56 protein-coding genes and 1 tRNA gene (1 of these 57 only partly in view) are annotated in these 55,359 nt (G+C 69.0%); 27 read left to right on the top strand and 30 right to left on the bottom strand.

Annotated features, from left to right (window positions below):
• Together ABH929_RS11980 and ABH929_RS11975 are read right to left on the bottom strand one after the other, a co-directional pair.
• Positions 1 to 485, bottom strand: the beginning of a protein-coding gene (locus ABH929_RS11980; RefSeq protein ID WP_404561407.1) for a RecQ family ATP-dependent DNA helicase. It extends 1,663 nt beyond the left edge of the window; only the first 485 of its 2,148 coding nucleotides appear in the window; its start codon is at positions 483 to 485; the stop codon falls past the left edge of the window.
• Positions 486 to 619: 134 nt separating this feature from the next.
• Positions 620 to 2,101 carry a hypothetical protein gene (locus tag ABH929_RS11975; RefSeq protein ID WP_404561406.1) on the bottom strand — a complete coding sequence of 494 codons (1,482 nt, stop codon included), beginning with the start codon at positions 2,099 to 2,101 and terminating at the stop codon, positions 620 to 622.
• Positions 2,102 to 2,171: 70 nt separating this feature from the next.
• Between ABH929_RS11975 and ABH929_RS11970 the strand changes: the two genes are divergently transcribed.
• The 3 genes from ABH929_RS11970 (at position 2,172) to ABH929_RS11960 (ending at position 3,811) form a co-directional block, all read left to right on the top strand.
• Positions 2,172 to 3,002 carry an endonuclease/exonuclease/phosphatase family protein gene (locus tag ABH929_RS11970; protein ID WP_404561405.1) on the top strand — a complete coding sequence of 277 codons (831 nt, stop codon included), beginning with the start codon at positions 2,172 to 2,174 and terminating at the stop codon, positions 3,000 to 3,002.
• Positions 2,999 to 3,580: a hypothetical protein gene (locus tag ABH929_RS11965; RefSeq protein WP_404561404.1), complete on the top strand. Its 582-nt coding sequence runs from the start codon at positions 2,999 to 3,001 to the stop codon at positions 3,578 to 3,580. The genes ABH929_RS11970 and ABH929_RS11965 overlap by 4 nt, the downstream gene beginning before the upstream one ends.
• A gap of 157 nt (positions 3,581 to 3,737) precedes the next feature.
• Positions 3,738 to 3,811, top strand: a tRNA-Pro gene (locus tag ABH929_RS11960).
• Positions 3,812 to 4,001: 190 nt separating this feature from the next.
• Here ABH929_RS11960 and ABH929_RS11955 read toward each other — a convergent pair.
• Entirely contained in the window at positions 4,002 to 5,159 is a 1,158-nt protein-coding gene (locus ABH929_RS11955) for a hypothetical protein (protein WP_404561403.1), read from the bottom strand.
• A gap of 59 nt (positions 5,160 to 5,218) precedes the next feature.
• Between ABH929_RS11955 and ABH929_RS11950 the strand changes: the two genes are divergently transcribed.
• Positions 5,219 to 6,118, top strand: coding sequence for a hypothetical protein (locus tag ABH929_RS11950; RefSeq protein WP_404561402.1), 900 nt, complete (start codon positions 5,219 to 5,221; stop codon positions 6,116 to 6,118).
• 768 nt (positions 6,119 to 6,886) lie between these two features.
• Complete coding sequence (locus ABH929_RS11945; RefSeq protein ID WP_404561401.1) at positions 6,887 to 7,549, top strand: hypothetical protein; 663 nt, start codon at positions 6,887 to 6,889, stop codon at positions 7,547 to 7,549.
• Here ABH929_RS11945 and ABH929_RS11940 read toward each other — a convergent pair.
• Entirely contained in the window at positions 7,506 to 7,820 is a 315-nt protein-coding gene (locus ABH929_RS11940; protein WP_404561400.1) for a hypothetical protein, read from the bottom strand. The genes ABH929_RS11945 and ABH929_RS11940 overlap by 44 nt on opposite strands.
• Positions 7,821 to 7,886: 66 nt before the next feature.
• A complete protein-coding gene (locus ABH929_RS11935; RefSeq protein ID WP_404561399.1) occupies positions 7,887 to 8,195 on the bottom strand; it encodes a GntR family transcriptional regulator in 309 nt (102 codons plus the stop codon).
• Positions 8,196 to 8,224: 29 nt separating this feature from the next.
• Between ABH929_RS11935 and ABH929_RS11930 the strand changes: the two genes are divergently transcribed.
• A complete protein-coding gene (locus ABH929_RS11930; RefSeq protein ID WP_404561398.1) occupies positions 8,225 to 9,310 on the top strand; it encodes a PIN domain-containing protein in 1,086 nt (361 codons plus the stop codon).
• Here the strand turns inward: ABH929_RS11930 and ABH929_RS11925 are convergent.
• Positions 9,261 to 9,974 (bottom strand): hypothetical protein, encoded by a 714-nt coding sequence (locus tag ABH929_RS11925; RefSeq protein ID WP_404561397.1) that lies wholly within the window; start codon positions 9,972 to 9,974, stop codon positions 9,261 to 9,263. The two genes, ABH929_RS11930 and ABH929_RS11925, sit on opposite strands and share 50 nt — an antisense overlap.
• 540 nt (positions 9,975 to 10,514) lie before the next feature.
• On the opposite strand from ABH929_RS11925, the gene ABH929_RS11920 reads away from it, so the two are divergent.
• Both ABH929_RS11920 and ABH929_RS11915 read left to right on the top strand, forming a co-directional pair.
• Positions 10,515 to 11,909, top strand: coding sequence for a DUF3696 domain-containing protein (locus ABH929_RS11920; RefSeq protein WP_404561396.1), 1,395 nt, complete (start codon positions 10,515 to 10,517; stop codon positions 11,907 to 11,909).
• Entirely contained in the window at positions 11,896 to 12,381 is a 486-nt protein-coding gene (locus ABH929_RS11915) for a hypothetical protein (RefSeq protein WP_404561395.1), read from the top strand. The genes ABH929_RS11920 and ABH929_RS11915 overlap by 14 nt, the downstream gene beginning before the upstream one ends.
• A gap of 243 nt (positions 12,382 to 12,624) precedes the next feature.
• On the opposite strand, the gene ABH929_RS11910 is transcribed toward ABH929_RS11915, so the two are convergent.
• The gene (locus tag ABH929_RS11910) at positions 12,625 to 12,915 is read right to left on the bottom strand and encodes a hypothetical protein (RefSeq protein ID WP_404561394.1); all 291 of its coding nucleotides are present in this window, start codon (positions 12,913 to 12,915) and stop codon (positions 12,625 to 12,627) included.
• 80 nt (positions 12,916 to 12,995) lie between these two features.
• Between ABH929_RS11910 and ABH929_RS11905 the strand changes: the two genes are divergently transcribed.
• A complete protein-coding gene (locus tag ABH929_RS11905; protein WP_404561393.1) occupies positions 12,996 to 13,379 on the top strand; it encodes a hypothetical protein in 384 nt (127 codons plus the stop codon).
• Between the two features lie 73 nt (positions 13,380 to 13,452).
• Here the strand turns inward: ABH929_RS11905 and ABH929_RS11900 are convergent, their stop codons facing one another.
• The 6 genes from ABH929_RS11900 to ABH929_RS11875 all read right to left on the bottom strand — a co-directional run bounded on the left by ABH929_RS11900 (position 13,453) and on the right by ABH929_RS11875 (position 22,143).
• Positions 13,453 to 14,115 (bottom strand): ABC transporter ATP-binding protein, encoded by a 663-nt coding sequence (locus tag ABH929_RS11900; RefSeq protein WP_404561392.1) that lies wholly within the window; start codon positions 14,113 to 14,115, stop codon positions 13,453 to 13,455.
• Entirely contained in the window at positions 14,112 to 15,404 is a 1,293-nt protein-coding gene (locus ABH929_RS11895) for a hypothetical protein (protein WP_404561391.1), read from the bottom strand. Before ABH929_RS11895 ends, ABH929_RS11900 begins: the two co-directional genes overlap by 4 nt.
• On the bottom strand, positions 15,392 to 16,297 hold the full coding sequence (locus ABH929_RS11890; protein ID WP_404561390.1) for a hypothetical protein: 906 nt from the start codon (positions 16,295 to 16,297) through the stop codon (positions 15,392 to 15,394). The genes ABH929_RS11895 and ABH929_RS11890 overlap by 13 nt, the downstream gene beginning before the upstream one ends.
• 57 nt (positions 16,298 to 16,354) lie before the next feature.
• Positions 16,355 to 16,621 carry a hypothetical protein gene (locus tag ABH929_RS11885; RefSeq protein ID WP_404561389.1) on the bottom strand — a complete coding sequence of 89 codons (267 nt, stop codon included), beginning with the start codon at positions 16,619 to 16,621 and terminating at the stop codon, positions 16,355 to 16,357.
• A gap of 393 nt (positions 16,622 to 17,014) precedes the next feature.
• Positions 17,015 to 20,848, bottom strand: a complete 3,834-nt coding sequence (locus ABH929_RS11880; RefSeq protein ID WP_404561388.1) for a TIM-barrel domain-containing protein — start codon at positions 20,846 to 20,848, stop codon at positions 17,015 to 17,017.
• Between the two features lie 299 nt (positions 20,849 to 21,147).
• Entirely contained in the window at positions 21,148 to 22,143 is a 996-nt protein-coding gene (locus ABH929_RS11875; RefSeq protein ID WP_404561387.1) for a carboxypeptidase-like regulatory domain-containing protein, read from the bottom strand.
• Positions 22,144 to 22,346: 203 nt separating this feature from the next.
• Between ABH929_RS11875 and ABH929_RS11870 the strand changes: the two genes are divergently transcribed.
• Complete coding sequence (locus ABH929_RS11870; protein ID WP_404561386.1) at positions 22,347 to 23,393, top strand: alpha/beta hydrolase; 1,047 nt, start codon at positions 22,347 to 22,349, stop codon at positions 23,391 to 23,393.
• Positions 23,394 to 23,524: 131 nt separating this feature from the next.
• Here the strand turns inward: ABH929_RS11870 and ABH929_RS11865 are convergent, their stop codons facing one another.
• The 3 genes from ABH929_RS11865 to ABH929_RS11855 all read right to left on the bottom strand — a co-directional run bounded on the left by ABH929_RS11865 (position 23,525) and on the right by ABH929_RS11855 (position 25,780).
• Positions 23,525 to 24,292, bottom strand: coding sequence for an SDR family NAD(P)-dependent oxidoreductase (locus ABH929_RS11865; RefSeq protein ID WP_404561385.1), 768 nt, complete (start codon positions 24,290 to 24,292; stop codon positions 23,525 to 23,527).
• A gap of 28 nt (positions 24,293 to 24,320) precedes the next feature.
• On the bottom strand, positions 24,321 to 25,106 hold the full coding sequence (locus tag ABH929_RS11860; RefSeq protein WP_404561384.1) for an SDR family oxidoreductase: 786 nt from the start codon (positions 25,104 to 25,106) through the stop codon (positions 24,321 to 24,323).
• 77 nt (positions 25,107 to 25,183) lie between these two features.
• Entirely contained in the window at positions 25,184 to 25,780 is a 597-nt protein-coding gene (locus ABH929_RS11855) for a TetR/AcrR family transcriptional regulator (protein ID WP_263091891.1), read from the bottom strand.
• Between the two features lie 135 nt (positions 25,781 to 25,915).
• Here ABH929_RS11855 and ABH929_RS11850 point away from each other — a divergent pair, with 135 nt between their 5' ends.
• Both ABH929_RS11850 and ABH929_RS11845 read left to right on the top strand, forming a co-directional pair.
• Positions 25,916 to 26,782: an HAD-IIB family hydrolase gene (locus ABH929_RS11850; RefSeq protein WP_404561383.1), complete on the top strand. Its 867-nt coding sequence runs from the start codon at positions 25,916 to 25,918 to the stop codon at positions 26,780 to 26,782.
• The gene (locus ABH929_RS11845) at positions 26,779 to 27,993 is read left to right on the top strand and encodes a hypothetical protein (RefSeq protein ID WP_404561382.1); all 1,215 of its coding nucleotides are present in this window, start codon (positions 26,779 to 26,781) and stop codon (positions 27,991 to 27,993) included. The genes ABH929_RS11850 and ABH929_RS11845 overlap by 4 nt, the downstream gene beginning before the upstream one ends.
• An 88-nt stretch (positions 27,994 to 28,081) precedes the next feature.
• On the opposite strand, the gene ABH929_RS11840 is transcribed toward ABH929_RS11845, so the two are convergent.
• Complete coding sequence (locus tag ABH929_RS11840; protein ID WP_404561381.1) at positions 28,082 to 29,119, bottom strand: LLM class flavin-dependent oxidoreductase; 1,038 nt, start codon at positions 29,117 to 29,119, stop codon at positions 28,082 to 28,084.
• Between the two features lie 58 nt (positions 29,120 to 29,177).
• Here ABH929_RS11840 and ABH929_RS11835 point away from each other — a divergent pair, with 58 nt between their 5' ends.
• Positions 29,178 to 30,041: an SMP-30/gluconolactonase/LRE family protein gene (locus tag ABH929_RS11835; protein ID WP_404561380.1), complete on the top strand. Its 864-nt coding sequence runs from the start codon at positions 29,178 to 29,180 to the stop codon at positions 30,039 to 30,041.
• A gap of 123 nt (positions 30,042 to 30,164) precedes the next feature.
• Here ABH929_RS11835 and ABH929_RS11830 read toward each other — a convergent pair whose 3' ends face one another.
• Positions 30,165 to 30,410: a hypothetical protein gene (locus ABH929_RS11830; RefSeq protein WP_404561379.1), complete on the bottom strand. Its 246-nt coding sequence runs from the start codon at positions 30,408 to 30,410 to the stop codon at positions 30,165 to 30,167.
• Between the two features lie 107 nt (positions 30,411 to 30,517).
• On the opposite strand from ABH929_RS11830, the gene ABH929_RS11825 reads away from it, so the two are divergent.
• Genes ABH929_RS11825 through ABH929_RS11815 form a run of 3 tightly spaced genes read left to right on the top strand, consistent with a single transcriptional unit; the run spans position 30,518 to position 31,981 of the window.
• Positions 30,518 to 31,066, top strand: coding sequence for a hypothetical protein (locus ABH929_RS11825; protein ID WP_404561378.1), 549 nt, complete (start codon positions 30,518 to 30,520; stop codon positions 31,064 to 31,066).
• A gap of 2 nt (positions 31,067 to 31,068) precedes the next feature.
• Positions 31,069 to 31,512, top strand: coding sequence for a bleomycin resistance protein (locus tag ABH929_RS11820; protein WP_404561555.1), 444 nt, complete (start codon positions 31,069 to 31,071; stop codon positions 31,510 to 31,512).
• 16 nt (positions 31,513 to 31,528) lie between these two features.
• Positions 31,529 to 31,981 carry a GNAT family N-acetyltransferase gene (locus ABH929_RS11815; RefSeq protein ID WP_404561377.1) on the top strand — a complete coding sequence of 151 codons (453 nt, stop codon included), beginning with the start codon at positions 31,529 to 31,531 and terminating at the stop codon, positions 31,979 to 31,981.
• 8 nt (positions 31,982 to 31,989) lie between these two features.
• Here ABH929_RS11815 and ABH929_RS11810 read toward each other — a convergent pair whose 3' ends face one another.
• Positions 31,990 to 33,807, bottom strand: a complete 1,818-nt coding sequence (locus ABH929_RS11810; RefSeq protein WP_404561376.1) for a BCCT family transporter — start codon at positions 33,805 to 33,807, stop codon at positions 31,990 to 31,992.
• A 376-nt stretch (positions 33,808 to 34,183) separates the two neighbouring features.
• Between ABH929_RS11810 and ABH929_RS11805 the strand changes: the two genes are divergently transcribed.
• The 4 genes from ABH929_RS11805 to ABH929_RS11790 are packed head-to-tail and all read left to right on the top strand — an operon-like array spanning position 34,184 to position 39,822.
• On the top strand, positions 34,184 to 35,455 hold the full coding sequence (locus ABH929_RS11805; protein ID WP_263091884.1) for an extracellular solute-binding protein: 1,272 nt from the start codon (positions 34,184 to 34,186) through the stop codon (positions 35,453 to 35,455).
• A gap of 26 nt (positions 35,456 to 35,481) precedes the next feature.
• Positions 35,482 to 36,489: a carbohydrate ABC transporter permease gene (locus ABH929_RS11800; protein WP_404561375.1), complete on the top strand. Its 1,008-nt coding sequence runs from the start codon at positions 35,482 to 35,484 to the stop codon at positions 36,487 to 36,489.
• Positions 36,486 to 37,397, top strand: a complete 912-nt coding sequence (locus ABH929_RS11795) for a carbohydrate ABC transporter permease (protein ID WP_111086707.1) — start codon at positions 36,486 to 36,488, stop codon at positions 37,395 to 37,397. Before ABH929_RS11800 ends, ABH929_RS11795 begins: the two co-directional genes overlap by 4 nt.
• A gap of 16 nt (positions 37,398 to 37,413) precedes the next feature.
• The gene (locus tag ABH929_RS11790; RefSeq protein ID WP_404561374.1) at positions 37,414 to 39,822 is read left to right on the top strand and encodes a TIM-barrel domain-containing protein; all 2,409 of its coding nucleotides are present in this window, start codon (positions 37,414 to 37,416) and stop codon (positions 39,820 to 39,822) included.
• Positions 39,823 to 39,893: 71 nt separating this feature from the next.
• On the opposite strand, the gene ABH929_RS11785 is transcribed toward ABH929_RS11790, so the two are convergent.
• Positions 39,894 to 40,955, bottom strand: a complete 1,062-nt coding sequence (locus ABH929_RS11785; RefSeq protein WP_123673542.1) for a LacI family DNA-binding transcriptional regulator — start codon at positions 40,953 to 40,955, stop codon at positions 39,894 to 39,896.
• Between the two features lie 132 nt (positions 40,956 to 41,087).
• On the opposite strand from ABH929_RS11785, the gene ABH929_RS11780 reads away from it, so the two are divergent.
• Positions 41,088 to 42,197, top strand: a complete 1,110-nt coding sequence (locus tag ABH929_RS11780) for an acyl-CoA desaturase (RefSeq protein ID WP_123673544.1) — start codon at positions 41,088 to 41,090, stop codon at positions 42,195 to 42,197.
• Positions 42,198 to 42,213: 16 nt separating this feature from the next.
• The gene (locus ABH929_RS11775) at positions 42,214 to 42,423 is read left to right on the top strand and encodes a cold-shock protein (RefSeq protein WP_111086735.1); all 210 of its coding nucleotides are present in this window, start codon (positions 42,214 to 42,216) and stop codon (positions 42,421 to 42,423) included.
• Between the two features lie 124 nt (positions 42,424 to 42,547).
• Here the strand turns inward: ABH929_RS11775 and ABH929_RS11770 are convergent, their stop codons facing one another.
• Positions 42,548 to 43,504, bottom strand: coding sequence for a zinc-binding dehydrogenase (locus tag ABH929_RS11770; RefSeq protein WP_404561373.1), 957 nt, complete (start codon positions 43,502 to 43,504; stop codon positions 42,548 to 42,550).
• Between the two features lie 48 nt (positions 43,505 to 43,552).
• Between ABH929_RS11770 and ABH929_RS11765 the strand changes: the two genes are divergently transcribed.
• Positions 43,553 to 44,185, top strand: a complete 633-nt coding sequence (locus ABH929_RS11765; RefSeq protein WP_404561372.1) for a TetR/AcrR family transcriptional regulator — start codon at positions 43,553 to 43,555, stop codon at positions 44,183 to 44,185.
• A gap of 34 nt (positions 44,186 to 44,219) precedes the next feature.
• Here the strand turns inward: ABH929_RS11765 and ABH929_RS11760 are convergent, their stop codons facing one another.
• From ABH929_RS11760 to ABH929_RS11720, 9 genes are all read right to left on the bottom strand, one after another.
• Positions 44,220 to 44,639: a hypothetical protein gene (locus ABH929_RS11760; RefSeq protein ID WP_404561371.1), complete on the bottom strand. Its 420-nt coding sequence runs from the start codon at positions 44,637 to 44,639 to the stop codon at positions 44,220 to 44,222.
• Between the two features lie 103 nt (positions 44,640 to 44,742).
• Entirely contained in the window at positions 44,743 to 45,171 is a 429-nt protein-coding gene (locus ABH929_RS11755; protein ID WP_214546566.1) for a hypothetical protein, read from the bottom strand.
• A 77-nt stretch (positions 45,172 to 45,248) separates the two neighbouring features.
• Positions 45,249 to 47,006, bottom strand: a complete 1,758-nt coding sequence (locus tag ABH929_RS11750) for a hypothetical protein (RefSeq protein ID WP_404561370.1) — start codon at positions 47,004 to 47,006, stop codon at positions 45,249 to 45,251.
• Positions 47,006 to 47,290, bottom strand: a complete 285-nt coding sequence (locus ABH929_RS11745) for a hypothetical protein (protein ID WP_263091872.1) — start codon at positions 47,288 to 47,290, stop codon at positions 47,006 to 47,008. Before ABH929_RS11745 ends, ABH929_RS11750 begins: the two co-directional genes overlap by 1 nt.
• Before the next feature lie 94 nt (positions 47,291 to 47,384).
• Entirely contained in the window at positions 47,385 to 48,260 is an 876-nt protein-coding gene (locus ABH929_RS11740; protein ID WP_263091871.1) for a carbohydrate ABC transporter permease, read from the bottom strand.
• Positions 48,260 to 49,219, bottom strand: coding sequence for a carbohydrate ABC transporter permease (locus tag ABH929_RS11735; protein ID WP_404561369.1), 960 nt, complete (start codon positions 49,217 to 49,219; stop codon positions 48,260 to 48,262). Before ABH929_RS11735 ends, ABH929_RS11740 begins: the two co-directional genes overlap by 1 nt.
• Positions 49,203 to 50,507, bottom strand: coding sequence for a sugar ABC transporter substrate-binding protein (locus ABH929_RS11730; protein ID WP_228510160.1), 1,305 nt, complete (start codon positions 50,505 to 50,507; stop codon positions 49,203 to 49,205). Before ABH929_RS11730 ends, ABH929_RS11735 begins: the two co-directional genes overlap by 17 nt.
• A gap of 125 nt (positions 50,508 to 50,632) precedes the next feature.
• Positions 50,633 to 52,057, bottom strand: a complete 1,425-nt coding sequence (gene melA / locus ABH929_RS11725) for an alpha-galactosidase (RefSeq protein WP_263091868.1) — start codon at positions 52,055 to 52,057, stop codon at positions 50,633 to 50,635.
• Between the two features lie 78 nt (positions 52,058 to 52,135).
• Entirely contained in the window at positions 52,136 to 53,119 is a 984-nt protein-coding gene (locus ABH929_RS11720; RefSeq protein ID WP_404561368.1) for an alpha/beta fold hydrolase, read from the bottom strand.
• A gap of 32 nt (positions 53,120 to 53,151) precedes the next feature.
• Between ABH929_RS11720 and ABH929_RS11715 the strand changes: the two genes are divergently transcribed.
• The 4 genes from ABH929_RS11715 to ABH929_RS11700 all read left to right on the top strand — a co-directional run bounded on the left by ABH929_RS11715 (position 53,152) and on the right by ABH929_RS11700 (position 55,227).
• Positions 53,152 to 53,574: a hypothetical protein gene (locus tag ABH929_RS11715; protein WP_263091866.1), complete on the top strand. Its 423-nt coding sequence runs from the start codon at positions 53,152 to 53,154 to the stop codon at positions 53,572 to 53,574.
• Entirely contained in the window at positions 53,574 to 53,849 is a 276-nt protein-coding gene (locus ABH929_RS11710) for a hypothetical protein (RefSeq protein ID WP_404561367.1), read from the top strand. Before ABH929_RS11715 ends, ABH929_RS11710 begins: the two co-directional genes overlap by 1 nt.
• A gap of 143 nt (positions 53,850 to 53,992) precedes the next feature.
• Positions 53,993 to 54,355, top strand: coding sequence for a hypothetical protein (locus tag ABH929_RS11705; RefSeq protein WP_404561366.1), 363 nt, complete (start codon positions 53,993 to 53,995; stop codon positions 54,353 to 54,355).
• Positions 54,356 to 54,402: 47 nt separating this feature from the next.
• The gene (locus tag ABH929_RS11700) at positions 54,403 to 55,227 is read left to right on the top strand and encodes a helix-turn-helix domain-containing protein (RefSeq protein ID WP_194648031.1); all 825 of its coding nucleotides are present in this window, start codon (positions 54,403 to 54,405) and stop codon (positions 55,225 to 55,227) included.
• The last annotated feature ends 132 nt before the right edge of the window (positions 55,228 to 55,359 follow it).

The raw sequence follows: 55,359 nt of genomic DNA, 5'->3' as shown, positions 1-55,359 counted from the left end.
ACCACGAGCATGCCCATCCGGGCGATCAGGGTCGGCATCTGCTCGTCGCGGAACTTCGGGTTGTTCAGGCGCTCGGGGGAGACGAGGAGCACGTCGACCTCGTCACGGGCGAGCGCCGCCTGGGTCTCGCCCCACTCGTGTGCGTTCGCCGAGTTGATCGACACCGCACGGACCCCCGCGCGGGCAGCCGCAGCCACCTGGTCACGCATCAGGGCGAGCAACGGCGAGACCAGGACGGTCGGGCCGCCACCACGGCGCCGGAGCAGCAGGGTCGCGAGGAAGTACACGGCGGACTTGCCCCACCCGGTGCGCTGCACGACCAGGGCACGCTGTCGGTGCTCGACCAGGGCGGAGATCGCCTCGAGCTGGCCGGGGTGGAAGACCGCGTCGGGGCGCCCCGTGAGCGCAGCGAGCGCCTGCTGTGCCTCGGCGGCGATGTCCGCAGACGGCGAGACGACAGACGGAGCGGCGGTGGGGGTGTCCATGCCCCCATGCTGTCAGGAGCAACCGACGAAACGCGCCCCCTCCCTCGCAGGCTCGGTCGGCGCGCCCCGCGCAACGCTTCGCGTCGCCGCTGAGCGGGGCGCGCCCGTCTGTGGACAACCGGACCAACCGGACCCTACTGGTACGTGACCAACGACGGCGTCGGCTGCACGTCCGCCATCGTCTGCCCGGGCGTCAGCATGGGCGTGTCCTCGTCGTAGAAGTTCTTCCAACCCCAGTGCAGGCCCTCCGGAGCGCCCTCGTGCAGCGCCTTCCACGTCGCCTGCTTGTCCGGCTGCGACCCCTGCCCATCGACGTGCACGAGCATGTCGAGCTCCGGGTGCGTCTCGAGCGCCGACCGGTCTTGGATCATCGAGAGCCGGAACTGGTGCAGCACGAGGGCCTTCGGCGGCAGCCCTTCCTTCTTGACGAGCGACGCGAGCCACGAGGACACCTCGTTCACCTCGGACGCCGACACGCTGCCGATCTGCTGCAGCGGCACCTGGTCCTTCGTCAGCCGCCACTCCGGGTCGAGGGCGAGCCAGACCCCGGGCTTCTTCAGCAGCGACTCGTACTTCTTGGCCTGCGACAGGAAGTCCGAGCGGCCCGGCTGCAGGTCGATGATCACGGGCATGTCGGCGTCGTGTGCGGCATCGACGTAGGGCTCGAGCGTCGACACCGGCAGCTCGGTCGAGTAGTCGCCGTCTGCCCCGGCGTCACCCGCGGCGACGGTCGCGATGACCTCCATCGCGGGCGTCACGGGTTCGTCCGACTCCGGCCCGTACGGCTTCGCGACCTGCTCGGCACGCTGGACGGCGGCCTCCGGCCCCTGCTCGCCGAGGACCCCGAGCGCCGGCGCCCCGGGAGCCCCGTACAGCGCGACGTAGCGGTGTCCGTCGAACGGGCGCTGGCCGCCGTGCGCGAGCTGGAAGCCGCCCTCGGCCGCCCGCACCGTCCACTCCGGGTCCGGCAGCGCACCGAACGCCCTGCCGACCAGGACCGTCTGGTGCTGCTTCCGCTCGTGCAGCGCCGTCACCACGTCGGGCGCGGCGGCCGGGTCGGTCACGCCCTCGGGCATGGTCACCACCTTCGCACCAGCGGCCTTGGCGGTCGCCACGGCCGCAGCGTCCGCGCTCGCGTCCGCCACCACCACGGTCGCCTGCCGGGAGGCCCGGGTCGACTCCGGCGCGTCGCCACCCTCGGGCGCCTTCCGCTGTTCGACGTCGGTGTCGACCGACACGTCGCCCTCGGCCTGGTACCAGTCGGCACCGAGCCGGTCGAGCTCGCTGGCGACGGCCGCGCCGGCCTCGGCGCCCTTCGCGGTCAGCAGCACCGGGACGTGGGCGCTCGCCGCGGCCTTCGCTGCGTCGGAGATCGCGTCGGCATCACCGGCCGTCGCCACGATCGCGCCGGGAGCACTCGCGAAGAGCGCCTTGCTGACCCGCACCGACCGTGCTGCGGCGTCGGAGGCACCGGCGACCGTGACCGTCTCCGCCGTGGCCTTCACGAGCGTCGGGCGGCTCGTGTCCGGGCCGCTCGAGGTGCACCCGGCGGCTCCGAGCAGCAGTCCGGAGACGGCGATCGCGACGAGGACACGAGGGGTGGAACGAGAACGCATCGGGCCACCCTACGAGCCACGCGGAGAGGTCCCTGGGAATCCGACGGGTGTCGTCTCGTAGAAGGGAGGCATGCCCCACCACCCCGACGACCACCCGCTCATCGGAGCCGTCCGGTCGCCCGAGGTCCACTGCATGACCCTCAACGTGCGTCGCCGCGTGCCGCGACCGTCCGCCCACCCGGACGCCTGGGAGCGTCGCCGTGATGCCATCACCGCGCTCGTCACGTCCGAAGCACCCACCGTCCTCGCCGTCCAGGAGGCCCTCCCCACGCAGGCAGACGACCTCACGGCCGGCCTCGGGTCGGGTTGGGAGCCCGTCCTGGTCGGGCGCGGCGCGCGCGGCGGTGGGGAGCAGGTCGGGCTCTTCCTGGACCGCTCGCGACTCGACGTCGTCGAGCAGCGCACCTGGGCGCTGTCCCGCAGGCCGAACCGTCCGGGCTCGCGTTCGTGGGCCACGTCCTTCCCGCGGCACGCCGTCGGCGTCGTCGTCGACGACCGCGCGACCGGCGTCCGGTTCCTGGCGATCGCGACCCACCTCGACGTCGCATCGCCGTGGGCTCGACTGCGGTCCGCCGAGCTCCTCGGCCGGATCGTGCGACAGCGCGGCCTGCCCGCTGTCGTGATGGCCGACTGGAACAGCCCGGCGGGGTCCGCACCATGGCGAGCACTGGCGGACGCTGGCGTCGTCGACAGCTGGGGGCGGGCCTCCAGGCAGGTGGGTGCGCCGTACGGGACGTACCCGCACTACGGGAGTCCGCGTGTCGGCGGCCGGCGGATCGACGGCGTCCTGGTGACGCCGGACGCGACCGTCGACCGGGTGGCCGTGTCGAACCGGCGGCCGGGCGGGGTGTGGCCCTCCGACCACGCGGCCGTACACGCGGTCGTGCGGTGGGCGTCGTGATCCGGGCGCTCGGGCCGACGTTCCTGCGGCCGCGGTTCCTGGTGGCCGACGTCGTGCGTGCCCTGACGCTCGTGAGCCTGGTCGTCGCGAGCATAGGGTGGGGCGGAACCGCGCTGCCGGTGATGGCACTGTCGTTGCTCGGGGTCGTCGTGCCGCGGATGCTCGGACTGCGACCGGCGTTCGACCTGGCGGTGTGCGTGCTCGTGCTCCTCGCGGGGTGGTCGAGCGTGCTCGAGTGGTACACGAGCGTTTTCCTGTGGGACAAGTTCATGCACGTCGTGCTCACCGGGCTGCTCGCCGCGGTGCTGTACGTCATCGGTGCCGACCTGCGCGCGGTGCCGGCGCCGGACGGGGAGCGCCGGGTGGTCGTCGCGGTCCTCGGGCTGTGCGCCGGGCTCGCGATCGGGGCGGCGTGGGAGATGGGGGAGTGGCTCGGACACAACTTCGTCGACTCGGCGATCTACGTCGGGTACGACGACACCATCGGCGACCTGGCGGCGGACGGGACCGGTGGGCTGCTCGTCGGGCTCGGGTTGCCGTGGTTGGCGGCGCGGCGTGAAGTGGTGCGGCCGGGTTGACGGTCTCGCCCGGGTTGTTCGGGCGGCTCCGGTTGCTCGTCGCTCCGACTCGCCGTGGCGCGGAGGGGGTCTGACGTCCGCTATGCTGGACCGGTCGCTCGCGCTCCGGTCGGACGCGGGCGAGGGTCCTCAGGGATCCTGAGTTCTCCGGAACTCGCGGGCTGTGGCGCAGCTTGGTAGCGCACTTGACTGGGGGTCAAGGGGTCGCAGGTTCAAATCCTGTCAGCCCGACCGAAGGGGTGTCTTAAGAACTGTCTTAAGAACCCGACAACGAAGAGAGGCTCGCAGCCAACTGGCTGCGAGCCTCTCTTCGTTGTCGTCGGCAGGTTCAGGTCTACGGAGCTGCCACCTTCCGCGACCGTGAGGATCGCTTGGCCTTCTCAGCAGCCGCCTTCGCCGCCTTCTCTCGTCGTGCCTTGGCTCACTCCTGACGAACCTCGAGGTCCGGCACTCCGCCTGGACGGGTGCCCGTGTAGTCGTTGAAGAATTCGCGGTCTCTCCGACGCAGGATGGGCGGTTTGCGTGGGGGCCGGTTCTCGGCTGCTCGGCGGTCTTCGATCTCCTTTGCCTTCAGAAAGTCGCAGATCTGTTTGATGTTGAGCGCGACGAGCAGGAACGTCAGGAACACGTAGCTGGATGCGAAGCCGCGAGACTGTCGGTTGAGGTGGTCGTGCAGGGACCCGTACTTCGGAGCCTTCAGGATCGAGTTCCCGTTCTCGATGAGGTTGCGCGCGTAGCCGTGGAAGTCGGTCCACTCGCGGGACTTGTAGCGCAGGGCTTGTGTGAGCGGCGGCAGGTTCTCCTTCGGGAACTTGACGGAGTCTTGGCAGCAGATGAGGGGCAGGTCGTCGCCGACCGGAAAACCGGGCTCGCTCGGGTCCACCTCGTTTAACGTCAGCAGCTTTGCCTCTGAGCCGCGCGCTCGAGTCTTCTTGAGCGGGCACTTGATACGGGGGCTGTCGCCGGATGCGGGGCACATCATGGTGAGGCTGCCGTCCGCATTCGGGCGTGCCTTTGGTCGCACCTCCCACTTTTCGCGCTCATCGATGCGCGCACGATAAGTGATCTCATCGATCTCGCCGTCTTTGACGTGTCGGCTGGCCATCTGGAACGACATGAGCATCGCGGGGCAGTAGGCAGCGCTTTCGATGAAGATCGCTCCGGCGTACCCGCCTCGAGGCCCGAGACGGTCGTCGCGCCACTCAGTGCTCGCTTCGCTTCCCAGCTGAGCGCTCGAACCGGTCGTAGAGCCGCTCCGGCGTTGCGTTGGCGAAGTACTCCATGTCGGCATCCGCGATGCCATGCAGGTGTCCGGCACCGACGATCTGTTCGAGAACGATTTCTCCTTCGCGATGTCGTAGACCGAGCTTTCCTGCACCGACGAGTTCTTGCGTCCGTCCGTCTCGAAGAACCGGATAGCCTCACCGTTGCTCATGCCGTGGCCGCTCATCGAGAGGCTCCCAAGCGCACTCCGGTTGGTGGGGATGCTCGTCGCACTCGTGCTGCTGCCCGGCGGCGTGGTAGTGCGGTCGTTTTCAGCACTGGCGCCCGTCTCAGTGGCGACGAGCGCGCCTGCCACCCACCATCGAGGCCAGAACCTACCCTCTGGTCGAACGCGAAGAATCGGAGAAGGACGAGATGGCTACCCACGGGGTAACGAACAGGGCGGTACAGCGCCAGGTGGCGGACGAGCTTGGACTCTACGTCTACATGCTCATTGATCCGAGGACCGGGGTGCCGTTCTACGTGGGTAAGGGACAGGGTGAGCGTTTCGCCTCCCATGGGCGCAAGGAGCTCCTTGCGAGAGATGACTCTGCCCCGAGCGCCAAGGACAAGATGATTCGAGCAATTCGAGACGCCGGCCTCGAGCCAGAGATCTGGATCGTTCGGCACGGGATGCCCTCGAAGCACGAGTACACGGCGGTCGAGGCCGCCTGCATCGATCTGCTCCGTTCGATGCCAGTCCTCGCAACAGGTCCGGGGATCGTGAGGCTCCCGGACGGACAGACCGACCAACTCACCAATGCGCGACGAGAGGAATCCCGTGACCATGGCCTCGTGCGGCTCGATGACCTGGAGGACGAGATGGCAGCGCCTCCACTCGAGACGGACACTCCGCTTCTGATCGTCAGTCTCGGAGACTGGAAGGACAGCGAAGAGACGGCACTCGATGGTTCCCGCCTTCTTGGCTACGGGTACAAGTCCGCGTGGCTGCCACGAGCCGAGCGCGTCAAGCACTACGAAGAGATCGCCCAGTCAGCGTCCAAGTGGTTTGCGTACACCGAACGCGAAGTCAACAAACACGGCATCGAATACGCACTCGCGGCACATCGCGGTGTGACCCGTGCGCTCCTGAAGATCGTGCCTGGTTCATGGCAGAGCATTCATTCGGGGTACGAGCGCCGAAGCGGTTTCCGCTTTGAAGTGGTAACGGAGGGCGCGCTGTTCAACGAAACCGTCGGTGAGTACGGCCATCGTCCGCCGGGGAAGAAGAAGGGAGACCGGTCGCGCTTCCGCTATTGGCCCTACGATCGTTGAGAGCGGACTAGACGCCCCGGCTCAGTGGATGAGCGCCAGCGGGACATCCCTCCGGTCAACCGCCCAGGTGCCGGGAGCGCCGGGGAATTCGGCGTAGCGACGCGGCTCGCCCCCACGCTCCAGCGCGTCGCGAAGCATCTGGCGGTCCTCCCCGGACTCCGATCTCGCTCGAGCTGCCGCTCAGCGAACTGCTGGGCGCGTCGGCCCTGGAGTTCCGCGGAGCACTCCGGGCACAGGCGGGCCTGCTTGCGGGCGTCGGTCGGCGATGAGACTTGCCACGTGATGATGCGTCCACAGGCGCCGCGCAAGGCCGCTCGACGGGACCATTGCCCATCTCACGCGCGACCGAGCCGACGTGTGGACCGATCGGATTCGCGATTTCGCTCACCAGCAGGTCCGGGTAGTGCCAATAGAGCCGCCGAGCGAGTTCACGGTCGAAAGGGACCCCTGCGATGCGAGCGAAGTCCGCGAGCCGCTCGAGTTGTCCGCCCACAGCCCGCGCGGTCGCAGTCGCGCGAGCGGTGTCCCGCTCGGCGATGGCGGTGTCGAGGGCGTCGAGCATTTGAGTGAGCTGCTCGTACTCACGGGCTCAATGGCCATCCGTCGACGTAGGTCCCCGTGTCCTACCCCAATTGGAGGGGCAATGAACTCGTTGGTTGGGACGGCTGCCAAGGGTAGGGCCCCATCCGGGCTGCGGCTCGCATCGATATAGGTGGTTCGCGTGCGTGGTCCGCCACTTGTTGAGCGGATAACGCCTAAGGTTGCCGCATGGAAGGTACCGCTCTGTTCGATCCTACGCCGATCGCAGCGGATCTCGAGCGCGTGCGCCGAGCGGGGCGGGCGATGCTTGACGGAGCGTTGAAGCCCTGGTCGCAGGACACGAGCTTCTACGAGGCTGACTTCGCGTTTTTCGGATTTGTAGAACGTGCACAGGCTTTCCATATTGGAGCGTGTGATCTCGTGGAGCGCGGCAATCCTCTCGGCGCGCTGACCCTTCTGCGGTCGTCAGCAGAAAACGTTGCAACGTCCTTCTGGATCGAGCGGCATCCTGAAGACCTTCGGAAGCTGATGCCTGGAGCCACAGAAAGGTTGCCCATCGGACGTCTCGTCGCCGAGGCGGAGAAGGCCCTACCGGGCTTTAAGCGTATGTACGCAGCTTGGAGTGATGCCGCGCACCCATCGGGAGCTGGTGCGTTCCACACGCTGACGGTTGAGGAGGACCGTACCTTCAAGTGGCAGTCGATGCCGACGTTCCGGACGGTGGACGACGCCCGGCAGGTGTTGGTGTGGATCGAGCAGGTCTGCTCCCTCGCGGCTGGGACTATTCGTGCGACGGTAGAAGCTCGTGTTCGCGCGACGTCCGAGCAGGATGCCGGACGGGCGCCGCCTACTGCGGCAGCTCCAGACCCTCAACGTCCGCCCGGGTTGTGAGGAGATGCGTGCTCATCAGTCGGAGGATGCCGTGTGTTTTTCGCTGACGTTGGCTGTCGGCGAGCACGTCGAGGATCTCCTGGTGCCGGTCTCGCTGTGTGGGGATGAACGTTGCCGGAATTTGTCGCAACGGTGCAGCCGTCTGCTTCATGACTGAGGAGTGTCGTCGAATGACTTCGTCGACGTCTGTGGCGCGGACGAGCGCCAGGTGGAAGGCGACGTCCGCCATACCGCACAAGCCTGAGTTGCCGTCTCTCTGCTCGGCGGTCATCTGTTCGAGCGGTCCGATGCCATCGTTGGGTGCGACGTTATTGCCGACGAGGATGCGGACTGCTGCTCACTCGTACCCCCGGCGAATGAGCTGGTAATCCCCGAGGTTGTGCTCCGAGAACGTTCGAACCTGGTACGCATGGTGCGGTCGCTTTGTGAGCAGACCGGACTGCACGAGCAAGGCGCACGCGTCCCGCACCGGAGCGCGGCTGATGCCCATCTGTTTTGCGATCACGGAGTCGGGGACGCGGGCGCCGGCAGGCAAACGACCATCGTTGGTGCGGGCGGATCCGCTGTCATCGTCGCGGGTGATCCAGGCATCGGGAAGACACTGGAGCCAGCCGTGCGCTTCCAATGATGAGGTGTCGTCCAGCACCGCGACCGGTTTAGAAGTAGTCTGCTGCGGTGCGAATCGCTGTCTACCCGGACACCAATGCGTTCTTCAGCGACCGGTTCCTGCGGCGGCAATACAGCCTGGAGTTCCTGGCCGCACTCGATGGCGGGGACGTGCAACTGTTCATCCCGCCGACGGTGATCGCCGAAACGCTGCGGCAGGCGCGGGAAGCGGCGAACGAACGGACAAACCAGTTGCGAGCCGCGTTCCGCCGCTCGGACGCACAGTCCAACGTTCCCGGCGACGCGATTCGAACGGCAATCAACGACTATGCCGCGGCCGTCGTCGATGAAGCGGAGACTGCCCTCGGGCTGCTTGTTGCGCACCCGGCGGTATCGGTGCTTGATCAAGCGATGGTGCGCAGCGAGGACCTCGTCGCTCGTGAGCTGGATCGTCGCCGACCGTTCCTCGAGAAGAGTGCCGGCAGTGTCGGGCTCCGGGATACGATGATCTGGTTAAGCATGCTCGAGCACTTCGACGCGGTGTCGTACGACCACATCCTGGTCATCACGAACGACGGTGGGTTCCTCAGCGGCGACAAGACGACCCTGCATTCCGATCTGCTCAAAGACCTCGACGACTGGGGCATCGAACGCAGTCGGGTGCACACGCAGCCGGACCTGCAGCACGCGACAATCGAATTCCGGCGGCTTCGGCACCTCATCAGTGAGCGGGAGGCCGCGCTGACGTCCGCGGCGGTTTCGTTCACTCAGGCGCTCATTCGCGCGCCATGGGGAACATCGCAGGCAGCAGGTGCGTTCTCACGGTCCATCGCGTCGCCTCCTGCGTGGCTGCACAACCCCGTCGTAACCACGATCGAAGACGTTGCCGTGCAGAGCATCGGAGACGGGGAGTGGGCGACATGCGTCATCCATGCGACCGCGGTGTTCCGCGGACATCTTCGAGCGGCTGACCTCGCCGACGCTACTGACGCGGAAGTTGTCGTTTCCGGTGACGGCGATGACAGCTACGACTGGTGGCTTGACGCGACCAGTCGTGCACGCATCGGAGTCACCATTGACATCGAGTTGAACCCGGAAGACGGTTCTACGACGATCGAGGATTACGCGGTGGAGTTCCTGCCGGACTGTAGTTGATGACGAGCGTCAGTTCCCACGGGGCTCTGGGATGAGCGGTCACGGGGTTCGCGAGTCCACCGTGTGACTCGACTGCGGCAGCCGCGGTGCTGCGGATGGCGGCGTGAAGCGACGCTCGGTCATGGCTGCTCGGCGAGTCCTCAAGTTCGGTCGGCAGGTTGCCACCGAACTCAAGCTGGCGTCGTCGAAGGCTCGGGCGTGCAGTCGCGGTCCACCAGAGCCGGACCCTGAGGGCGGCTTTGGCGATCCCGAACGCGGTAGCAGTAACCAGGAACGCACTCACGGCCATAACCAGAGCCCGGTCACGGCTCCTGTCCGCAGTCGAAGACTGTTCCTCCTGCGCCTCGTCCATGAAGCCCTCGTCCGCGGCCGCTCGTTTCGCGGCCTCGATCGCCCCGCGGAGTTCCCGCCTGCGCTGGTCGTCGATGACCAGCTCATCGGCGATGTTCACGTCCCATTTCAGGGTCGTCCAGTACCTGTTGCAGTGGCTGTAGCCACCAGTCCCGCGGTGGTGGTCTTCCTCCGTCGCGAACTCAGCAGCCTTGTCGGTCATCTTGTAGGCGGACGGTTCACCGTATAGGTACCCCTCCTCTTTGAGGAGGTAGTTCGTTTCTTGGCTGGAGAGACCGAATGCTCGTTGAAGGACCGTCGCTGACACCTGCATGTTGTCCTCGTTCCAATGGCTGGTCCTGCTCGCCCGTCGGAGCGTCCATTCTACGAGCCGGGAAATGTCAATCGCCGGCTTCGGGCGAAGGGTGCGGTTCACCGCAGTGGCATCCATTGTTGACCGACTCGGCGAACCGCTGGCCCGTGGCCGGGTAGCGCGGCGGTCGTGTGATGAAGCGCGATCGCTGACTGCACCGCGGCTCCCTGGTCTGACCTGAATAACGACGGACTCATCCGTGGTCGCGGCTCCCGCCGGTGGTGTTGCGTATTGCGGTGCGTGACGATAGCTTCAGCGGCAACAAGGGCATCCGCGTCGGTGAGCAGATACGCGGTGGATCCGGCAGTGTGGCCTGCTGCTGCTGCTGCTGCTGCTGCTGCTGCCGCCGCAGCTGCCGGCCGTCGAAGTTGAGACAAGCATGGAGCCTCGGAACGAGTTTCTCAACGGGAGGGGCTCGCATGGGAGCTTGCCACCACCAGGATGCTTCGGATGCGTTCCGAACTGATCCCAACGGAGCACGCAAACCGGTACATTGTCCCAATGGACCAAGAGAGTGCCTCATCGAGCCCAGTTGACCCCGTGAAGCTAACTTGGAAGGGGTTCCGCGGATTCCGCGACGCCACAACACTTACGCTCCCTCGGCTCACGCTTCTCATCGGCCGCAACAACGTAGGAAAGTCTTCGGCCTACGCGCCGCTATTGATGATGAAGCAAACCCTCGACGCGAGTAGCCCCGAGACGACGCTCCTCTCGCGGGGCCCACTCATCGACGCTGGGCCCTTTCGTGACTATGTTAGTGATCATGCTGCTCAAAGCGAGCTCTATCTTGATGTGGCATTCGAAGGCGTGCCTTCGCCTGACGCAGCGGCTAGAGTGCAAACCACTTTCAAGTCCAGTGATGGTCAATCGGCCTACCTTGCGCGTCAGCGCCTGCTGACTGCTCAAGGCAGCCCTTTGATTACCCGTAGCCGGCAGCTCCCTGGCGAGGAGTTCAAATTCACTTCTTCCATCCTTCCGCAGCAAAGCAAGAGCGGTCGGCCTCTTCGTGAACTCAGTGAGTTCAGAAGAAAAATCCGCGCGGAACAGCCGGACGGTTTCCTCTTTTCGGGGTTCGCCGGCGTCCTGATCCCGCGCTCCATTCAGTCAAACAAAGAGCGCTGGGCCGGGGTCCGCGACTTTTATGAAGCAGGGTTCGAGCTCTACGACCGCCAGCTCGCCTTTCGCACCCGCATGGTGCGCTTCCTACGAGACCTCTCGTACATAGGCCCGCTTCGGTCACTTGCGCAACGAACCTATAGATTGGCCGCCGAATCTCCGAGCGACGTCGGCAGCACTGGTGAGCACACCCCGGAACTTCTTTTTCGACTCAAGGATGAGCTTCCCGGGCAGGAGGTGAGTAAGTGGCTCGCGAAGCTCGGATACGGGCGCCTAGCGTTCTCCTCGCTGAGTGACGAATATTTCCAAATGCAGGTGGAACACCACTCCGGTCTCTTTGTTAACGTTGCAGATTCAGGAGTCGGACTGTCACAGGTTCTTCCGCTTCTCGCGCAGGCCTCGCTTGTCGGGGCAGACGCGACCCTCATCGCGCAACAGCCTGAGATCCATTTGAATCCGGCGCAGCAATCCATTGTCACGGACTTCTTGATCTCGCGCGCTAACGATGGTGTTCGGGTCGTTATTGAGTCGCACAGCGAGCACGTGCTTCTGCGTCTGCGCCGACGAATCGCCGAGGGCGAACTTCTCGCGGACGATGTCGCGGTGTATTTCGTGGACAGCGCGGACGGCGCCACGGCAGTGCGGAGAATCTCTCTCGGTGCTAATGCGGAACTCGATCGCGAGGATTGGCCGGCGGGGTTCTTTGAGGAGCAGTTGAACGACTCTTTCGCTCTTGCTATCGCTCAAGCATCAGGAGGGGCGAGTCGTGCAGCTGGCTGAACTATGCGATAAAGACGTCGTCCTCGACACGAACGTATTGAGCCACGCAGAGAACGCGGGGTCGTCGTTCCAGGAAACCGCCTTTGCGGTACTCGAATGGTTGCGCAACGCTGATGCAAGATGGGTGCTCGACGACCAGGGTAAGGATGCACCGAATCCTCATACGAGCCTCTTGTTTCAGGAGTACCGCGCTACGCTTAGTCCGCAAAGCCCGGCTCTACGCATGCTAATTGAATTCCTCTCGTTCCAAAGGGTCATCTTCGCGGCCCGGCCGGGCAAAGAATTGCGTGACTCTATCAGGGAGCTTGTTCCGCGAAATGTCAAGGATAGAGCGGTTTTGGGGGCGGCTTGCGGGAGTGAGAATAGGGTCCTGGTGTCAAACGATATGACGGACTTCTCTACAGGAGTGCGTGATGCGGTCTGGGACCAGTTTGAGGTGAACATCGTCACTTCTGACGAGGCGGCTGCCTAGGTGGCGCAGCCGAGAGCGAAACCTCGTCAATCCTCGTCGAGGGCTCCGAACCAAAAGAGCCGATGCCGCTCGGGCGCATCAGCGACGACGCGTGCCCGTCACTTTTTTCGTAGACGAAACGCATGCGGCCCCTTGCCGGACCAGTCTACTGATGGTTTGCAATCGTCGCCCGGCTGGCGCTAGCAGTAGGTGAGAAGTGTCAGGAGGCACTCCCGGCTCAAAGTGTCGTGAGATTCGGAAGGCTTAGTGTCGTCTCACGGTCACCCCGAGATGAGCGATGCCGGTCGCAGCGAGACAGACCATTGCCCGCCCGACGACGCCGTGCCTGGTGGCGAGCAAGAAGATCCCGAAGGCGAGGACGAGGGCGACTAGGAGCGCACCGCAGACGAGCAGCAGCAGGCTGGTCACGGCGCTGGCGTTCAAGGTGAGCTGCGCATCACGCACCCAGGCCGGGGTCCGCACACGATTCACGAGGATCGCGACCGTACCCACCAGGACCGCGATGCTCGCTGCGAGCAGGCTTGCTTCAGCCATGGCGAGATGGTAGTGGCGAAGGTGAATGCTTTGGCTGGTCCGCGGCCTCGAACGCCCCAGCGCCCTGACAAGATGAGTTCATGCAGATCGAAGAAGTGGACGAGCGGCGATACGGCGCCGAAGGCGAGCGCGACACGTTCGTCGTGCACTTCTTCCATGCACCCATCGGCGAGATGGTCGCGCCCGACTGGGACGCCACGAGTTGCTCGGTCAGTGTGATCCGCGTCACCGACGCGACGTACCGCGCGGCGTTCGCAGAAGCTCGGCGGATTGCTGCTGGCGAGACGTCGCCGACACTGTTCTCGGTGTCCCTCGAGACCGCGGAGCCGAATGGCCCGGGAATCCTGCGACTGTTCGGGACCGACCTCAACATGGAGGGCCTCGAGCTCGACCTCGATTCGCACGCGGCGAAACGGGAGATGTTCGCCGAGTTCTTCAGCCGCGACCGTACTGCGCGCGCGTGATCGGGGAACTGGAGCGCAACCACTGACGCACTGGAGGCCCCGGTGCCAGCTGGCGCCGTCCCTCCAGGCTGCATCACGTGCCGCACTCGATGAGCTGCCCGTGTTGTAGATGGAGTCGACGCCCGCATCGCTGCGCGACGCGCTCACTGTGGGTGACGATCACGAACTTGCTCCCTGCGTGCTGCAGCTGATCGAAGAGGGCGAGCACGTCGTCTTCGGTCGTCTCGTCCAGTGCGCCGGTGGGCTCATCGGCGAGGACGACGGCGGGGCGCTTCGCGGTGGCTCGAGCGATCGCAACGCGCTGCGCTTCTCCTCCCGAGAGTCGTCGTGGGCGCTTGGCGACAAGGTGACTGATGCCGACCGCCTCGAGGGCGTCATGTGCTCGGGCGGCCGAGTCAGCGCGAGCGGGAACTCCGAGCCGGACGTTGTCGAGCACGCTGCGGTCGCCGAGCAGGTTGTGATCCTGGGTGACGATGCCGATGTGACGGAGCCGGTGCGCCGCCATCCTGGATGCGGTGCGCTCGAGCACGCGCCCGTCGTGCTCGTAGGCCCCCTCGAAGTCGGTGTCGAGGCCGGCGAGGATCCGGAGCAGCGTGCTCTTGCCCGATCCGCTTCGCCCCGTGATGGCTACGAAGCGATCGTCTTCGCGAAGGTCGAAGTGCAGTCGGTCGAACAGCGTTCTGGTCGATCCATCGGGCTCGGTGATCGTCTTCGAGACGTCGCGCAGTGTGATCATCGGGGGGTACCTCTTCGGCGTCGGGTGGTCAGTTCGATGCGGACGGCTCGTCGGCCGAGTGCCCCGTCCGCCACGCACCAGAGCAGGAGGGCGGCACCCGCGCCGAATCGAGCCGTCGCGCTGTCGTTGGGGAGCACCGCGCTGGTCGCGAGGAACAGCCCGAACGCGGCGGTGTACTCGGTGAGGCGGCTTGGGCGGAACAGTCGGCTCGTGTGATCAGGGCTCTTCCCGAGGAGATGGTGCACGTGCGCGACTGACGCTCGACGGTGGTGCAGGAGTCGGTTGAGGAACGCCGTGATGATGCCCACGCCCGCGGTGAGGACGACGAGCAGCGCGGTGACGAGCACCAGGTTGTCCTGGATGAGCTGGCGGACGAGGGAGAGCTGCACGAGGTAGGTCGGTACTCCGAGCAACGTGTACGACCGGAAACCGGTGTCGTCTCCGATGCCGTCGAGTCGTGCGAGGACGTCCCCGAAATCGAGATGGCGATCGACGGCGAGGTCGGCGTTCAGTACCTGGAACACCAGGCGTCCGAACAGCTCGGGATCCAACCGGTCGAGTGCTGCTCGGTCGAGTCCGGCGAGCGTCGGCGGGTAGGGCACGATCACGGTGTCATCGAGGTAGTGGTTGGCTTCACCGCGGAAGTACATGGCGCTGTTCGGTTCGAGGAAGCCGGCGACTTCGAGTTCCTGCCCCTGCAGGATGACCGCTCCGGTGAGGTGTTGTCCGAGCTCGTACAGGCCGCGGTACTCGTTGCCGAGCAGCACGGGGATCCGGCCGGAACCCCAGTCGACGGCATCCCACTCGATCGGCTCGCCGTCCTGCACGGAGAGCCCCGCGAACTCGTACGCGGTCTCGTTGAGCTGGATGGACTTGATGTCCTGAACACTCCGTCCGGACTCGTCCTGGTACTTCCCGTTGAGTGTGTACTCGGTGCCGTAACCGACGTCGAAGCGGTCGTCGCCGCGGAAGTCCTGGACGGTGACGGGCTGGTCGTACGAGGAGATGAAGTCGAATCCGGGCTCGTCGTCGATGCGATCGACGAACGACGCGACTTCGTCGAGCGCGTGCTGGTCTCGTCGGATCGCCTCGAAAGCATCCGGGTCGAGATCGTCGACCACCGTGTAGAGGTCGACGTCGGCATCAGCGGACAGGCCCTGGGCCACGGCCTGCGAGGTGGACTGGGAGAACGATGCCACGTTGTACCAGCAGAGCGCGAGCAGCACGAGCAGGACGATCTTGGCGACGATGATCGTCCAGTTGGACCGGAGGTCGTTCAGCAGTTCCATCGTCGGGTTCCCTGCCAGAACGATGCGACGGCGACGGCAAGCACGACGGTTCCGACCGCGACGACTGCGGTGGTGACGTCAAGGTCGAGGATGGTGGTCTGCCTGACGACTGCCGCGCCCGCGATTGCGGTTGTACAGATGGCGGCGCTGGTCATGCCGACTCTGGCAGCAGCGCTGCGAAGGGTGGTCAGCGGTCGGATCCCCGTGGTGAAGCGCACCGCGGCGGTGCGGAGTTCCCATCGTCCGGCTTGCAAACCAGCGATCAGGGCGATGAGCGCGACGACGAGCGCGCCGAGTGCGATCAGGACCGGCGACACGGCGTCGACGTTCGTCCTGCGGTTCGTGCCGTCGTCGATGATCTCGACGCTCCTGCCGGGGAACTGTGCGCTGTAATGGTGGACGCTGTTCGGGCCGTCCAGGAGCAGTCGTTGTGGTGATGCCGAGAACTGCGACGGATCGGCGATGACCACGTCATCGGACAGGAGACTGTCGGCCCGGACGCCAAGTCGCCCCACCACGGTGTACTGCTTGCCACCGACGGCGATGTCGTCACCGTGGACCCCGGCGTCAGCCCCGGCGAGGGCTTCGCCGGGGCGCCCGGTCAGTGCGTGCCCGTCGTGCAGTGGGACGTCTGTCCACCGTCCGGACAGGATCGCAACGGCGCGGACACCATCCTCGAGTTCCACGAACACCTTGGTTCCCGGTTCGAACGCGCTCCGCGCACGCTCGAGATCGTCGAGCGTTGCGGTCACCCACGCGCTTTGGCCCGCGCGGAGATCATCGCCTTCCGCGGCGATGACACGTCGGCGGGCATCGAACACCCCGATCAAGACCGTCAAGAGCATGGCCAGCAGGAGCAGGCCCGCGGTTGCCGTGATCTGTTGCTTCGTCACGTCTTCTCCTGATGCCGCAGCGGGTGGGAGCCGTCGGCTCGCACCCGCTGCGCTGTGTCACCTGCCGTAGTAGGTCTTCGCGGTACCGACACCGTTGCCGGGCTGGTTCGGCCGGTACGGCTTCCACGCGGTCACGGCTTCAGTGCCGGACTTGCCCCACTTCCGGCCGGAGTCAGCGATGATCCTGTTGCCGTGCTCGAGCCGGGCGCGCGTGTAGTGCTGCACGCCTGCCCAGGTGGTCCAACCGTGCGAGCGCTTGTGCGTCGTCCCGTTGATCGTCTTCCGCTCCGCTGCACCGCGGTGGTTCACCGCGAACACTGCCATCCCGCTTTCTGCGGCATCGACTGTCCCGGCGCTCTCTGACCATCCGCCGACGACTCCCTGGCTCCCGGCATCGCCCTGCGCGTGCGCGGGGATCGCGCCGAGGAACACCGTCCCGCCGACGGCTACTGCGGCGAAGCTGGCAGCTATTCGCCGAGCCTGTTGACCGATCTTGCCCATTGCCTACTCCTCTCTGAGCACTGACGTGTAAACGTTCAGCCGTTAACATGTCAGAAGAAGAACGCTGTGTCCAGGACTCCAGGCGCAGCCGCGCTGAGGTCGCGTGATCGGAGACCTGGAGCGCAACCCCGGACGGACGGGAGGCCCGGTGCCAGCTGGCACCGGGCCTCCCGTCCGTCCGTCATCTGCCCGTGACGGCTGATCGCTCAGGCGGGCTCAGCCACGCGCCCGGCGTCGCCGGCTCCGCAGCGTCCAAACGAGTCCACCGGCCGCAAGCAGTGCCGCCGTCAACAGCCCGAGGGGGAGCAGGTTCGCGCCCGTCCAGGCCAGTGCGCCGCCGGGGTCGCTGCCGGGATCGGTGCCACCGGCGCCCGGGGCTGCCGCGCCCGGGGTACCGGATCCGCTGTCACCCGGCGTCGGAGCGTTGCCTCCCGGCACGCCTGCACTCGGCGAGGTGGTCGGCGCCGGAGCGGCCGCAGCCACCACGGTGAAGGCGGCCCGAGCCAGGGCCACACCGTCGACCGACGCGGTGACGCTCACCCGACCGGACGCCGTGCCCGGAACACGCAGGTCGGCCGAGAACGCGCCGCTCGCGTCGGTGTGCGCGGTGGCCCCGCCGATGCGCGGCGTGGTCGCCAACGCCACGTCGGTGTCGGCCGGGAACCCGGTTCCGGTCACGGTCTGCGAGTCGCCCGCGTCCACCCGAGGCGACTCGACCTGCAGCGCCGGGGTCGCCGCCGCCTTGCTGCTGAAGGCCACGACCGTGCGCTTCGTCACGGACCGCTCATCGACCGGCACGGTGATGGTGCGGGTGCCGGCGTCGTAGGTCCACGTGGTGTCCGCGATCGCGCGGCCGTCGATGGTGACGGTGCGGGGGCGGTCCGCGTTGGTGAACGTCGCCGTCCACGAACGGTCCTGCACCTGGCCGGCGAAGGAACCGTCGGCGGGGGCGATGTCGAGCGAGCCGCCGGTCGCCTGCTGCGTGTAGCGGACGGCGGTGGTGGCGCTGCCCGCTTCGGCCTTCGCGGTGACGGGAGCCGTGGTCATCGCGCTCGACTTCGCAGCCGTGTCCTCGCCGGCGTCTTCGTGCAGGTCGAACGAGCCGTCCGCGCCCGTCGCCACCGTCAGGGTGACGGCATCGAGCGGCGCGGCGTCGTTCTCGACCTGCTCGGAGCGGGTGGGGACGATGCCGCCGCTCTTCACGAACACCGGCATGCTGTTCAGGTCGGACGTGACGTCGGCGGTGGTGCCTCCCTCGTAGGTCTTGCCGGTGAACCAGTCGGTCCACGAGCTGCCGGCCGGGAACCAGACGGAGCGGGTCGCCGTGCCGGAGTCGTCGTTCGCGGTGGTGACCGGAGCGACGAGCACGTCCGGGCCGTACAGGTACTCGGAGCCGGCCTGGGCGTAGGACTCCTGCGCCTCGGGGTACTGCAGGTAGAGCGGCTGCAGGATCGGAGTGCCCGTCTCGGTGGCCTGGGCGGCGAGCGTGTAGGTCAGGGGGACCAGGGCCTCTCGGAGGTTCAGGAACCGCTTCGCCGACGCTTCGGCGGCGGCCGGGTACTGCCACGGCAGTCGGTCGCTGTGGTTGCTGTGCAGACGGTCGATGGGCTGGAAGGTGCCGAGCTGCACCCAGCGGGCGTAGAGGTCCTCGGGCAGCTGGGTCGTGCCGTCCTCGGCGCCCTCGATGCCGTACTGCGCACCGTTGTGGCCACCGATGTCGTGGCTGACGGACGCCAGGCCGGTCGCGGCGGACTCACCGGGGGTGTACCCGACCTCGGCCGCCAGCATGTCCCACGACGACGTGGTGTCGCCGGTGAAGTGCACGGTCGTGCGCTTGTCCGCCCACGGGCCGGTCGGCACCGCTTGCGGGTTGCCGTAGCCGCCGGCGGTCAACGAGCCGTACGCCCGCGAGAATGCGATCCCCCGGCCGCCGAGGGCCTCGTCCGTGTACTTCGCGTACTGCTGGTTGATGAACGCATCGGGGGTGACGCCGTTCGCGGAGTACTTCGAGTTCTCGCTGCAGCACCAGTCGAGCCACCACATGTCGACGCCCTTCGGCTGCAGTGAGGTGTGCAGGTCGAAGTAGGCCTTGAGCTGGTCGGGGTCGGACCAGTCGAACAGGTAGCGGTCGCCGTCGCCCTTGGTGAGCTTGCCCTTCGCGGTGGCCTGAGTCTCGGCGAACTTCGGGTCCTGGCTCGAGATCGACGGGTGGATGTTGAGGGTGTTGTGGATGCCTTCGGCGTGCCAGTCGGCGAGCAGGCCGGTCATGTCCGGGACCCGGGACGGGTCGACCGACCAGCCGTCCCACTTGCTGTCGCCCTGGTTGGTGGGGCTGCCGACCTTGTAATCGGTGTCGATCGCCATGACGTCGACCGGGACCTTCTCGTCGCGGAACTGCTTCGCGATGGCCAGGTAGTCGGCCTGCGAGCGGTCGTAGTACTCGGAGTACCAGACGCCGTACGCCCAGCGGGGGAGCAGCTTGGTCGGTCCGGTCAGGACGGCGAGCTCCTCGAGCGCGTGGCGGTAGTCGCTGCCGTACCCGAAGACGTAGCCGTCCTGGTAGTGCTCGCCGCCGTGGTCGCCGGCGGGGGTGACGGTGTCGGTCGCCTGGTCGTACAGCGCCGAGGCGCTGTCGTCGAGGAGCGACCAGCCGTCCTGGTAGAGCAGACCCGGGTTCGTCTTCACCGATCCGTTGGCGGTGTCGAGGTCACGGCGGTACCCGCCGAGCGGTGCATGCGCGGCGAGGACCGTCGACGCGGTGTCCACCACGGCGACGGTGTCGAAGTTCACGTTGCAGTTGTTCGCCACGGTCGGGCACCCGATCACGACGTCGTTCGTGCCGGCGGCCAGTTGTACCGGCACCGTGACGGTGTTCCAGTAGTCCCAGCCGCTCGTCTTCGGGAGCGCTGCAGTGGTGGCCTGCTGGCCGGTTGGGGCCGCGGTGAGCGTCGGCGTCCCGGCGGAGCCGTTGGCGTAGCGGACCTGCAGGGCGTAGTCGCCCGCGGCCGGCACCCCGGTGACATGCGTCGTCAGCTGCGCGCCGGCACGCTCGAACCCGGCGACGAAGCCGTCCCCGGCGAAGCCGTTGTGGTTGGTGGCGGTCGTTGCCGGAGCGGTGCGTGCCGAGTCCTCGGCCTGGCACACGGTGCCGAACGCGCAGTCCTCGCCGGTGACCGTGGGCGACGGTGTCGGGTAGGCCGCGCCCGTCTGAACGAGCGCCAGGCTGTCGACGTTCACCCGTCCGGAGTCGTCCGCGGTGCGTTCGATGCGCACGCGGTGCTCGCCTGCCGTCAGGTCGAGTGTCGTGGCGGCGGTGGTCTTCCAGTCGTCCCAGTTCGCGCCGGGCGCGAGCCGGATCGTCTGCGCGGTGCCGCCGTCGACGGTCACGCTGAGGGTGCGGGTCGCCACCTGGCCGTCACCGCCCTGCGAGTTCGCGTAGCGCAGGGCGAGGTCGTACGAGCCGGCCTGTTCGGCGGTCGTCGTGAAGGTCATCGCGTTGCCGACGGACTCGAAGCCCGCGGCGAACCCGGCGCCGGTGAAGCCCGTGTGGTCGGTGGCGAGCGACAAGCCGGTGAGTCCGAGCGTCTCGGCCTCGCAGAGCGACCCGATCGTGCAGGACGGCGTGGGCGTCGACACCCACGGGGTGCCGGAGACCTGTTGCCCGGACGGCAGCGTCAGCGCGGTCTGCAGGGTGTCCTGCGTGAACGCCCCCGAGCCCTCCTTGTACCGGACGGTCATCGCGCCCGTGTCGAGCGTCAGCCAGCCGTCCCGCTCGGTCTTCGTGAACGTCGTCGGTGCGAAGCCGTCGCGTCCGATGACGTTGAAGGTGCTGCCGTCGGTGAACTGCGAGTCGCCGGCGTACTCGGTGCGGATCAGCGTGGGGGAGAGCACCTCGAACCGAGCCTGGCCCGAGACGACGGTGCGATCAGCTGCCGGGTCCGCGGCGGCCGGGATCGCGGCGATCCCGAGCATGCCGAGGGCGGTCGCAGCGACGATGCCCGACGACAGCGCTCGGCGCAGCCCTCGGGAACGGAAGGAGATGGGGCGCAATTGGGTGCTCCTCGAGGACGACGTCGTCCATCGGGCCGTGCGACGGCCGTGACCAGCGGGCCGTCAGCACGACGGTCCGTTTACAACGCTGTAAACCATACGACGCGGAGCGCCCCTGAGGAAGGGGCAGCTGCGCTGCGGCCCGTTGCGCGGCTGCCGCCGAGCCGGTCAGCGGCGTGGTTGCGACATGGGGGGCCATGGACGCGCGCCGATGGCGGACGCGAGGCCCGGTGCCAGCTGGCACCGGGCCTCCCGTCCGTTGCCGGCTCGAGGAGGACCCCGCAGCGAAGCCGCGGTACTCAGCGCGACGCCGCCTCCGGCACCGCCCCACCCCAGCCGTTGAACCCACCGAACACGACTGTGACCGGGACGGCCTGCGCCCGGTCGGCCACGTACCGGTACACGCCGCCCGGACGGCCGAGCCACAGCACACGTGCCGGCGATGTGGTCGTCGCCACTGTCCGGAGCTCCACCAGGTACTGCCCGGAGGGGATCTGGAACTGCGCCGTCTGTTCGCTGTCGAGCAGCGTCGAGAACCGGGTCGAGAATGTCGTGCCGGTCGTCGCGTTCGTCACCATGACGCTTGCGCCGCTCAGCTGCGCCGACGGGCCGCGGGACGCCGAGGCCGCGAAGACGGCCAGGTCGTAGTCACTGTGTGCGTAGTGCCTCGACAACGTCACCCGCGAAGCGGGGAGGGTCCCTCGCTGCTGGTACACCCGGGTCTTCCACACGGCGGGCGACGCCGTTCCGCTGGCGTACGCCTCGATGCGGTACTTCCCGGTGCTCAACCCGACGAACCGGTACTGGCCCGCGCTGTCCGAGGTCGTTCGGAACACCTGCGAGGTGTCCTCGTTCCAGGCGTACATCAGGCGCCCGGCGGCGGGTCCCGTCGGACTGACCACACCGCCCTGCACGGTGGCACCGATCACGAGCGGCACGGTGACCGCGACGGTCGAACCGCCGCGGATGGCGATGTCCGAGCGGAGTCCGGGTGCGTAGGTCTCCGCTCCGTGTGGCGGGAGTTGCCGCGTCGTGACCGTGACCGTGACGGTGTCCGGGGCGGGGATGCCGGTGAACGTCGCGGTACCGTCGGCATCGGTGGTGGCGTTCCCGACGACGGCGTCGGTGCCGATCGCCGCGAGTTCGACGTCCGCCAGCCGGATCGCGGTGCCGTCCGGCGCTGCGAGCTGCACGGCGATCGTTCCCGACCCGGCCGCGGCCGCTGGCGACGCCAGGCCGACCATCGTGGCTGCGGCAAGCGCAACGACCAGTGTCGTCCCCGTGATCAGTCGCATCGCGTTCCCCGTCCACCAGCCGTACCGTGCAGCGGACTGTACGCGTCGGGCGGGCGGTGGGGAAGGACTGTCCTGAGCGCGAGGCGCAGCGTCGCATGCGCTACTGTCGGAGGCAGAGGGAAAAAATCCCGCGCTGCTCCGGCAGGCTGGACCGCACACGCGTCTCACGGGAGTCGCCACTTCTTCATCGAAGGAGTGCGCCCGTGTCCGACCCCATCGCCCGCCCGCCGTTCGACCCCGAACTCGCGACCTTCCTGACGGCGCTCGAGGCCCGAGGCCCGTTCACCCTCACCGCGGAGATGCTGCCCCGTATGCGACAGCTCGACGTGCCCGAGGACGTCCTCGACGAGCGCCTGCGGTCCCGCGGGTACCAGCGGCGGACCGTCACCGTGCCGGGGCACCTCGGCGACCCCATCGACCTCGCGATCATCGACCGCACCGAGCGCACCGGTGCGACCGGTGCGACCGGTGCGACCGCAGCCGTCTACTCGATCCACGGCGGGGGCATGATGTTCGGCCACCACCTCGGGAACCTCGACTCGTTCGACGACTGGCTGCTCGACCACGACGTGGTCCTCGTCAGCGTCGACTACCGCCTCGCACCCGAGTACCCCGATCCGTACCCGGTGGAGGACTGCTACGCCGGTCTCGTCTGGGTCGCAGAGCACGCCGACGAGCTCGGCATCGACCCGGCACGGATCGTCGTCGCGGGGCAGAGCGCCGGCGGCGGACTCGCCGTGGGGACGGCCCTGCTCGCACGCGACCGGCAGGGTCCGAGCCTGATGGCGCAGATCCTCGTGTCGCCCATGCTCGACGACCGTGACGACACCGTCTCGACCCAGCAGATCGACGGTGTCGGCGTCGCGGACCGCCAGATGAACCGCTTCGCGTGGGACGCGTACCTCGGACCGCGCCGTGCGACGCCGGACGTCTCCGAGTACGCCGCTCCGGCTCGTGCGGCAGACCTGTCCGCTCTGCCGAAGACCTACATCGACTGCGGCAGCGCCGAGGTCTTCCGTGACGAGGACGTGGCCTTCGCCAGCCGCCTCTGGGCAGCGGGGGTCGACGCGGAGCTCCACGTCTGGCCCGGTGCCTTCCACGGGTTCACGAGCATGGTGCCCGACGCCGCGATCTCGAGGACCGCGACCGCTGCCCTCGCGGACTGGACCCGACGACTGCTCGGCGATCCTTCGCCGATCGAGCGCGCAGCCGGTCGTCAGGACGGATCTCTGGACGGCGCGTCTCGGTAGACGTCCCCACGAGCGGGACGGGAGGCCCGGTGCCAGCTGGCACCGGGCCTCCCGTCCGTCACGGATCGCGTCCCGGGCCCGGTCCACGCGCGCAGGAGCGCGCTCACGTGGCCGCGTCCGTTCGGCACCGGCTAGTGGGTGGTCCAACCGCCGTCGATGACGAGTTCCTCGCCGGTGACGTACTTCGCCTCGTCGGAGGCGAGGTAGACCATGCCGTACCCGATGTCGGTCGGTTCGCCGACGTGCGGCGGCAGGGGCACCTCGCCGCCGAGCTGCTCGGCCATCGTCTCCTTCGTCATGCCCGCAGCGGCCGCGAGGCCTGTGTAGACGGAGCCGGGGTGGATCGAGTTGACGCGGACACCGTCTCCTGCGAACCACTGTGCGGCGTGTTTCGTGAGCGACCGGACGGCACCCTTCGACGCGGAGTACGCCGCCCCGCCCGCGTCGGACACGCCGCCGACGATCGCGGCGATGGACGACACGTTGACGATCGATCCGCCGCCCTGCCGCTGCATGTGCGGGATGACCGACTTCATGCCGAGCCACACGCCGGTGGTGTTCACCGCCATGACCGTGTTCCAGTCGTCGAGCTCGGCTTCGAGGATGCCCTTGGCGATGTGGATACCCGCGTTGTTGACGAGCACGTCGACGCGTCCGTGGTCGGCGACCACCCGTTCGACGACGCCGTGCCACGATTCCGGCGACGTGACATCGAGCGTGATCGCGGTGGCATGACCTCCCTCGTCGCGGATCGAGGCCGCTTCCCGCTGCAGTGCCGCTTCGCTGACGTCGGTCATGATGACCGTCGCGCCCTCCCGTGCGAACAGCTGGGCGCCGGCGAGGCCCATGCCGCTCGCTGCGCCGGTGATGATCGCGACCTTGTCGTCGAGTCGTGCCATGTCGTGTCTCATGTTCTCGGTGTGGGGATCAGATGCGTTCGGGGCGTCGGATGCTCTCGGCGCCGCCGTCGATGAAGACGATCTGCCCGGTGACGTGTGTGTTCTCGGCGCTGGCGAGCCACACCAGGAGTGCTGCCGGGGCGGCGGGCGGCGCGGCGGGACCGTTCAGGGGAGACGGGGCTCCCGCGTCGAGGGCGGCGCGGCCCTCGGCGCTCTGCAACGCTGCGGCCGTCATCGGCGTCTCGATGACCCCGGGCGCGATCGCGTTCAGTGCGATGCCGGCGCCGGCCCACTCCGGGTCCTTCGCGTGGGTGCGGACCCACTGTGCGATCGCCTTCTTGGTGGTGGAGTAGATGGCGCTCGACCCTGCGGCGTTCGTCGCCGTCCCGATGCGCTCGGCCTCCCGTCGTGCGCCTGGCTCGTCGTCCGCGAGGAGCCGCTCGTACAGGCCTTCGTCGACCTCTTCGAGGGCTGCGAGGGACGCGACGACCACGGCGCGCGGGGCGTCGGAGCCGGCGAGGAGCGGGCGGAGTCCCTCGAGCGTGGCCGTCGCGCCGAAGTAGTTGACCCCGACCGTCACGGGACTCGCCGCGACGAGCCCGGCGACGGCGATCACGCCGTCGACCCGGCCACCGGAGCGCTGCTCGACCTCGTGCACGAGCGCGGTGCGGCCCTCGCCGGTACTGAGGTCCGCGACGACGTCCGCGTCCTTGATGTCGACACCGATCACGCGGTGCCCGTCGGCTTCGAGTCGTTCTGCGGTGGCCTTGCCGATCCCGGAGGCAGCTCCGGTGACCACGTACGTCCTGCTCATGGTGGTTCCTCTCGTCATCGTCGACGTCGGCGCGCGGGAGCGCGCGAGCTCCGCTCGGGCAGCGGAGAAGTCAGGGGTCAGTCGCTGCCGACCAGCCACTCGGGCATGACGGCGACCAGTCGTTCGGCCATCGCGTCCTGCCCAGCCGGAGCGTCGTCGCGGAGCCAGGCCGTCAGCATCGCGATCGCACCACCGGCGATGAACAGGGCGGTGTCCTCAGCGTTCGCGCGGGGCACGCCCGGGTGGTCGAGCGTCTGCATCGTGGCGAGGACCTGTTGCGCGTACGCAGCGACGACGCTCTCGTGCACGCGTCCGGAGAGCCGCCAATCGAGGGACGCCCGGTAGAAGGCCGACCGAGCACCGATGTGTGCGATCAACCGTCGGGTCGACGCGGTCGCCAGCGTGCGCGGGTCGATGTCGGCGTCGGCTCGGCCCCGGAGGTCGTCGAGTCCGATGTCGCGGAACGTGTCGACGAGCATCGAGACGGCGAGCTCGTCGAGATCCGCGAACTGGGCGTAGAAGGCGCTACGGCTCACGCCAGCGGTCCGGGAGATCGCGTTGACCGAGATCTCCGCGGCCGGCTCCGCGACGAGGCGCTCGACCGCTCGCACGATGGCGGCACGCGTCCGTGCCGGTCGGGGGTCGGTGGCTCGTTCCGAAGCGCTACTCTGCACGCATCCACCATACGACTTTTCCGACATGTGCGTGGAAAGTCACGGGTTGCGCTGTTCACCAACCGGACTCCCACGCATGGCAGGGTGGTCCGGGGCATCGTCGCCCGCAGCCCAGCCAGCCGCGAGCGGAGCACGATGCCACCACCCGACCTGATGGTCGTCACGGACCTCGACGGGACGTTCCTCGACCACCACGACTACTCGTTCGACGCTGCCCTGCCGATGCTCGAGCACCTGCGCGCGGACGGCGTGCCCGTGGTGTTCTGCAGCAGCAAGACCCGGGCTGAGATCACCGCCCTGCAGCGGCGGACCGGTCTGGACGGGCAGGCGTTCGTCGCGGAGAACGGTGCGATCGTCGTCGGACCGGACGGCAACGTGATGACCGGAGCCGGAGCCGGAGGCGGAGCCGGAGCCGGCCCCGCGAACGCCGATCTCGAGCGTCTCCGCGCAGACCTCGACCGCACCCGAGCGGACCTGGACCTGCACTTCGCGACCTTCGGCGGCGAGACCGACGAGGTCGTCGCCGCGTGGACCGGACTCGACCTCGGAGCAGCCGGCGATGCTCGGCAGCGCGAAGCCTCCGAGGTCCTGCTCTGGCACGCCGAGGACGACGACCGCGCGGGCGCGTTCCGCGCGGCGCTCGCCGCGGCCGGCCTCGACCTCGTGCGCGGCGGCCGCTTCTGGCACGTGCTGCCCGCCGGGCGCGACAAGGGCACCGCGGTCCGCCTGCTCGTCGCCGACCACGAACGCCGCACCGGCACCGCTCCCCGCACGATCGGGCTCGGCGACGGCCCGAACGACACCGCGCTGCTCGACGCCGTCGACCTGGCGGTCGTCGTGCGCGGCCACGGCCCGGCACCCGGACCCCTCGACGACGACCGACCCGAGCGCGTCCACCGCACGACCGCCCCCGGCCCGCAGGGCTGGAGCGAAGGCCTCGAACACCACCTCGAACACCACCTCGAACAGCACCGCGAACAGCACCTCAGGAGCCATCGATGAGCGACTTCCACCAGAACGGCGTCATCACGACGTTCCACGACCTCGGTCGCCGCAGCACCGCGAGCATCGAGGACGACCTGCGCGGGTTCGCCGAGAAGCGGCCGATGAGCCTGATCCTGCCGGCGCTGTACTCGGAGCTCGAGCGCCCGGCGCTCTCGCGGATCGTCGACGAGCTGGCCGAGGCCGACTGGCTCAGCGAGATCGTGATCGGGCTGGACCGCGCTGACCGCTCGCAGTTCGAGCACGCGCGGGAGTTCTTCGCCCGGCTGCCGCAGCGGCACCGCATCCTGTGGAACGACGGGCCGCGCCTGCGGGAACTCGACGCCGAGCTGGAGCGCGAGGGGCTGGCACCGGGGGAGCCGGGCAAGGGCCGGAACGTCTGGTACTGCACGGGTTACGCGCTCGCGTCGGAGCGGGCGGAGTGCATTGCGCTGCACGACTGCGACATCACCACGTACGAGCGGGGCATGCTCGCGCGGCTGTTCTACCCGGTGGCGAACCCGGCGTTCGACTACGAGTTCTCGAAGGGCTACTACGCCCGCGTCGCCGGCGGCCGGATCAACGGCCGCGTCGGACGGCTGCTCGTCGGCCCGCTGCTCCGGTCGCTCCGCCAGGTCTACGGCGAGTCCGAGTACCTGGAGTACCTCAGCAGCTTCCGGTACCCGCTGTCCGGCGAGTTCGCGATGCGCGCGCACGTGTTGAACGGCCTGAAGATCCCGGGGGACTGGGGCCTCGAGATCGGCATGCTGTCCGAGGTCTACCGCGACTACGCGACCCGGCAGGTGTGCCAGGTGGAGATCGCCGACGCCTACGACCACAAGCACCAGCCCCTCGCCGAGGCCGACGGCACCGGCGGACTCGCACGGATGGGCAACGACATCGTGCAGTCGCTGCTGCGGAAGCTCGCGACGATGGGCGTCCCGCTCACCTCGGACTCGTTCCGCGTGCTCAAGGCGACGTACTACCGGAACGCCCTCGACATCGTCGAGGTCTACCGGCACGAAGCCGAGATGAGCGGGCTCGGCTTCGACCAGCACGCCGAAGAAGCGGCCGTCGAGCTCTTCACCAAGGCGATCCTCGACGCCGGCGGCGCCTTCAGCGCACGCCCGGACGACAAGCCGTTCATCCCGAGCTGGAGCCGGGTGCGCTCGGCGGTGCCGGACGTGCTCGAGCGGTTGCAGGATGCGGTGGAGGCGGACCAGCAGGACTGATCACGCGCCCTGGGCGCGACCCCGAGGCGGACGGGAGGCACGGCGCGAGCTGGCCACGTGCCTCCCGTCCGGCGGTCTGGCGCCGTTCTCAGGCCGCCGGTCGCGGCGCCCAGCCGAGTTGCGGTCCCAGGTGCTCGGCGATGTCCGTGGTGATCTGCGCGTAGTCGTCCGGCTCGAACGAGAACGGCAGCGCGAAGGCGACCTCGGTGACCGCCTGGTAGCCGGCGTCGGCGCGCAACCGGTCCGCGATCTCCGCCGAAGTGCCCACGAGGTCGGCGGCGAAGAGCATCCCGGCGGGCCCCATCGGCACGCCCACGCGCCCCGAGCGGCTCTCGACGTAGGCGCGGTAGCGGGCCTCCTGCTCGCGGGTCGCCGTGTCGGTCGGGATGACGACCAGCCCCTGCGAGACGCGCGCAGCGCTGCGGTCGGGGTGGACGTCGAGGTAGGCGTCGATCTGGGCCCGCTGGTTGGTGGCGAAGTCCGTGCCGTTCTCGCTGCGGGTGACGCTCGACGTCAGCAGGTGGAAGCCGTTCTCGCCGGCCCAGACCGCCGACTTCGTGCTGCCGGTGCCGTACCAGATGCGGTCGGCGAGGCCGGCGCTGTGGGGCTGGACGGTGCTCGCGAACTCCTCGATCCCTCGGCGTTCGACGGTGCCGGCCCCGGTGCCGGTCACCGCGTCTCCGCGCACGAGGTCACGGAAGCGCAGGAGCCGGTCGTTGCCGAGGTCCTCGTGCTCGGCGGTGTCGGGGTAGATCGCGTCCTTGTAGAGGTCGAAGTTCATCGGGGTACCGACCGAGAAGCCGGGGTTCAGGCGTCCGCCCAGCAGCACGTCGACGGTGCCGAGGTCCTCGGCGAGCCGGAAGGGGTTCTCGGCGCCGATCGGCGTGACGGCGGTACCGAGCTCGATCCGCGAGGTCCGTTGCGACGCGGCGGCCATCACCGCGACGGGGGAGGAGATGCCGTGCTGCAGGTGCCGGTGGCGCAGCCACGCGCTGTCGAAGCCGAGCGCCTCCGCGCGCTCGATGACCCGGAGCGTGTCCTCGTGGCCCTGCGATGGCCGGGCGGGGTCGAACGACCCGATCGTCAGGAAGCCGAGCCGTTCCAGGGGAGTTCCGTCGAGGGGCATGGGTCGATCGTGCCAGACCACCGGGTGGCGCGGGGGTGCGGCTGGCAGGCTGGGGCCCGTGCACATCACTCTGGACTCCGCGACCGACGTCGTCACCGACATCCGCTTCCCCGAGGGCAACCGCTGGCACGACGGGCGGCTCTGGTACTCGGACATGCACACCGGCGAGGTCTTCTCGATGGACCCGACCTCGACCGCGGCTCCGCGTCTCGAGGCCACGGTCGAGGGCCAGTCGTCGGGGCTCGGCTGGCTCGCCGACGGGCGACTGATCGTCAGCTCGATGGAATCCCGCACGGTCGTCGCCGTCGACGACCGCGGCGAGGCATCGGTGTTCGCCGACCTGTCCGGCGAGGAGTCGTCGCTCCTGAACGACCTCGTCGTCGACGACGCGACCGGCCGGACCTACATCGGGGCCTTCGGCTACGACCTGTACGGCGGCGAGGAGCTCCGCCCCGGCCCGCTCTGGGTGATCGAGCAGGACGGCTCGTTCCGTCTCGCCGCCGAGGGGCTGGTGTTCCCGAACAGCGCGAACGTCCTGCCCGGCACCCGGACCCTGGTGGTGAGTGAGACGTGGGGCGGCCGGCTCACCGCGTTCGACATCGAGCCCGATGGTTCGCTGACCGGACGGCGCGAGTGGGCAGCGCTGCCCGGGGGAGTCACGCCGGACGGCAGCACGGTCGACCGCGACGGCGCCGTTTGGGTCTGCTCGGTCGACACGGGAGAGTTCCTCCGGGTGCTCGAGGGCGGCGAGGTCACGGACCGGATCGATGCCCCGGGGCTGTGTGCGATCGACTGCGCGCTCGGGGGCGAGGACGGCCGCACGCTCTACCTGGCGACGGCGGACAGCTACGACCCGGCGACCACGGCGCAGACGCGTGCGGGGCGGATCAGTGCGGTGCGGGTGGCCGTGCCGGGTCGGTGACCGGAGGCCTGGCTGCCCGCTGATCGCGGTGGGAGCCCGCTCGGTGCGAGGTTGTACGCATGGTGCGAGGCATCAGGGCCGCACCATGCGTGCAACCTCGCACCAGGCTCTTCGGGCACCGCATCAACGGACGGGCTGGCGCGAGCGTGCGGCGCGGGTGGTCCGCCAAGTCGTCACGAGGGCCGCGATCCCCATCGCGATGCCGACCACGCCGGAGCCGAGGCACAGTGGCATCACGAGCCCGAGGCCGATGTTGGCGCCGCCACCCTCCGGTCCGTAGTAGACGTCGGCCATCAGCGCGCCGGCCCCGAGGAACCCGACGGCCAGCAGTAGCGTGCTGATCAGGTGGAACGTGCGCGCGGTGGTCATGATCGAGCCCTTCGTCGATGTGGTCGACGAATCCTCGCACGACGCCGCATCGACGTGTTCCTGTCCCGGCATCTGACGGCGGTAGTGGGCGTGCGTAGAGTGCAATGGTGAGCATCAGACAACTCGACGCCATCGGGTGGGCGCAGCTCCTCGGCACCCCTGCCGTGTTCGTGGGGCTGTGGCTGATGCTGGTCGTCCTTCACTTCCCGGACATGTCCCTCACGGTGGTCCTCGTCGTCGTGGCCGTCCTCGCTGCAGGTGGCTTCGCGCTCATCCTGGGCAGCTGGTCGCGCTTCGGCGGCTACGGCTCGTACCGAGCGATGAACCGGTGGCTGCGCGGTGGAGCCGACCCGACCGGTGTCCCGGTCATGATCCGGAGGCGCTTCCTGCGCCGCCAGACGTCGCAGGGCGCGGTCACCGGGTGGGTCTGGATCAGCCTGGGCATCCTGTGGGCCGCGCTCGCCGTGCCGGAGGTCTTGCAGGGAGACCCGGCGGGCTTCGGGCGCGGGGTCGTCGCAGCGTTGTGGGCCGTCATCGGCATCGTCCGCGTGGTCTTCATGCGCAAGTGGGGAGCTCGCGTCGACGAGCTGGTACGCGAGACCGAGGCGCAGATGGCCGATCCCGGCGCGACACCGCACCTCGACCTGTTCCGGTGAGCATGCCGCCCGAGCCCGCACTCGTCCCCGAGCCCGCACTCGTCCCCGAACTCCTCGTCGCCGACCTGGACCGGAGCCTCGCGTTCTGGTGCGGCCTGTGCGGCTTCGAGATCCGCTACTCGCGGCCCGAGGAACGCTTCGCGTACATCGCCCTCGGCACTGCCCACATCATGCTCGAACAGGCGGGCGCCGGTCGGAACTGGATCACCGGCCCGCTCGAGCGCCCGCTCGGCCGGGGCGTGAACTTCCAGGTCACCGTGCCCGACAGCCGCGCACTCGCCGCCACCCTGCTTCGTGCCGGGACCGAACTCTTCATGCGGCCCGAGACGAAGTGGTACGACGTCGGGAGCGAGCAGGCCGGCGTGGACCAGTTCCTCGTGCAGGACCCGGACGGGTACCTGGTGCGGTTCCAGTCCTCGGCGGGACGCCGCCCAGCGGCCGACTGAACTCGTACAATCGGCCGTGCCTTCCATCCAGATCGAGAGCCCTCGCAGCGACGACGTCCTCAGCCTGCTCCGCCAAGGGGACGCCTTCGCCTTGGCCCTGTACCCGGCCGAGAACTACCACGGCCTCGACGTCGACGCCCTCGAAGCCGACGGGGTCTCGCTGTTCGTCGCCCGCGAGGGTGGTGTGGCCGTCGGTACGGCGGCACTCGTCGATCGGCGTGACGGCTCCGGCGAGGTCAAGCGGATGTTCGTCACCGACGACGCTCGAGGACTCGGGGTCGGCCGATCCCTGCTCCAGGCGCTCGAAGCGCATGCGCTGGCCGGGGGCATCTCGACGGTGCAACTGGAGACGGGCTTGCCGCAGGTCGCGGCGATCGCACTGTACGAGAAGCTCGGGTACCGGCAGATCCCGCGGTTCGGGCCGTACGCCGACGACCCGACGAGCTACTGCATGGAGAAGCACCTCTGACTCGGTCGTCATCCGTCCGTCGGGCGCAGCGCGCTCTCCGTGTCCGGCCCGTCGTCCAAGCTCGCGTCGACCGCGGGGTCGGGTGAGACCGTCTGCGTCCGGATCGGGAAGTCGTCGAGGGCGGTGGCAGCCGGGTGCGCCACTGACCCGCCGCGCACCCGCTTCTTGACGGCTGCCCACGGCCGACCGAACGCGGACCGCGACGCGCGCTCTGACGGCCCCTCGACCTCGAGCCCGTAGTACGCGCCGACATGTTCGAGCAGGACCTCGCGCTCGGCCCTGTCGTACGCTCGCCGCTCGCGGGTGAAGGCGATGATCGTCGACCAACAGGTGAGCAGCAGCACGACGCTGAAGGGCAACGCCGTCGTGATCGCCGCGGTCTTCAGGGCGTCCAGTCCGCCGCTCAGCAGCAGTGCGACCGCGAGCAGGGCGGAGACGAACGCGAAGAACACCCGCAGCCAGTTCTTCGGCTCGATGTCACCGCCGGACGCGATCATCGCCATGACCAGGGCGCCGGAGTCCGACGAGGTCACGAAGAACACGCCGATGAGCAGGATCGCGCCGAACACCAGGACGGTGCCGGCGGGCAGATCGCCGAGCAACGTGAAGAGCGAGCCCTCGACGTCGACGGAACCGTCCGAGCCGACCAGGCCGCCGGAGCCGTCGGTCTCGCGGTGGATCGCCGCACCGCCGAGGACCGCGAACCACAGGAACGTGAGCACGGTCGGCACGAGCAGGACGCCGAAGACGAACTGGCGCACGGTGCGGCCCTTCGAGATGCGCGCGATGAAGACACCGACGAACGGCGCCCACGACATCCACCAGCCCCAGTAGAAGGTGGTCCACGCGCCCTGCCAGGCCTCGCCCTCGGCGCCCTGCTGCGCCGTGACGTTGAAGGACAGGCCGACGACGTTCTGCAGGTACGAACCGATCGACTGCACGAAGTCGCGGAGCAGGAACTGGGTCGGACCGACGATGAGCACGAACAGCAGCAGCGCGGCGGCGAGCAGCAGGTTGAAGTTCGACAGGATCTTCATGCCCTTCGCCACCCCGGTGACGAGCGAGACGATGGTGACGGCGGTGATCGCGGCGATGATGACGATCTGGCTGACGATGCCGCTGTCGGCGATGCCCGCCTTCTCGAGCCCGGCGCCGATCTGGATCACCCCGAGGCCGAGCGAGGTCGCGACGCCGAACACGGTGCCGACCAGGGCGAGGACGTCGATGAGGTTGCCCCAGCCGCCGCGGACACGGTTGCCGAGCAGCGGCTCGAGAGCCCAGCGGATCGAGACGGGGCGGCCCCGGCGGTGGATGGCGTACGCGAGCGCGAGGCCGAGCACCACGTAGATCGCCCACGCGTGGAGACCCCAGTGCAGGAACGTCTGGGTGAGGGCCTGCTGCGCGAGCTCGCTCTCCGAACCGGTGACGCCGGGGCGCGGCGAGGCGAAGTGGCTGAGGGGTTCCGAGACGCCGTAGAAGACGAGGCCGATGCCCATGCCGGCGGCGAAGAGCAGCGAGAACCACGAGCCCGTCGAGAACTCCGGTTCGTCCTGGTCCTTGCCGAGCTTGATGTCGCCGAACTTGCTGAAGCCGACGAACACCGAGAAGCCGACGAAGAACGCCGCGATGAGCACGTAGTACCAGCTGAAGTTCCGGACGATGCCGTCCTGCAGGCCGACGAACATCGCCTCGGCACTCGACGGCGAGACGAGCGTGAACGCCACGAACCCGAGCACGAGGACGGCGGCGGGCCAGAACACCCACCGCCGGACCTCCGAGGTCGTCGTGCGGGGGCCGGGTGGGGGAGCGGAGGTGGTGCTTGGCATGCACTCCATGGTGCCTGGCGGCGGCTCTGTGCGTTCGCTCAGGCGTGTCGTTCGGGTGAGCACCGTGCAGCCTTGGCCGTTCCGTGCGGGGTTGCGTGCTCGGTGCGGCGCCGTAGGCGCGCACGGAGCGACCAACGGTGCACCGGTTGGTGATGTGCGCACGGTGCGCGAAGCGGTCGGGCCGGCGAGCGGCGGACGGGAGGCGCGGGGCGGGGGCGACCCGCGCCTCCCGTCCGCTCGTGGGCGCGCGTACCCCGTCAGGTGCGATTACAACGTTGACTTCCGTTTTACAGCGCTGTAAACAGGACCTGCGCGACGACGCGCACGAGGGAGTTGCCCGATGGTGGGAAGCAGGACCGGAACGATCAGCGCGGCCGTGAGCCGGCGGGGGTTCCTCGCCGGAGCAGCCGGCGGGATCGCGCTCGGCACGATGGCGCTCGCGGGGTGCGCGGCACCGCGCGCCGCGGCAGGGGGTGCGACGACGCTGCGGTTCTACGAGCAGAAGCAGGAGGTCATCGCCTACTTCGATGCGCTCCTGCGGCGGTTCGAGCAGGGGCACTCCGGGCTGTCCGTGGTGCACGACAGCACGACGGCGATCGCGCCGCAGTTCGTCCGCGGCGAGCCGGCCGACGTCGGCTGCTTCAACGACAACCTGGAACTCGCGCGCTACATCTCCCGCGGTGTGCTGAGCGACCTCGGCGACCTGCCCTCGGCGGCCCGGGTCCGACCGGACATCGACACCCTGACGAACCAGTACGCGAGGTTCGAGGACCGCACGAGTGTGCTGCCGTACTCGCTCGCTGCCGCCGGGGTCATCTACAACAAGCGGATCTTCGCCGACCACGACCTGCCCGTGCCGACGACGTGGGACGAGTTCGTCGAGGTGTGCCGGACGCTCCGGAAGGCCGACATCACCCCGATCTACGCGACGGACCGCGACACCTGGACGCTCTGGCAGGGGCTGTTCGACTACTCCGTGGGCAGCCTGGTCGACACCGGCTCGTTCTTCACGAAGATGAAGGCCCTCGGCACCGACGTCGGCCCGGACTCCGCGGTGTCGTTCGAGAAGGACTTCGCGGTGCCGATGGAGCGCGCGAAGACCATCTCGACGTTCTTCAACCCCGACCACGCCACCCGTGCCTACGCCGACGGGAACCTGGCGTTCGGCAAGGGCGAGGCCGCGATGTACCTGCAGGGGCCGTGGGCGCTCGGACAGATCGCGCTGGTGAACAAGGACCTCGAGGTCGGCACGTTCGCACTGCCGGTGTCGAACGATCCCGGCGACCGGCAGGCGCGGGTGAACATCGACCTCGGCCTGTGGATCCCGACCGCGTCGCAGCACCCGGACGAGGCGAAGGAGCTCGTCGAGTTCCTCATGCAGCCCGAGGTCATCGACGCGTACAACCGCGACAACCTGGCGTACTCGCCGACCAAGGACGCGCCGCCGCAGCAGGACGAGCGACTCGCCGGCCTGCAGCAGTACGTCGACGACGCCGCGTTCTACCAGGGCGCCGGCACCTTCATCCCCACCTCGATCCCGCTCGGCAACTACCTGCAGTCGGCGATCCGGAGCGGGGACTTCACCTCGATGCTGCAGCGGCTCGACTCGGACTGGCGGCGTCTCGCCGGCCGTTCGGCGACGGTCTGAGCCGGACCAGGACTCCAGGAGCCACCATGACCATGCAGACCCCACTCTCCCGCGACACCGACCCGGCGACGTCCGGGCCGGCCACCGCGGCCGCCCGCACGCACCGCGCTGCCGGTTCCCGTCGCGCTGCCGATTCGCGTCGCGCCGCCGGTTCGCGTCGCCCCGGTTCCCTCCGTCGGACCGAGGGCATGTACTACCTGTTCCTCGTGCCCGCCCTCATCGCGTTCACGGCCTTCGTCGTCGCACCCGCCTGCGTCGGCATCTTCTACAGCTTCACCGACTACCTCGGCTTCGGGCGGTGGGACTTCCTCGGGCTCGAGAACTACCGGGCGCTCGTGTCCGACCCGGCGATCCTCGCCTCGTACGGCTTCACCCTCGGGTTCGCCGTCGTCACCGTGATCGTCACGCAGGTCATCGCGCTGGCTCTGGCGATCGCTCTGGCGAAGAAGATCCGGTTCGCCGCGGGCCTCCGCTCGATCTTCGTGATCCCGATGGTGATCTCCGGGATCATCGTCGCCTACGTGTTCAACTTCCTGTTCTCCAACACCGTGCCCGCGCTGGCCACGAGCGTCGGGTTCGGACCGCTGGAGCAGAGCATCCTCGGCGACCCGAACCTGGCCTGGGTCGCGATCGTGATCGTCTCCGCCTGGCAGACCGTGCCCGGTGCCCTCCTCATCTACACCGCCGGGCTCACCTCGATCCCCGAGGAGCTGTACGAAGCGAGCTCGCTCGACGGCGCGACCGGGTGGAAGCAGTTGCGCGCGATCACGCTCCCGCTGCTCGGCGGCTTCATCGTCATCAACACCGTGCTCGGAGTGAAGGGCTACCTCGGCGCCTACGACGTCATCGTCGGCCTGACGAACGGCGGGCCGGGGAGCGCGACGAGCAGCGTCGCGATGACCATCTTCGGCGGCTTCACCGGGGGCGACTACGCCTACCAGATGGCGAACGCGACCGTGTTCTTCATCATCACCGTCCTCATCTCCGTGCTGCAGCTCGCGGCGACCCGCGGAAGGAACCTGCGACTCGCATGACCGCCATCGACACCCGCCCACCCACCGACACCCGCGCGGTGACCACCGGCGACGCGCGACGACCGGGCCGCGGGCACCGGCGACGCCTCGGCGGCACGAACTGGACCCTGACCGTCGTGCTCGGACTCGCCGCGTTGACGGTGCTCATCCCGCTGTACGTCACCGTCGCGATGGCGTTCAAGACGAGCGAACAGTCCGTCGACGGCAACGCCCTGTCGCTGCCGTTCCCGTTCAACCCCGGCTCGTTCGCGTCGGCCTGGGAGCTCACGCGCTTCCCCGTCTCGTTCTCGGTGTCGCTCGGCGTCGCAGCGCTCACCGTCGTCGCGACCCTGCTGCTCAGCTCGTTCGCCTCGTACGCGATCGTCCGGAACTGGCACAAACGGTTCTTCCGGTGGTCGTTCGTCTACCTGCTGGCGGCGATGTTCCTGCCGTTCCCGGTCGTGGCACTGCCGCAGATCAAGCTCACCGCCCAGATGGGCCTCGACAACCCGATCGGCGTCGGCATCCTGCACGCCATGTTCCAACTGTCGTTCAGCGTGCTGCTCTACTCGGCGTACCTCCGGTCGATCCCCGTCGAGCTCGAGGAGAGCGCCCGCATCGACGGCGCGAGCACGTGGCAGATCTTCTGGCGGATCATCCTGCCGCTGCTCGGACCGATGAACGCCACCGTCGGGATCTTCGCGTTCCTGGCGTCGTGGAACGACTTCATGATGCCGTCGCTCATCACCGCCGACCCGACCCTGCAGACGCTGCCCGTGGTGCAGAACATCTTCCAGAGCCAGTTCGGCACGAACTACAACGTCGCCTTCGCCTCGTACCTGATGGCCATGGCGCCGACGATCATCGTCTACCTGTTCGCGCAGCGCTGGGTCATCAGCGGCGTGACGCAGGGCGCGGTCAAGAGCTGAGGGGTACGACGTGACCATGACCACCACCGCACTCCCGACCATCCGGCCGTTCCCCGGATCCGACCCGGTCGCCGACCCCGCAGCCGTCGTCACCGGCGAGCACTGGCGGATCATCGTCCTCGACGCCGGCGCGTTCCGGATCGAGTGGAGCGACGACGGCGGGTTCGAGGACCGCGCCTCGACGTTCGCGATCCGGCGGCGGTTGCCGGTGCCGGCGTTCACCGTAGAGCGCGTCGGTACCGCGGGCGAGGGCGCTGGCGGCGGCGTCGCTGGTGGCGGCGTCGCTGGTGGCGTCGTCATCACGACCGACCGGGCCCGGCTCCGGTACGGCGGCCGTCCGTTCAGCCCGAGCGGCCTGGTCGTCGAGACCATCGGCCCGGACGCGAACCGCTGGCGCTGGGGGCAGGAGCCCCGCGACCTCGGCGGCACCGGCCGTACCCTCGACGACGTCGACGGCAGGATGCCGCTCGAGCCCGGCATCCTGGCCCGCGACGGCATCACCGCGCTGGACGACAGCGAGTCGTTCCTGTTCGAGGACGACGGCTGGATCGGCACGCGCGTCCCCGGCCGCCGCGACGTCACGGTGTTCGCGTACGGCCGCGACTTCGACGCAGCCCTCCGCGCCTTCCGCCAGGTGTCCGGCGCCCCCACACGACTGCCCCGGTGGGCGCTCGGCAACTGGTGGAGCCGCTACCACCCGTACAGCGACGCCTCGTACCTGGCACTCGTGGACCGGTTCGCCGAGGAACGCCTGCCGTTCTCGGTCGCGGTCATCGACATGGACTGGCACCGCGTCGACTCCGTTCCGCCGCAGTTCGGCGACGGCTGGACGGGCTACTCGTGGGAGCCCTCGCTGTTCCCCGACCCCCAGGCCTTCCTGGCGGAACTGCACCGGCGGGGGATGCGCACGACGCTCAACCTGCACCCCGCCGACGGCGTCCGGGCGTTCGAGGACGCCTACCCCGCGGCGGCCGCGGCGATGGGGATCGACCCGGCGACCGAGCAGCCGATCCCGTTCGAACCGACCGACCGACGGTTCCTGCAGGCGTACTTCGACCAGCTGCACCGACCGCTCGAAGCGCAGGGCGTCGACTTCTGGTGGATCGACTGGCAGCAGGGCAGCGAGAGCGGTCTGCCCGGCGTCGACCCGCTGTGGCTACTGAACCACTTCCACCTGCTCGACTCGGCGCGCTCCGGGGGTCATGGGATGACCTTCTCGCGCTACGCCGGCCCCGGCAGCCAGCGGTACGCCGTCGGGTTCTCCGGCGACGCCGTCGTGTCCTGGGCGTCGCTGGCGTTCCAGCCCGAGTTCACCGCCACCGCCGCGAACATCGGCTACCCCTGGTGGAGTCACGACATCGGCGGCCACACCCGCGGCGTCCGCGACGACGAACTCGCCACGCGCTGGGTGCAGTTCGGGGTGTTCTCGCCGATCATGCGCCTGCACTCCGCCAACAACCCGTTCATCCGCAAGGAACCGTGGGTGTTCCCGGCCGAGGCACGCACCGCGATGGGGGAGGCCCTGCGCTTCCGTCACCGCCTGGTGCCGTACCTGCACACCATGAACCACCGGACCGCCGAGGGCACCGCGCTCGTCCGCCCGCTGTACCACCTGGAATCACGGCGCGACGAGGCGTACCGGGTGCCGAACACGTACGCCTTCGGGTCCGAACTGCTCGTCGCCCCGATCGTCGAACCGCGTGACCCCGTCACCCTGCACGGGACCGCACGGGCCTGGTTGCCGCCGGGGACCTGGACCGACGTGTTCACCGGCACCGTGTACGCCGGCGACCGGTTCGTCGACCTGCACCGCACCCTCGACACCGTGCCCGTGCTGCTGCGCGCGGGCGGGTTGCTGCCCCTCGCCACCGAGGATGAACTCGACGCCACCGCGAACCCGACCGCGTTCGAGGTCCTCGTCGCCCCCGGTGCCTCCGGGTCGTTCACCCTGGTCGAGGACCAGGAGGACCCCGCCGGCGACACCGGCCGCAGTGCCGAGACCCGTCTGACGTGGGACGCGGCGCTCGCCGAGTTCCGCGTGCACGCCACCACGCGCGCGGTCGACGTCGTCCCGGCCCGTCGCGACTGGCGGATCACGTTCCTCGCCGCCCCCGCCGACGGGCAGGTCGTGTCGGCCCGCGCCGAGGACCGGTTCTCCGTCGATCTGACGGTGGACTCGAGCACGGGTGGGGCGGTCACGTTGTCCGGGCCGCCGGTGGTCGGCGTCGACGCCCGGGAGCCCGTGCGGCGAGCCCTCGAGCGTGCGCAGGCCGGGAACGCCGAGAAGCTCAGCGCATGGGAGATAGTGTCGAAGGACCTGCCGCGCGCCGACCGGATCGTCGAGCTCGGGACCGTCGACCTGCCCGAGGCGCTGCGTGCCGTCGTCGTCGAGCTGCTGGGGAGCGTGCACCCGGGCGAGCGCTGATGCGCGGAGGAGCGGCCCCGAGACTCGCGCTGGGCGACACTCCTCGGGCGGACCGCCACGAGGAGTGTCGCTCAGGCCGAGACTCGGCCCTGGCCCTGCGCCTGCCCGCGGTCGACGGAGCCGTCCGGGAACGGCGCGCTCTCGCCCACCAGCAGCCGGTGCCCGACCGTGACCAGCCGGCCCGGTACCTCCGAGCCGTCCATCCGCTCGAGCAGCAGGTCGAGGGCGGTGTCCGCCAGCGCGACGGTGTCCGGCGCGACCGACGTCAGGCTCGGCACCAGGCTCGAACCGAGTCCCATCGCGTCCCACCCGACCACCGCGATGTCCCGCGGAGCGTCGAGCCCACGCAACCGCATCGCGCGCAGGACCCCGAGGGCAGCGAGGTCGTCGCGGCAGAGCAGTGCGTCGACCCGGAGCCCGGCATCGAGCGCCCGACCGAACGCGGTCTCGGCACCTGCGGCGTCACCGACCTCGCGGGGGACCAGGAGCGCGTCGTCGACCGGCAGACCGGCGGCTGCCAGCCCGGCCCGGTAGCCGTGGAGCCGCACGCCAGAGGTGCTGGACTCCGGGCCGGTCTCGTGCCCGAAGAAGCCGATGCGTCGGCGACCGAGCGCGACGAGGTGCGCGACGGCCTGCGCCGCCGCGGCCGCGTTGTCGATGACCACCTGGTCGGAGTACTGGGGGCGGACGTCCTCGCCGAGGAACACCACGGCGGTGTCCCCGCGGATCCGGTCGATCGCCTCGGGGGTCAGGACCTGGGGGTGGATGACGACGCCGTCGACCACCCCGGCCTCGCGACCGCGCACAGCGGAGCGCTCGCCGTCGGCCTCGCCGAGGGTCTCCTCGAGCAGCAGTTGGTACCCGCGTTGCGCGCAGACGCGGGAGAACACGTGCGCGAGCTCGGCGAAGTACGGCCGCCGGAGGTCGGGGAACGCGAACGCGAGCATGTTCGACCGGCCGGTGGCGAGCGACCGGCCGGAGACGTTCGGGCGGTACCCGAGCTCGTCGATCGCGGCCTGCACCCGGTCGCGCATCGGCGGACTGACGTGCTGGTAGCCGCGCACGACGTTGGACACGGTCTTCATCGAGACGCCGGCGTGCACGGCGACGTCCTGCAGCGTGACCTTGCCCATCCGATCACCGTAGTGGGCAGGCTGATTGCCAGGTGGAATCGCACCTTCAGGCCCTATGGTCGCACCAAGCGCAATCGCGTGAACTACCACGAACCGGTCGAAGGGCCGGTCCGCACCGGAAGGTCGGTCCACTTGACCACCACTCCGCTCGCTCCGGGCTACACACGTACTCGTCCAGGAACAGGAAGCCCCAAGGGCACCTCGACCTACTCCGCTCTGCTCGCGCAGGTCAAGGAGAACGGACTCCTCCGCCGCCGCACCGGGTTCTACTGGTCGCTGTTCGGCACACTCATCGTCACCTTCGCGCTCGCATGGGTCGCGTTCGCGTTCCTCGGTGACTCCTGGTTCCAGCTGATCGTCGCCGGCGCGCTCGGCGTGATCTTCACGCAGTTCGCGTTCCTGTCGCACGAGGCCGCGCACCGCCAGGTCTTCGCCTCGCAGAAGTGGAACGACCACGCCGGCCGCTGGCTCGGCACCTTCCTGGTCGGCCTCAGCTACTCGTGGTGGATGAACAAGCACACCCGCCACCACGGCAACCCGAACACCGTCGGCAAGGACCCGGACATCGCACCCGACGGCATCCGGTTCCTGCCGGAGGACGCCGCCGCGGTCAAGGGCCCGCTCATGACGACGTTCATGCGGTTCCAGGGCTGGCTGTTCTTCCCCCTGCTGACGCTCGAGGGCCTGAACCTGCACCGGTACGCCGTGCAGAGCATCGTCACCGGCAACGGCACCAAGGCCGACGTGAAGCACCGCTGGCTCGAGGCCGCGCTGCTCGTCGCCCGCTTCGGCATCTACCTGACGGTCGTGTTCTGGTTCCTGCCGTTCGGCATGGCCTGCGCGTTCCTCGGTGTGCAGCTCGCCGTGTTCGGCGTGATGATGGGCGCCTCGTTCGCCCCGAACCACAAGGGCATGCCGACGATCGCGCACGACGCCAAGGTCGACTTCTTCTCGCGCCAGGTCCGCACGTCGCGCAACATCCGCGGCGGCTGGTGGGTCTCGTTCCTGATGGGCGGGCTGAACTACCAGGTCGAGCACCACCTGTTCCCGTCGATGCCGCGTCCGGCGCTGAAGCAGGCCCGCCTGCTCGTCCGCGACCACTGCGACACACTCGAAGTGCCCTACACAGAGACCACCCTGCTGCGCTCCTACGGCATCGTCGTCCGGTACCTGAACCGCGTCGGGCTCGCTGCCCGCGATCCGTTCGCCTGCCCGATGGTCGCGCAACTGCGCATCCACTGACGCCGTGCTGTCGACCATGCCGACCGGCACCGTGAAGTGGTTCGACCACGCCAAGGGGTACGGCTTCATCCACCCCGACGACGGGTCCGAGGACCTGTTCGCCCACTTCTCCAGCATCATCGCGACGACCGGCTACCGGTCGCTCGAGGAGAACGACCACGTGCAGTACGACGTGGGCCCCGGCAAGAAGGGCCCGCAGGCGGACAACATCTCGATCATCCGCTGACACGGACGACGGACGGGAGGCACGGTGCCAGCTGGCACCGTGCCTCCCGTCGTTTCTTTCCCATGTCCACTGCGCTGGTACGCCCGATGACGCCAGGGACGCGCGAGCCGGCCTGGGTCGAGGTTCAGGGCGTCAGGACGATCCGTCCGAACACCCGGCCCGCGTCCATGCGTCGGTGCGCCTCCGCTGCCTCGGCGAGCGGCAGCACGTCGTCGACGACCGGGGTGAGCTCGCCTGCGGCGGCGGCGCGGAACAGCTCCGGACGGGCCGCGGCCAGCGCGCCGCGCGGCACCGAGTCGAGGCTGAACGTCGCGACGGACCGCGACTGCTGGAACGCGCGCAGCAGGTGCCCTCCGAAGTCCGCCGGCGGCATCCCAGCGACGGCACCGACGATCACGAGCCGCCCGTTGGGTGCCAGGCGGTCGATGAAGTCGGGCATCGCGGGGCCGCCGACGATGTCGATGACGGCGTCGTAGGCCTCGGGGCCGTCGCCGAGGCCCCGCCGGTCGAGCACGTGCGTCGCGCCGAGTCCGCGCAGCCGTTCGCCGCGCTCCGCCGAACCGGTCGTCACCGCGACGGCTTCTGCCCCCGCCTGCACGGCGAGCTCGACCGCTGCGATCCCGATGCTGCCGGCGGCGCCGCGGACCAGCACTCGCTCGCCGGCGTCCAGGTGCGCGTGCGCGAGCGCAAACCGTGCAACCGGGGCCGCCGACCCGAGGGCGACGGCCTCCACTGCGCCGAATCCGTCGTCGAGCGGTGTCAGGTCGGCGATCCGCGCGACGACCCGCTCGGCGTAGGCCCCGCCAACCCCGGTGAACGCCCACACCCGCCGGCCGAGCCACGCGTCGTCGAGGGCGTTCCCGACGGCGACGACCGTACCGGCCACCTCGCTGCCGGGGACGTACCCGGGGTCGATCCCCGGGCGGCCGAGGGTGCCGCGCCGGATGACGGCGTCGACACCGCCGACGCCGATTGCCTCGACGTCAATGACGACCTGGCCGGGCGCTGCAACGGGTTCTGGGAGGTCGATGGGGACGAGGCCGTCCGGCGATCCGAAGGACTGGATGGTGACTGCGAGCATGCTGCGACGCTAACGGACGCCTGCGTCCACTTGACTAAAGTGGAACGGATGACCGCCCAGATGCCTCACCTGCGGGCTGATGCGCAGGAGAACCGCGACCGTGTGCTGCAGGCGGCGCGTGACCTGTTCGGCTCGCGCGGTCTCGACGTGACGATGCGCGACGTCGCCCGGCACGCGGGGGTCGGCCCGGCGACGCTGTACCGACGCTTCCCGACGCGGCAGGACCTGGTCGACGCCGCGTTCGAGGACGAGCTCGAGCTGTGTCGGAGCATCGTCCTCGAGGGCGCCGCGCACCCCGACCCCTGGCTGGGCCTGCGCTCCGTCGTCGAGCGCACCGTCGAGTTGAACGCCCGCAACCAGGGCTTCGTCGATGCGCTCGTTGCCGCCGGGCAGGTGTCCGACCGGCTCGCCCGGCACCGCGCCGAGCTCCTGCACGCGATCGCTGCCCTGTCGCTCCGAGCGAAGGCCGTGGGACGGCTGCGGCCGGACTTCGTCGTCGACGACCTGCTCCTCGTGCTGTTCGCGGCGCGGGGGCTCCGGGGAGACGACCAGGCCGAGCGACTCGGCGCGGCGCGGCGGTTCGCTGCGCTCGCACTCGACTCCTTCCGAGCGTCGGCGACGAACGAGCCGCTGCCGGAGCCCGCGCGGGTCGTGGGAGCTGTGCTCCGCACCACGGTCTGACCGGGTCTGGGGGCCGCCCTCGGGACGGCCCTGCTCAGCCGTCGGTGGGGGACCCCGGGAAGCACTGCGAGAACGACGAGATCCGGACCTTCTGCGTGTCGTTGTAGATCGTGACGAGGAACTGGTCGTCGTCGGCACCGGTGATCGTCAAGCGTTTCGCCCCCTTGCCGGTCGTGTCCGTGGTCGCGGTGTAGCCGTCGTCGCGGACAGCCGCGATCATCGCGTCGTACGCGGCGTCCGCGTCCACGTCCCGTGCCAGCGTCAGCCATGCGCCGCCGGCAGCCGAGACGTCGGTGTCCGAGCACGCGAGCAAGGTCCAGCCGATCGTTCGACGGCTCGCGACCGCGCCGTCGGGGAATGCAGCGATGACACGGTCCAGGATCGACGTCGTCTGCTCCTCAGCAGCAGCGCGAGTGATCGAGGGCGATGTGCTCGAATCGGGTGTCTCGGTCATCGACGGTCCTCCAGCGCACGCGGTGAGTGACAGGGTCAGGGACATCACGAGGCTCGCGATGACCGTTCTGGACCGTCCTGTCACTCGCGCGGCTGCGGACACCTCACCGGTCGGCCAGGGATCCGGGGAAGCACGGCGAGAACGAGGCGATGCGGACGATCCCCCCGTCATCGTCGATCGTCACGAGGTAGCGTTCGCCGGCGCCGTTGCTGAGGGACAGCCGATCGAGACCCTTCGACGTCTGGTCCGTCTTCGTCGTGAACGACGGCTCGTCGGAGAACGCACCGCGGATCGACTCGTACGCCTCGTCGACCGGCACCGACTTCGCGAGCTGGAGCGTGATGCCGCCGGCCGACTGGACCGCATCGGCTGCGCAGGCGAGCAGCACCCAGTCGCGGGTGGTCTCCGAGGCCACGGCGGAGGACGCGAAGGTGTCGGCGATCCGCCGCTGGACCTCGCCGGTGTGGCGCTCGGCGTCGGATCGCGCTGCTGCCTGGTTCGAGCTCGACGTCGGTGTCGGTGATTCCGCCATGGGTTGTCCTCCGGCGCAAGCGGTGAGGGCCAGGACGATGGACGCCCCGACGGTGAGGGTGGTGAGCGAGCGGCGGATCACGGGTAGATCTCTCCTACCAGGTCGTCCAGGACATCCTGGTTCCCTTCGATGCGGGCAACCTTGTTGTGCTGTTCCATGAGGTTGCTGAAATCGTACGGGTTGACGTCATCCGGCGCCGGGCCGTAGTACTCGCCATGGGCGAAGGCGGGGTTCCACCGGGGATTGTTGCCGTCCCAGACCTGACCGGTCGCCTGACCGAGTTGGAGGATGTCGACGTACGAGTAGTCGGTGTAGGTCGTGAGCTGGTTCGGCTTCCAGGTCTCGGGCATCCCGGCTCCGGACAGCGAGACGACCTGGTTGTACTGCGTGCCGAGGGTCTCGGACGTGGTGATGTTCGCTACGCCCCAGCTGTGCCCGATCGCGGTGGTCCGGGCGTTCGCGAGGTCCGGGTCCACATCGAGGCCCGCGGCGAGCTGCCGGAGCCGTTCGGCGGGGCCGAGCGCGAACTCCGGCTGGTTCGCCTCGTTGACGCCAGCCGGACCCGCGGTCTCCTCGCCCGGGAACACGCCGTCCTTCGCGACGAAGGCGACGGTGTCGTCGGGCGAGTAGGCGTGGAGGTACTCGGCCACCTGCTGGACGCCACCGCCGTAGAAGGACTCCATGTTGCTGAAGGTCCCCGGCACGTAGGTGATCACGTGCTTCGTGTCCGGCGAGGGTGTCCCGATCATCTCGATGATGCGCTTCTCGGCGGGGTCGTAGAGGTACAGCTGCGTCTTCGGCGGCTCTGCTACGACGCGCAGGAGGTACTTCTCCTCGAGCGCCAGGCTGTCGATCTCGTCCTGGGTCTTCTTGTCCGTCCGACCGGTGAGCGACTTCGACAGACTCTGCGCGATGCGGAGGGCTTGGAGCCGCGACTGCACCGTCGAGAGCCGGTCGCCGGCGAGGTTCCGGTTGGCGGCGACACGAGCAGCCGGCGGGACGCCGTTCAGCGCTCCGAGCACGCTCGGGATCGAACCGACGAGCGCCAGTTGCTCAGGGGAGAGGACCGAGTCGTCGCCAGTGCCGAGGGACTGCCACCAGGCGCGGACGGCACCGGGATCAGCCTGCTCGATCGCCTCGGCCACCTCGGGGTGCTTCTCGAGGAAGGCCGCGGCCTCGTCGGCGGTCATGCCCTGCAGCAGGGCGAGCAGGGTCAGGGGAGTGGCGCCGGCGATCGACGACTGCGAGAGGGTGCGCGGGAGTCCGTTGGCGACGCGGCCGCTCAGGGCGTCGGAGCACTTCCGGTCCGCGGTGCGACGCTGCTCGACGAGGGCGTCCCACTCGAGGTCGAGCGCACGGCTGGTGGTGACCGCGGCGGAGACCGAGTCCTCGTGCTGGTTCGCCGCCGAGCGGAGCGCGTCTCGCGACTCGGGTGTCGCGCTGTCGTCGGATGCGGCTGCGCGCGATTCGGAACGGGCCGTGTCGAGGGCCGACTGCGCCGTCGCCAGTGCCTCGGCGGCCGATGCGCGGGCCGTCTCGAGCCGCTGCTGTTCCTGTTGCACGGCGTGCAGGTCGCTGGCGTACTGCTCGAGCGCTGCTGCCTGCTCGTCGAGCGCGGTGCGGAGCGTCATCGTGTCCGCGGTGAAGTCGCCGATGTTCGCCATGAACGGCTCCTTGGCGCGACCCTTCCAATCGGCGCTCTGACCGTCACCCGCGACACCACGCAGCGTCCGTTCGACGTCGCGGAGCTCGTCGGCCCTGGTGCGTCGTGCCGTCGCCAGTGCCGTGACGGCGGCGGTGTCGCCGGCGCCCGGGTCGGTCGTGGTCCACGTCATCAGCGACCACCGGCCTGTCCGGCGAGGTCGTCTTCGGTCGCCGAGATCTGCGTCGCGACCTGGAAGGGGTACTGACCGATCGCGGTGAGGGACTGTGCGAGTACCTCGGCGCGGTCCGTCACGGTCGAGCCCGCATCACCGAGAGCTCCGGCCACGTCCGCCGACCCGAGGGCGTCTTCACGCGGATCTCGGAACGATCGATCCAGGCGGACGGCCTGGGGCACCGGCGTGAGGGCGTGCGTCAAGGCGTCGAGCGCCGACGTGTCGACCTGCAGATCCCCCATGTCCCCCCCCCGCGTGGATCGCCGCCAACATATCAACCGACGGCGTCCACGTGCAAGGTTCCGACCGCCGCCGCGACCAACGCCCGCCGCCGCGCTACTTGATCCCGGTCGACGCGATGCCCTGCACGAACTGGCGCTGGAACGCCAGGAACACCACGAGCAGCGGCAGCACGGTCACGGTCGCGATGGCCATGACGGCACCCCACGGTGAACTGAACGCCGGGTTGTTCGTCAACGTCGACAGGGCCACCGGCACGGTCAGGTTCTCGTTGCCCTGCAGCACGACGAGCGGCCAGAGGAAGTCGTTCCACCGCGTCATGAAGCCGAGGATCACGAGCACACCGATGAGGGGACCGCACGAGGGCAGCACCACCCGGAAGAACGTCTGGAACTCTCCGGCGCCGTCGAGCCGAGCGGCCTCCATCAGGGCGTCCGGCACCCCGAGCATGAACTGCCGGGCGATGAAGATCCCGACGACGTCGAACACGGTCGGCAGGATCACCGCCCAGGGGGAGTCGACCAGACCGATCTTCGCGACGACCAGGAAGCTCGGCACCAGGGTGACCTGGATGGGGATCATGATCGTGACGAGGAACGCCGAGTACAGCAGGCCCCGTCCGATGAACCGGAACTTGGCGAGGGCGTACCCGGCCATCAGCGAGACGACGACGCTCAACGCGGTGCCGACGCTGGTGATGAGCGCCGAGTTGCCGAGCCACCGCCAGACCGGCTGCGTGCTGAACACCTGCGTGTAGTTCTCGAACGTCGGCCGCGTCGGGAACAGCGAGAACGTGCCGCTCTGCGACTGCCCGCCGGGGGTGAGTGCCGAGACGACCATCCAGTACAGCGGGAACACCATCAGGATCGCCAGGGCGGTGAGCCCGGCGACGAGCACCCAACGACCAGGCCGGCGCCGGGAGCGGGCTCCAGCCGGACGGCGGCGGGGACCGCGGACATCGAGTACGGCCATCAGAGCATCTCCTCCGCCTTGCGGTTGGCGCGCTGCCGGAGCAGCGTGAACACGAGCAGGATCGCGACGAGCACCAGTCCGAGCGCCGCGGCGTAGCCCATCCGGGCATCGATGAACGCGGACCGGAACACGTACTGGATCAGCACGGTCGTCGAGAAGCCGGGGCCACCGCCGGTCATCACGTAGATGACGTCGAAGGCCTGCAACGAGAACACGACGTTCAGGATGAGCAGGATCGACGTCGTCGGGCGGAGCAGCGGCCACGTGATGGTCCGGAACCGGACCCATCGCGAGGCGCCGTCGATTGCCGCGGCCTCCTTGAGCCCGGCGGGCACGGACTGCAGCGCGCCGAGGTAGATCACCATGCAGAAGCCGATCCGGGTCCAGACCACGACGACCACCAGGGTCGCCATCGCCCACCCCGGAGCGGTCAGCCAGGGCACGCGCCCCATCCCGAGCGCTTCGAGCAGGTTGTTCACGACGCCGTAGTCGCCGTTGAAGATCCACGACATGATGACGCCCACCACGACGCCGGCCGCGACCATCGGCACGAAGAACAGGGCACGGAACACCGAGCGCCCGGGCAGCGGCCGGTTCAGGGCGACCGCCAGGGCGAGCCCGATCGCCATCGAGGTCGGCACGGTGCCGAGCGTGAACACGAGCGTGTTCCGCAGCGCCGTGCCGATGAGTGGGTCGGAGCCCATGTCGACGAAGTTCTTCCCGCCGACCCAGGTGCCGTCGCCGAGCGAGGTGCTGGAGTCCTGGAAGCTCAGCGCGATCGCCGTGATGATCGGGATGAGTGAGAAGGCGAGGAACAGCAGCGCCGCGGGGCCGATGAACACGTACGGGACGAAGCGGCCCCGGCTCCGGCGGGCCCCGCCGCCAGCGGGGAGCCCGCCGGTCGGTGGGGCGGTGGACGCCGTCGTTCGGACCGGCGCGGTCTCAGTTCGCAGTGACACTGCGCATCGCCTCCATCATCTGGTTCGAGGCCTCTTTCGGGCTCAGTTGCCCGAGCAGGCAGAGGTCGAGGTAGTCGGCGAACACCGCGTTGAGCGAGCTGAAGTACTCGCCGCTCTCGGCCTTCACCATCGAGAGCGGGATCGTCGTCCCCTGGTCGATGAACCGCTGCATCGTGTCGGTGTTCGCGGCGTACCCGATGTCCTTCGCGTCGAGGGACTTCCGGGCGGGCAGCCAGTTGCCGTCGTGGCAGAACTGCTGCATCTTCGACCGGGACGTGATCATCGCCACGAGCTCGGCCGCGAGCTCCGGGTGCTTGCTCGACTTCGTGACGGCCAGGGCGTTGCCGCCCAGGTCGCTCGCCTCGCCGACGTTCCGGATCATCGGGGCCGTGCCCCAGTTGTCCGGCATGTCGGTGTCGAGCTGCGCGATCGACTCCGGGTTGTTGAGCATCATGCCGATCTGCCCCGTCAGGAACAGGTTCCGCGAGACGTCGCCGCCGCCGCTCTTGCTGAGGTTGCCCGTGGTCGCGAGTCCGTCGGCGTACCACTTCCGGCCGAAGGCCAGGGCGTCGATCGCCTCCGGGGTGTCCATCGACGGGGTGGCACCGTCCTCGCCGAGGAACGCGCCGCCGTTCTGGTGGACCAGCGGAAGCCACCGGTACGCCGTCTCGGGCGACGACCACCCGTACCCGAACGCGTACTTGCCGGTGACCTGCTTGACTTCCTGCGCGACGTCGAGGAACTCGTCCCACGTCCACGCGTCGGCCAGGGCCTGCGGTGGCGTGACGCCGATCTGCTCCATGACGTCGCGGTTGTAGTAGGTGATGAAGTTGTCGGTGTGCTGGAAGACGCCGTACACGCCGTCGTCCCGCGCGCCGATCGCCCAGAACGGGTCGCTGTAGTCCTGCCGGTAGTCCGCCGGGACGGACCCCGAGATGTCGACCAGGCTGCCGTTCGCGGCGTACCGACCGATCTGCTGCGGGGTGATCCGGATGACGTCCGGCGCCAGGTCGGCGGCGAGCCGGGTGATGAACCACTGGTGGAACTGCCCGGTGGTCACCTCGACGGCGACGCTCGTGCCAGGGTGCGCCGCGACGAACTCGTCGGCGATCGCCTGGTAGCTCGTGATGTCCGTCGGGATGTTCCAGGTGGACAGGCGGATGTGCTTCGTCCCGCCGCGGCCGGTCGTTCCGCCGCCGGCGCACGCTGCCAGTGCGCCGGTCAGCGAGATGCCGGCGAGGGCGAGGAACCCCCGTCTGGCGAGCTGGGGGGATGGACGGGTCGGCATGGTCCTCTCCTTTGAGGTCGTGGTGCCGTTCAGGTCGGCCGGGAGGCGCGGGGTGCGCACACGGGGCGCCGCGCGTCCGACGTGGGGTCGCGTCCTGGACCCGACCCCACGTCGGGCGCGACGGTTCAGACGAGCGCGGGGCGGGCCTCCCGGTCGGTCACCGGTGCCGCGGTGACCGCGTCCGCCGGACGCAACGACTCGGGGAGCAGCGCCGCGTGGGCGTGCAGGAGCTCGTCGGTCATCTCGGCGATGCGGTCGAGCGTCAGGTGCGCCGCCGTCAGCGGGTCCAGAGCCACCGCGTGGTGGACGTGCTCGACGTTGCCCGTCAGCGCAGCGCGCACCGCCAGGGTCTGCACGTTCGTGTTCGTGCGGTTGATCGCGGCGAGCTGCGGCGGGAGCTCACCGAACGACGTCGGCTGCACCCCCTTGCCGTCGACCAGGCACGCGACCTCGACGCAGGCGTCGGACGGCAGGTTCTGGATGACGCCCGTGGCGTTCGGGACGTTGCCGTAGACCACCGCGGGGACGCCCGTCACGATCGCGTTCACGATGCTCGCGCCGTACTCGACGCTCGGCGTCAGGTCGGCCTTGAGCTTCTCGAGCTGCGTGTCCACGTCGCCCTGCTCGTCGTGCGCCAGGCAGATCTCGTAGTAGTCCCAGCGCTCCGGGATGTACTCGAGCACCGTCTCCGGGTCCTTGCGGAAGTACGGCACGTACTCGCTGGCGTGGTGGCTCGACTCGGTCTCGAAGTACCCGAACGAGCGCATCAGCTGGGTGCGGACCTGCTCGTTGCCGCCCTCGTAGTTGCTCGCCGCGGCAGCCGCCTCGCTGTGGTCGCCGTCGTCGTCGTGCAGGTCGGACGCCGCGACGCCCCGCTGGTGCTTCGCCGTCATCACCTCGCGCAGACGCGGGTACAGGTCCTCGCCGTTGCGACGCGTGAACTCGAGGATCCACGCCTGGTGGTTGATGCCCGCGCTGACGAACTCGACCTCGTCGTACGGCACGCCGAGCGTGCGCGCCAGCATGCGGGTCGTGCCCTGCACGCTGTGGCAGAGCCCCACCGTCCGGAGCCCCTTCGCGTTGAGGAACGCCGTGGCCATCGCCATCGGGTTCGCGTAGTTGATGAACTGGGCGTCCGGGCAGAGCTCGAGCGCGTCGCGGGCGATGTCCTCGTACGCGCGCACCGACCGCAGGAAGCGGAAGACGCCACCCGGGCCGACGGTGTCGCCGACCGCCTGGTCGATGCCGTACTTGCGCGGGATCTCGACGTCCCACTTGTACGACTCGACGCCGCCGACCTGGAACGTGATGATGACGACGTCCGCACCCGCCAGGGCCGCACGCCGGTCCGTGGTGTCGAGGACCTCGACGCCGAGGCCGTGGTGGGCGACGAGCTCGCGGGCGGCCGTCGCGGTGCGGGCGACCCGGCCCGCGTCGAGGTCCATGAGGTGCAACGTCGCATTCTGCAGGGCGGGGAAGGAGACGAGGTCGCCGATGAGGCGGAAGGGGAAGACGAAGCCGCCGGCGCCGATGATGGTGATCTTGGTCATGTGTCGACGGTAGGAAGCGCGGGGGTGTGCGGTCCTCCGGCTTCGGACGGTGGAGTTCCAGGATCCTCGGACCGGTCGTCAGATCACGGCTGACGCCTCCGGAGCGGTCCAAGTCCTGTCGGCGTGCTGGTCGAGCGCTCGGCTGAGCACGTCGCTCTGCTCCGGACCGCCGTGTCCTTCGTCTTCCACGATCGTCAGCGTGCTCTCCGGGAGGCCAGCGTGGAGACGCCATGCCGTCACGACAGGACCGCTGACGTCGCGCCGTCCGTGCACGAGCGTGGTGGGGATGTGACGGATCCGGTCGAGGCGTGCCAGGACTGCTTGGTCGCCGGGCAGGAAGGCATCGTTGCTCCAGTAGTGCGTCACCAACCGTGCGAACGCCTCGCGTCGCGCCGGCCCGACGTGTCCGTGCCCACGGAGCTCGGGATGGTCGAGCGAGACGTGCACGTTCTCCCAATGATCCCAAGCCGCCGCCGCGGCTTCGCGGACGCGGGCGTCCGGCGACGCGAGTTGCCGGGCGTACGCGTCCACGACGCGCTCGTCGGGGCGCCGGTGGCTCGCACGTTCGAACTCGTCCCACTCCGCGGGGAACAGGCGGCCGATGCCCTCCGTGATCCAGTCGACCTCGCTGCGACTGGTCGTGGTGACGGCCACGAGCGCGAGCGCGCGAACACGTTCGGGGTGCCGTTGCGCGTACGCGAGGGCGAGTGTGGTTCCCCACGAGATGCCCGCGACGACCCAGGTGTCGATCCCGAGCGTGGTGCGGACCGCCTCGATGTCGTCGATGAGCTGCTGCGTGGTCTGCCGGACCAGTGCCTCGGCGAGGTCGTCCTCCGGGGTGCGGCTGCGCCCGGCTCCGCGCTGATCGATCCCCACGAGTCGGTAGCGGGCGGGGTCGAAGTGCGTGCGGTACCAGCCACTGCCGAGTGATCCTCCGGGCCCGCCGTGGAGCCAGAGCGCGGGAACGCCGTCCGCGGTGCCCGATTCCTCGCAGGAGATGGATGCCCCACCGTCCACGGCGATCATGCTCGTCCGGTACGGCTCGTGCGGGGTGTACACCATCCCACCACGCTACCGACGAGTACTTTCGCCTGATGGACTTCTTCGTCGCAGGGAGTTGGCGGAACCGGGACGCGGTCGCCGAGGTCGTGGATGCGCTCGACGGTGCAGGCGCGCAGTGCTACAGCTTCGTTCGAGCGCAGTACGACGACGAGGCGTTGGCCTTCGCAGTGCCCGGTGGCGCCGACGCAGCACGGCTCGGTGAACCTGGCATCCGGAGTCTCTTCGAACAGGACCTCGCAGCGCTCCGTTCCGCCGACCGGTTCGTGCTCGTCCTCCCTGCCGGAGCAGCGGCGCACATCGAGACCGGAATCGCCTACGGTCTCGGCAAGTCCTGCTACGCCGTGGGGCCGGCTGAACGTTCGGAGACGCTCTACCGACTGTTCGAGGCCATGTGCACTGATCCGGCCGACCTCGTCCGTCACCTCGCGGTCGCCGACGCTCGGAGGGTTCGGTGATGCGTTGGCAGCAGTCACTCCTCGAGCGGCTCCGCACGGCACCGGCGGTCGACGCGGTCCGTCCGTACGGCTCCGTCCTCACGCCCGACGAGCTGGACCGGTGGAGCGACCTCGACGTCGAGCTCGATCTCGTTGCGGACGTCGCCGCGCGGACACTCCTCGGAGGTGAGCCGTGGGCGTGGCAGAGCACCCTCGACGACGGTGTGCAGCACGTTCGGACAGTGTTCGAGGACGGCCGCCGCGTGGACCTCGCGACGCGAGGCGCGACGCTCTAGCTTCCTCCGGACGACGTGCTCTGGGAATGTGCCCGTCAGCATCGAAGTGCTCCACGTCGTCGAGTGAGTACCAGGACAGGCTGCTGCGCCGAAGCCGTAGGGTGGCGCTCGTGACGGCCACGGGGAGACGGAAGCGATCGGTCGTGGTGACGGTCGTGGTGACGCTTGCGCTCATCGCGTTGCTCGCCGGTGTCCGCCTCGTGTCGCTGTCCGTGTTCGCGACCGAGGGGGATGTACCACCCGCTGCCTCGGTCTCACTGCCAGCGGGCAGCGAGCTGATCGCGGAGGAGAAGGAGTGCGCTTCTGGTGGGTGCTGGGCCGTGCTCTCGGTCCGACCGCCCAACGGAACGAGCCCGGAGGATCTCGCAACGAGCCTGGGGATGACACCCCAGGCGCGGCAACGCGGGACGCTGTGGGACCCGCGGACCGTCAACCTGAGCGCAGAAGTGGACGGAGAACTGCTGATCATCAGGGCCGACTACTGGTCTCGTGAAGCGACCCCCTGACGGAGGTCCTGTGTGGGGAGGTTGCTCGCTGACGTAGGCTCAGCAACGTGCTCGACGTGGAGACGATGGAAGCGGCGTACTGGAGCCACCGCGGCCCGGCCCCGCTCATGGCGTCCTCCCACCGGCACGACGACCTCGAGATGAACCTGGTGCTCGACGGGCACCTGGACTACCGGTTCGGCGGGGCGCCGGTCAGTGTGCACGCGGGCGAGATCGCACTGTTCTGGGGCTGGACCCCGCACCAGCTCGTGGGTGACGGCACCGGTACCGGCGAGTTCCGCTGGGTGCACATCCCCCTGGCCGAGGTGCTGGCGTGGGGACTACCCGACCACGACCTCGGAGCGATGCTCCTGAACCGCCCGGTCGTCGTGCCGACCGCAGCTGCCGGCCGTGACGTCGAGTCGATGCTCGGGTCGTGGCAGCGGGACTTCGCGGACGACGGTGCGGAGATCATCGCCAACCTCGAGGCGCAGGCGCTCGTGCGTCGCCTGCTCCGGCACCATCGCGACGCCGTGGACCTGCGGCCTGGCGGCGGGCACGGCACCGCGGATGCCATGCACCGGGTGATCGACATGGTGCGGTTCGTGGTCGACCGGTTCCGCGAACCGATCGAGGTCGCTGACGTCGCAGCGGCCGCACACCTGCACCCGCACTACGCGATGTCGGTGTTCCGACAGGACGTCGGCACCACGATCGTCGAGTACCTGACTCGGTGCCGGGTGGCCGAGGCGCAGCGGTTGCTCGCGACGACGTCGATGACGACCTCGGAGATCGCGCACGCCGCGGGCTTCGGGTCGCAGTCGAGCTTCTACGTGCACTTCACCCGTGCCTGTGGGACTGCGCCGGGGGCGTACCGGGCACGAGCTCGCTGATCCGGTGTCTCCACGCACGAGCAACGCCCCGTCGCGAGCGACGGGGCGTTGGCCGTTCCGGTCTGCCATGCACAGCCGGAGTACGTGGGGTGTTACTTGATCTGTGCGGTGATGGTGGCGGTGCCGACGAGG

The sequence above is a fragment of the Curtobacterium sp. AB7 genome, from assembly GCF_044909335.1.
Taxonomy (GTDB): Bacteria; Actinomycetota; Actinomycetes; order Actinomycetales; family Microbacteriaceae; genus Curtobacterium.
This window is presented reverse-complemented; position numbering and strand designations above follow the sequence as displayed.

What these genes read in the sequence shown, in the direction of transcription:
- ABH929_RS11710 (WP_404561367.1), top strand. Translation starts at nt 53,574, where the DNA reads ATGCGTTGGCAGCAGTCACTCCTCGAGCGGCTCCGCACGGCACCGGCG.
- ABH929_RS11950 (WP_404561402.1), top strand. Translation starts at nt 5,219, where the DNA reads ATGGCTACCCACGGGGTAACGAACAGGGCGGTACAGCGCCAGGTGGCG.
- ABH929_RS11885 (WP_404561389.1), bottom strand. Translation starts at nt 16,621, where the DNA reads ATGGCAGTGTTCGCGGTGAACCACCGCGGTGCAGCGGAGCGGAAGACG.
- ABH929_RS11850 (WP_404561383.1), top strand. Translation starts at nt 25,916, where the DNA reads ATGCCACCACCCGACCTGATGGTCGTCACGGACCTCGACGGGACGTTC.
- ABH929_RS11730 (WP_228510160.1), bottom strand. Translation starts at nt 50,507, where the DNA reads ATGCCGACCCGTCCATCCCCCCAGCTCGCCAGACGGGGGTTCCTCGCC.
- ABH929_RS11770 (WP_404561373.1), bottom strand. Translation starts at nt 43,504, where the DNA reads ATGCTCGCAGTCACCATCCAGTCCTTCGGATCGCCGGACGGCCTCGTC.
- ABH929_RS11840 (WP_404561381.1), bottom strand. Translation starts at nt 29,119, where the DNA reads ATGCCCCTCGACGGAACTCCCCTGGAACGGCTCGGCTTCCTGACGATC.
- ABH929_RS11790 (WP_404561374.1), top strand. Translation starts at nt 37,414, where the DNA reads ATGACCACCACCGCACTCCCGACCATCCGGCCGTTCCCCGGATCCGAC.
- ABH929_RS11745 (WP_263091872.1), bottom strand. Translation starts at nt 47,290, where the DNA reads ATGGGGGATCTGCAGGTCGACACGTCGGCGCTCGACGCCTTGACGCAC.
- ABH929_RS11760 (WP_404561371.1), bottom strand. Translation starts at nt 44,639, where the DNA reads ATGACCGAGACACCCGATTCGAGCACATCGCCCTCGATCACTCGCGCT.
- ABH929_RS11860 (WP_404561384.1), bottom strand. Translation starts at nt 25,106, where the DNA reads ATGAGCAGGACGTACGTGGTCACCGGAGCTGCCTCCGGGATCGGCAAG.
- ABH929_RS11865 (WP_404561385.1), bottom strand. Translation starts at nt 24,292, where the DNA reads ATGGCACGACTCGACGACAAGGTCGCGATCATCACCGGCGCAGCGAGC.
- ABH929_RS11795 (WP_111086707.1), top strand. Translation starts at nt 36,486, where the DNA reads ATGACCGCCATCGACACCCGCCCACCCACCGACACCCGCGCGGTGACC.
- ABH929_RS11750 (WP_404561370.1), bottom strand. Translation starts at nt 47,006, where the DNA reads ATGACGTGGACCACGACCGACCCGGGCGCCGGCGACACCGCCGCCGTC.
- ABH929_RS11775 (WP_111086735.1), top strand. Translation starts at nt 42,214, where the DNA reads ATGCCGACCGGCACCGTGAAGTGGTTCGACCACGCCAAGGGGTACGGC.
- ABH929_RS11875 (WP_404561387.1), bottom strand. Translation starts at nt 22,143, where the DNA reads ATGCGACTGATCACGGGGACGACACTGGTCGTTGCGCTTGCCGCAGCC.
- ABH929_RS11895 (WP_404561391.1), bottom strand. Translation starts at nt 15,404, where the DNA reads ATGGAACTGCTGAACGACCTCCGGTCCAACTGGACGATCATCGTCGCC.
- ABH929_RS11740 (WP_263091871.1), bottom strand. Translation starts at nt 48,260, where the DNA reads ATGGCCGTACTCGATGTCCGCGGTCCCCGCCGCCGTCCGGCTGGAGCC.
- ABH929_RS11785 (WP_123673542.1), bottom strand. Translation starts at nt 40,955, where the DNA reads ATGGGCAAGGTCACGCTGCAGGACGTCGCCGTGCACGCCGGCGTCTCG.
- ABH929_RS11765 (WP_404561372.1), top strand. Translation starts at nt 43,553, where the DNA reads ATGACCGCCCAGATGCCTCACCTGCGGGCTGATGCGCAGGAGAACCGC.
- ABH929_RS11820 (WP_404561555.1), top strand. Translation starts at nt 31,069, where the DNA reads ATGCCGCCCGAGCCCGCACTCGTCCCCGAGCCCGCACTCGTCCCCGAA.
- melA (WP_263091868.1), bottom strand. Translation starts at nt 52,057, where the DNA reads ATGACCAAGATCACCATCATCGGCGCCGGCGGCTTCGTCTTCCCCTTC.
- ABH929_RS11800 (WP_404561375.1), top strand. Translation starts at nt 35,482, where the DNA reads ATGACCATGCAGACCCCACTCTCCCGCGACACCGACCCGGCGACGTCC.
- ABH929_RS11945 (WP_404561401.1), top strand. Translation starts at nt 6,887, where the DNA reads ATGGAAGGTACCGCTCTGTTCGATCCTACGCCGATCGCAGCGGATCTC.
- ABH929_RS11940 (WP_404561400.1), bottom strand. Translation starts at nt 7,820, where the DNA reads ATGACCGCCGAGCAGAGAGACGGCAACTCAGGCTTGTGCGGTATGGCG.
- ABH929_RS11900 (WP_404561392.1), bottom strand. Translation starts at nt 14,115, where the DNA reads ATGATCACACTGCGCGACGTCTCGAAGACGATCACCGAGCCCGATGGA.
- ABH929_RS11920 (WP_404561396.1), top strand. Translation starts at nt 10,515, where the DNA reads ATGGACCAAGAGAGTGCCTCATCGAGCCCAGTTGACCCCGTGAAGCTA.
- ABH929_RS11910 (WP_404561394.1), bottom strand. Translation starts at nt 12,915, where the DNA reads ATGGCTGAAGCAAGCCTGCTCGCAGCGAGCATCGCGGTCCTGGTGGGT.
- ABH929_RS11715 (WP_263091866.1), top strand. Translation starts at nt 53,152, where the DNA reads ATGGACTTCTTCGTCGCAGGGAGTTGGCGGAACCGGGACGCGGTCGCC.
- ABH929_RS11975 (WP_404561406.1), bottom strand. Translation starts at nt 2,101, where the DNA reads ATGCGTTCTCGTTCCACCCCTCGTGTCCTCGTCGCGATCGCCGTCTCC.
- ABH929_RS11720 (WP_404561368.1), bottom strand. Translation starts at nt 53,119, where the DNA reads ATGGTGTACACCCCGCACGAGCCGTACCGGACGAGCATGATCGCCGTG.
- ABH929_RS11905 (WP_404561393.1), top strand. Translation starts at nt 12,996, where the DNA reads ATGCAGATCGAAGAAGTGGACGAGCGGCGATACGGCGCCGAAGGCGAG.
- ABH929_RS11925 (WP_404561397.1), bottom strand. Translation starts at nt 9,974, where the DNA reads ATGCAGGTGTCAGCGACGGTCCTTCAACGAGCATTCGGTCTCTCCAGC.
- ABH929_RS11755 (WP_214546566.1), bottom strand. Translation starts at nt 45,171, where the DNA reads ATGGCGGAATCACCGACACCGACGTCGAGCTCGAACCAGGCAGCAGCG.
- ABH929_RS11810 (WP_404561376.1), bottom strand. Translation starts at nt 33,807, where the DNA reads ATGCCAAGCACCACCTCCGCTCCCCCACCCGGCCCCCGCACGACGACC.
- ABH929_RS11830 (WP_404561379.1), bottom strand. Translation starts at nt 30,410, where the DNA reads ATGACCACCGCGCGCACGTTCCACCTGATCAGCACGCTACTGCTGGCC.
- ABH929_RS11845 (WP_404561382.1), top strand. Translation starts at nt 26,779, where the DNA reads ATGAGCGACTTCCACCAGAACGGCGTCATCACGACGTTCCACGACCTC.
- ABH929_RS11970 (WP_404561405.1), top strand. Translation starts at nt 2,172, where the DNA reads ATGCCCCACCACCCCGACGACCACCCGCTCATCGGAGCCGTCCGGTCG.